The sequence below is a fragment of the Faecalibacterium prausnitzii genome (assembly GCF_003287405.1).
GTDB lineage: Bacteria > Bacillota > Clostridia > Oscillospirales > Ruminococcaceae > Faecalibacterium > Faecalibacterium intestinale.
In genome coordinates this window covers 1-57,671 of sequence record NZ_PRLD01000010.1, presented here as the reverse complement: position 1 = coordinate 57,671, position 57,671 = coordinate 1, and the positions used below count along the sequence as shown (strand labels likewise).

The 57,671-nt window shown below is 57.0% G+C and carries 52 protein-coding genes and 2 tRNA genes (1 of these 54 running past the window's edge); 17 read left to right on the top strand and 37 right to left on the bottom strand.

The features are described from left to right. The 5 genes from C4N24_RS10530 to C4N24_RS10510 form a co-directional block, all read right to left on the bottom strand. Window positions 1-2,324, bottom strand: the 5' portion of a protein-coding gene (locus C4N24_RS10530) for a bifunctional diguanylate cyclase/phosphodiesterase (RefSeq protein WP_112091372.1). Its footprint begins 343 nt before the window's first position; the window shows 2,324 of its 2,667 coding nt (coding positions 1-2,324); the start codon lies at window positions 2,322-2,324; the stop codon falls past the left edge of the window. A 187-nt stretch (window positions 2,325-2,511) separates the two neighbouring features. Beyond that, the gene (locus tag C4N24_RS10525) at window positions 2,512-3,603 is read right to left on the bottom strand and encodes a putative ABC transporter permease (RefSeq protein ID WP_112091371.1); all 1,092 of its coding nucleotides are present in this window, start codon (window positions 3,601-3,603) and stop codon (window positions 2,512-2,514) included. A gap of 15 nt (window positions 3,604-3,618) precedes the next feature. Next, window positions 3,619-3,798 (bottom strand): DUF6472 family protein, encoded by a 180-nt coding sequence (locus tag C4N24_RS10520; protein WP_097785226.1) that lies wholly within the window; start codon window positions 3,796-3,798, stop codon window positions 3,619-3,621. Continuing rightward, a complete protein-coding gene (gene trmB / locus C4N24_RS10515) occupies window positions 3,791-4,555 on the bottom strand; it encodes a tRNA (guanosine(46)-N7)-methyltransferase TrmB (protein ID WP_112091370.1) in 765 nt (254 codons plus the stop codon). Before trmB ends, C4N24_RS10520 begins: the two co-directional genes overlap by 8 nt. A 169-nt stretch (window positions 4,556-4,724) precedes the next feature. Further along, complete coding sequence (locus C4N24_RS10510; protein WP_112091369.1) at window positions 4,725-5,912, bottom strand: alanyl-tRNA editing protein; 1,188 nt, start codon at window positions 5,910-5,912, stop codon at window positions 4,725-4,727. A gap of 513 nt (window positions 5,913-6,425) precedes the next feature. Between C4N24_RS10510 and malQ the strand changes: the two genes are divergently transcribed. The 3 genes from malQ (at window position 6,426) to C4N24_RS10495 (ending at window position 9,446) form a co-directional block, all read left to right on the top strand. Then, window positions 6,426-8,003: a 4-alpha-glucanotransferase gene (malQ, locus tag C4N24_RS10505; protein WP_112091368.1), complete on the top strand. Its 1,578-nt coding sequence runs from the start codon at window positions 6,426-6,428 to the stop codon at window positions 8,001-8,003. A gap of 135 nt (window positions 8,004-8,138) precedes the next feature. Further along, complete coding sequence (locus tag C4N24_RS10500) at window positions 8,139-8,945, top strand: GGDEF domain-containing protein (protein ID WP_242983244.1); 807 nt, start codon at window positions 8,139-8,141, stop codon at window positions 8,943-8,945. A 60-nt stretch (window positions 8,946-9,005) separates the two neighbouring features. Beyond that, a complete protein-coding gene (locus C4N24_RS10495; protein ID WP_006735368.1) occupies window positions 9,006-9,446 on the top strand; it encodes a hypothetical protein in 441 nt (146 codons plus the stop codon). A gap of 92 nt (window positions 9,447-9,538) precedes the next feature. Here the strand turns inward: C4N24_RS10495 and C4N24_RS10490 are convergent, their stop codons facing one another. After that, window positions 9,539-10,459, bottom strand: coding sequence for a nucleotidyltransferase family protein (locus C4N24_RS10490; RefSeq protein ID WP_112091366.1), 921 nt, complete (start codon window positions 10,457-10,459; stop codon window positions 9,539-9,541). Window positions 10,460-10,940: 481 nt separating this feature from the next. Between C4N24_RS10490 and thrS the strand changes: the two genes are divergently transcribed. Continuing rightward, a complete protein-coding gene (gene thrS / locus C4N24_RS10485) occupies window positions 10,941-12,725 on the top strand; it encodes a threonine--tRNA ligase (RefSeq protein ID WP_112091365.1) in 1,785 nt (594 codons plus the stop codon). Between the two features lie 74 nt (window positions 12,726-12,799). Here the strand turns inward: thrS and C4N24_RS10480 are convergent, their stop codons facing one another. The 12 genes from C4N24_RS10480 to C4N24_RS10425 all read right to left on the bottom strand — a co-directional run bounded on the left by C4N24_RS10480 (window position 12,800) and on the right by C4N24_RS10425 (window position 21,405). Beyond that, window positions 12,800-13,090: a type II toxin-antitoxin system YafQ family toxin gene (locus C4N24_RS10480; protein WP_112091364.1), complete on the bottom strand. Its 291-nt coding sequence runs from the start codon at window positions 13,088-13,090 to the stop codon at window positions 12,800-12,802. After that, entirely contained in the window at window positions 13,087-13,359 is a 273-nt protein-coding gene (locus C4N24_RS10475; protein ID WP_112091363.1) for a type II toxin-antitoxin system RelB/DinJ family antitoxin, read from the bottom strand. Before C4N24_RS10475 ends, C4N24_RS10480 begins: the two co-directional genes overlap by 4 nt. 262 nt (window positions 13,360-13,621) lie before the next feature. Then, window positions 13,622-15,361, bottom strand: coding sequence for an ammonium transporter (locus C4N24_RS10470; protein WP_112091362.1), 1,740 nt, complete (start codon window positions 15,359-15,361; stop codon window positions 13,622-13,624). Between the two features lie 236 nt (window positions 15,362-15,597). Continuing rightward, a complete protein-coding gene (locus tag C4N24_RS10465; RefSeq protein WP_015537140.1) occupies window positions 15,598-16,014 on the bottom strand; it encodes a DUF1622 domain-containing protein in 417 nt (138 codons plus the stop codon). 15 nt (window positions 16,015-16,029) lie between these two features. Next, window positions 16,030-16,665: an RpiB/LacA/LacB family sugar-phosphate isomerase gene (locus tag C4N24_RS10460; protein ID WP_112091361.1), complete on the bottom strand. Its 636-nt coding sequence runs from the start codon at window positions 16,663-16,665 to the stop codon at window positions 16,030-16,032. A gap of 43 nt (window positions 16,666-16,708) precedes the next feature. Beyond that, window positions 16,709-17,053, bottom strand: coding sequence for a cupin domain-containing protein (locus C4N24_RS10455; RefSeq protein WP_081028488.1), 345 nt, complete (start codon window positions 17,051-17,053; stop codon window positions 16,709-16,711). A 96-nt stretch (window positions 17,054-17,149) separates the two neighbouring features. Beyond that, entirely contained in the window at window positions 17,150-17,959 is an 810-nt protein-coding gene (locus tag C4N24_RS10450; RefSeq protein ID WP_006735344.1) for a gluconate 5-dehydrogenase, read from the bottom strand. Between the two features lie 323 nt (window positions 17,960-18,282). Next, on the bottom strand, window positions 18,283-19,056 hold the full coding sequence (locus C4N24_RS10445) for an SDR family NAD(P)-dependent oxidoreductase (RefSeq protein WP_112091360.1): 774 nt from the start codon (window positions 19,054-19,056) through the stop codon (window positions 18,283-18,285). 156 nt (window positions 19,057-19,212) lie between these two features. After that, window positions 19,213-20,274, bottom strand: coding sequence for a tryptophan--tRNA ligase (trpS, locus tag C4N24_RS10440; RefSeq protein ID WP_112091359.1), 1,062 nt, complete (start codon window positions 20,272-20,274; stop codon window positions 19,213-19,215). 224 nt (window positions 20,275-20,498) lie between these two features. After that, a tRNA-Asn gene (locus C4N24_RS10435) sits at window positions 20,499-20,575 on the bottom strand. 41 nt (window positions 20,576-20,616) lie between these two features. Further along, window positions 20,617-20,691 (bottom strand) — tRNA-Glu (locus C4N24_RS10430). 90 nt (window positions 20,692-20,781) lie between these two features. Next, window positions 20,782-21,405: a hypothetical protein gene (locus C4N24_RS10425; protein ID WP_112091358.1), complete on the bottom strand. Its 624-nt coding sequence runs from the start codon at window positions 21,403-21,405 to the stop codon at window positions 20,782-20,784. A gap of 500 nt (window positions 21,406-21,905) precedes the next feature. On the opposite strand from C4N24_RS10425, the gene pckA reads away from it, so the two are divergent. After that, entirely contained in the window at window positions 21,906-23,510 is a 1,605-nt protein-coding gene (pckA, locus tag C4N24_RS10415) for a phosphoenolpyruvate carboxykinase (ATP) (protein WP_097782850.1), read from the top strand. Window positions 23,511-23,611: 101 nt separating this feature from the next. Here pckA and trxA read toward each other — a convergent pair whose 3' ends face one another. The 3 genes from trxA to C4N24_RS10400 form a co-directional block, all read right to left on the bottom strand. Next, window positions 23,612-23,920 (bottom strand): thioredoxin, encoded by a 309-nt coding sequence (trxA, locus tag C4N24_RS10410; RefSeq protein ID WP_005921611.1) that lies wholly within the window; start codon window positions 23,918-23,920, stop codon window positions 23,612-23,614. A 143-nt stretch (window positions 23,921-24,063) separates the two neighbouring features. After that, the gene (locus C4N24_RS10405; protein WP_112091357.1) at window positions 24,064-25,011 is read right to left on the bottom strand and encodes a transketolase family protein; all 948 of its coding nucleotides are present in this window, start codon (window positions 25,009-25,011) and stop codon (window positions 24,064-24,066) included. Window position 25,012: 1 nt separating this feature from the next. Next, on the bottom strand, window positions 25,013-25,864 hold the full coding sequence (locus tag C4N24_RS10400) for a transketolase (protein WP_055186180.1): 852 nt from the start codon (window positions 25,862-25,864) through the stop codon (window positions 25,013-25,015). 14 nt (window positions 25,865-25,878) lie between these two features. Between C4N24_RS10400 and C4N24_RS10395 the strand changes: the two genes are divergently transcribed. From C4N24_RS10395 to C4N24_RS10365, 6 genes are all read left to right on the top strand, one after another. Beyond that, window positions 25,879-26,259: a hypothetical protein gene (locus C4N24_RS10395; RefSeq protein ID WP_146746802.1), complete on the top strand. Its 381-nt coding sequence runs from the start codon at window positions 25,879-25,881 to the stop codon at window positions 26,257-26,259. A gap of 16 nt (window positions 26,260-26,275) precedes the next feature. After that, on the top strand, window positions 26,276-26,812 hold the full coding sequence (locus C4N24_RS10390) for an ECF transporter S component (RefSeq protein WP_112091355.1): 537 nt from the start codon (window positions 26,276-26,278) through the stop codon (window positions 26,810-26,812). A 201-nt stretch (window positions 26,813-27,013) separates the two neighbouring features. Then, window positions 27,014-27,742 carry a glucosamine-6-phosphate deaminase gene (nagB, locus tag C4N24_RS10385; RefSeq protein ID WP_112091354.1) on the top strand — a complete coding sequence of 243 codons (729 nt, stop codon included), beginning with the start codon at window positions 27,014-27,016 and terminating at the stop codon, window positions 27,740-27,742. A gap of 378 nt (window positions 27,743-28,120) precedes the next feature. Then, a complete protein-coding gene (locus C4N24_RS10375) occupies window positions 28,121-29,878 on the top strand; it encodes a tyrosine-protein phosphatase (protein WP_112091352.1) in 1,758 nt (585 codons plus the stop codon). A 526-nt stretch (window positions 29,879-30,404) separates the two neighbouring features. Next, complete coding sequence (gene rny / locus C4N24_RS10370; protein WP_112091351.1) at window positions 30,405-31,976, top strand: ribonuclease Y; 1,572 nt, start codon at window positions 30,405-30,407, stop codon at window positions 31,974-31,976. A gap of 172 nt (window positions 31,977-32,148) precedes the next feature. Next, a complete protein-coding gene (locus C4N24_RS10365; RefSeq protein ID WP_112091350.1) occupies window positions 32,149-32,691 on the top strand; it encodes a hypothetical protein in 543 nt (180 codons plus the stop codon). A gap of 522 nt (window positions 32,692-33,213) precedes the next feature. Here the strand turns inward: C4N24_RS10365 and sstT are convergent. From sstT to C4N24_RS10335, 6 genes are all read right to left on the bottom strand, one after another. Beyond that, the gene (gene sstT / locus C4N24_RS10360) at window positions 33,214-34,452 is read right to left on the bottom strand and encodes a serine/threonine transporter SstT (RefSeq protein ID WP_207657274.1); all 1,239 of its coding nucleotides are present in this window, start codon (window positions 34,450-34,452) and stop codon (window positions 33,214-33,216) included. Window positions 34,453-34,766: 314 nt separating this feature from the next. Continuing rightward, entirely contained in the window at window positions 34,767-35,837 is a 1,071-nt protein-coding gene (pdxA, locus tag C4N24_RS10355) for a 4-hydroxythreonine-4-phosphate dehydrogenase PdxA (protein WP_112091348.1), read from the bottom strand. Between the two features lie 28 nt (window positions 35,838-35,865). Further along, window positions 35,866-36,780, bottom strand: a complete 915-nt coding sequence (gene dapA, locus C4N24_RS10350) for a 4-hydroxy-tetrahydrodipicolinate synthase (RefSeq protein WP_005922637.1) — start codon at window positions 36,778-36,780, stop codon at window positions 35,866-35,868. Window positions 36,781-36,800: 20 nt separating this feature from the next. Then, complete coding sequence (locus C4N24_RS10345) at window positions 36,801-37,967, bottom strand: iron-containing alcohol dehydrogenase (protein ID WP_005922638.1); 1,167 nt, start codon at window positions 37,965-37,967, stop codon at window positions 36,801-36,803. Between the two features lie 65 nt (window positions 37,968-38,032). Then, window positions 38,033-39,193 carry a sialidase family protein gene (locus C4N24_RS10340; RefSeq protein WP_112091347.1) on the bottom strand — a complete coding sequence of 387 codons (1,161 nt, stop codon included), beginning with the start codon at window positions 39,191-39,193 and terminating at the stop codon, window positions 38,033-38,035. 63 nt (window positions 39,194-39,256) lie between these two features. Continuing rightward, window positions 39,257-40,498: a four-carbon acid sugar kinase family protein gene (locus C4N24_RS10335; protein WP_112091346.1), complete on the bottom strand. Its 1,242-nt coding sequence runs from the start codon at window positions 40,496-40,498 to the stop codon at window positions 39,257-39,259. 217 nt (window positions 40,499-40,715) lie between these two features. Here C4N24_RS10335 and C4N24_RS10330 point away from each other — a divergent pair, with 217 nt between their 5' ends. The 4 genes from C4N24_RS10330 (at window position 40,716) to C4N24_RS10315 (ending at window position 46,955) form a co-directional block, all read left to right on the top strand. Further along, the gene (locus tag C4N24_RS10330; RefSeq protein ID WP_112091345.1) at window positions 40,716-42,530 is read left to right on the top strand and encodes a sigma-54-dependent transcriptional regulator; all 1,815 of its coding nucleotides are present in this window, start codon (window positions 40,716-40,718) and stop codon (window positions 42,528-42,530) included. A gap of 83 nt (window positions 42,531-42,613) precedes the next feature. Then, complete coding sequence (locus C4N24_RS10325; RefSeq protein ID WP_112091344.1) at window positions 42,614-43,354, top strand: FadR/GntR family transcriptional regulator; 741 nt, start codon at window positions 42,614-42,616, stop codon at window positions 43,352-43,354. Window positions 43,355-43,718: 364 nt separating this feature from the next. Further along, window positions 43,719-45,500, top strand: a complete 1,782-nt coding sequence (gene ilvD / locus C4N24_RS10320; protein ID WP_431733134.1) for a dihydroxy-acid dehydratase — start codon at window positions 43,719-43,721, stop codon at window positions 45,498-45,500. A 99-nt stretch (window positions 45,501-45,599) separates the two neighbouring features. Beyond that, window positions 45,600-46,955: a GntP family permease gene (locus C4N24_RS10315; protein WP_112091342.1), complete on the top strand. Its 1,356-nt coding sequence runs from the start codon at window positions 45,600-45,602 to the stop codon at window positions 46,953-46,955. A gap of 113 nt (window positions 46,956-47,068) precedes the next feature. Here C4N24_RS10315 and C4N24_RS10310 read toward each other — a convergent pair whose 3' ends face one another. From C4N24_RS10310 to C4N24_RS10270, 10 genes are all read right to left on the bottom strand, one after another. After that, window positions 47,069-48,298, bottom strand: a complete 1,230-nt coding sequence (locus C4N24_RS10310) for a glycerate kinase type-2 family protein (RefSeq protein ID WP_112091341.1) — start codon at window positions 48,296-48,298, stop codon at window positions 47,069-47,071. Between the two features lie 203 nt (window positions 48,299-48,501). Beyond that, a complete protein-coding gene (locus C4N24_RS10305; protein ID WP_242983243.1) occupies window positions 48,502-50,094 on the bottom strand; it encodes a recombinase family protein in 1,593 nt (530 codons plus the stop codon). A gap of 198 nt (window positions 50,095-50,292) precedes the next feature. Continuing rightward, window positions 50,293-51,030, bottom strand: a complete 738-nt coding sequence (locus C4N24_RS15675; RefSeq protein WP_223387800.1) for a DUF3658 domain-containing protein — start codon at window positions 51,028-51,030, stop codon at window positions 50,293-50,295. 12 nt (window positions 51,031-51,042) lie between these two features. Beyond that, window positions 51,043-51,609, bottom strand: coding sequence for a hypothetical protein (locus tag C4N24_RS10295; protein ID WP_005934531.1), 567 nt, complete (start codon window positions 51,607-51,609; stop codon window positions 51,043-51,045). A 202-nt stretch (window positions 51,610-51,811) separates the two neighbouring features. After that, the gene (locus C4N24_RS10290; RefSeq protein ID WP_005943373.1) at window positions 51,812-52,093 is read right to left on the bottom strand and encodes a hypothetical protein; all 282 of its coding nucleotides are present in this window, start codon (window positions 52,091-52,093) and stop codon (window positions 51,812-51,814) included. A 2-nt stretch (window positions 52,094-52,095) separates the two neighbouring features. After that, on the bottom strand, window positions 52,096-52,860 hold the full coding sequence (locus C4N24_RS10285) for a hypothetical protein (RefSeq protein WP_005934532.1): 765 nt from the start codon (window positions 52,858-52,860) through the stop codon (window positions 52,096-52,098). 47 nt (window positions 52,861-52,907) lie between these two features. Next, complete coding sequence (locus tag C4N24_RS10280) at window positions 52,908-53,054, bottom strand: cyclic lactone autoinducer peptide (protein WP_081027705.1); 147 nt, start codon at window positions 53,052-53,054, stop codon at window positions 52,908-52,910. 13 nt (window positions 53,055-53,067) lie between these two features. After that, entirely contained in the window at window positions 53,068-53,538 is a 471-nt protein-coding gene (locus C4N24_RS10275) for a DUF5626 family protein (RefSeq protein ID WP_112091340.1), read from the bottom strand. A gap of 331 nt (window positions 53,539-53,869) precedes the next feature. Continuing rightward, on the bottom strand, window positions 53,870-54,040 hold the full coding sequence (locus tag C4N24_RS15365) for a hypothetical protein (protein ID WP_005924488.1): 171 nt from the start codon (window positions 54,038-54,040) through the stop codon (window positions 53,870-53,872). Between the two features lie 12 nt (window positions 54,041-54,052). After that, on the bottom strand, window positions 54,053-54,640 hold the full coding sequence (locus C4N24_RS10270) for an accessory gene regulator B family protein (RefSeq protein WP_005924490.1): 588 nt from the start codon (window positions 54,638-54,640) through the stop codon (window positions 54,053-54,055). A gap of 179 nt (window positions 54,641-54,819) precedes the next feature. Here C4N24_RS10270 and C4N24_RS10265 point away from each other — a divergent pair, with 179 nt between their 5' ends. Beyond that, window positions 54,820-55,518, top strand: coding sequence for a LytR/AlgR family response regulator transcription factor (locus C4N24_RS10265; RefSeq protein ID WP_005924492.1), 699 nt, complete (start codon window positions 54,820-54,822; stop codon window positions 55,516-55,518). Continuing rightward, a complete protein-coding gene (locus tag C4N24_RS10260) occupies window positions 55,515-56,783 on the top strand; it encodes a GHKL domain-containing protein (RefSeq protein WP_097791218.1) in 1,269 nt (422 codons plus the stop codon). The genes C4N24_RS10265 and C4N24_RS10260 overlap by 4 nt, the downstream gene beginning before the upstream one ends. Window positions 56,784-57,671 lie beyond the last annotated feature (888 nt).

Below are 57,671 nucleotides of genomic sequence, written 5' to 3'. Positions count from 1 at the left end.
GGGGCAAGCACCTTCAAAAAGTGCTCGGCATCCCGCTTTTCCTGCAGGGTGCGCTCCATCTTTTCGTTCAGGCCTTCCAGCTGGCGGGCGCGGCCGTTGTGCTCGTAGTAGGTCTGCCGGTCCTGCCGCATGGCAGCCTCGGCCTTGGCCACGGCTTCGTCCACATGGCGCAGGTCGGTGGTCTGCTGGATGCCCACCGAGATGGCGTAGTCCTTTTCCTTCAGGAAGGCGCGCATCCGGTCTGCGGTGCTCCACACGCTGTAGGGCGGCTCGTTGGGGGTCAGGATGACAAATTCATCACTGCCGATGCGGTACACCCGGCTGGTGGCAAAGAACTTGCGGGCGGCATTTGCCAAGCAGCACAGCAGGGTGTCGCCGCTGCGGTGACCCAGATGCTCGTTCACCTCGTGCATCCCCACCACATCAATGTAGGTGCACACCACGGATTCGTATCCGCTGTGGGGCAGCTCCCGCAGGTCGGTTTCGTACCGGCTGCGGTTGGCAAGGCCGGTCAGGGTGTCGTGGCTGTAAGAGAAGTCCAGCTCCTCGCTGAGCTGGTCGGCCTGTGCGTCGTTGCGCACCAGCACGGTCGCCCATGGGTTCTGGGCGCAGCAGCCCCGGCAGGGCAGCACCTCTGTGGTGACCCAGATATACTGGCCGGACACGTTCTCGCGGTAGCGGTAGAACTCCGGCGCGGTGGCGTGGTACAGCACAGAGCGCAAAGCTTCCAGATCGGTCTGCTCCAAGAACAGGTCTGCGTCCTCCTCGTGCACGATCTTTTCGTTCACCAGACGGTCGCAGTAGTTGACAAAATCCTCTTCCTTTTCCAGATCTGCACCCAGCAGGCGGGCGTCCCGTTTGATCACCCGGTACGCACCGGTGGCAAGGTTCAGCAGCGAGATCTCCAGCACGTTATCGGTAAAGATCTGGTAGGCCTGCAAGGCCAGCGCAGTCTTTTCGGTGCCCGGGTTTTCCACCCGGCGGTCACGGCGCATCAGGTCGCGGCGCAGATCCCAGTAATCCTGATTGGTGGGATCTGCCAGCAGTTTTTCGGCGTTTTCCACCGGCATGGGCTTGAAGAAATAGTAGCCCTGCGAGTACAGGCAGTCCGCCGCCTGCAGCATGGACACCTGCTCCGGGGTCTCCACGCCCTCGGCGATAATGGGCAGGTTCAGCCGGTGCGCCATATCCACCACCGACTCCACGATCTGCACGCCCTTGCTGCGGTTCTCCTGATTCATGTCGATGAGCTTCATGTCCAGCTTGATGGCATCGACGTTGGTATCCTTGAGCATATTCAGCGAGGAATACCCGCTGCCGAAATCGTCCATCATCACCGAGAAGCCCTTGCGGTGCAGTCCCTGAATGGCGTTTTCCACCATCTGGGTGTCCTCGGCCACCATGGTCTCGGTGATCTCAGCCAGCAGGAGCTTTGGCTCCAGCTTATATTTTTCCACCAGATCTGCAAAGATCTGCGGCACATCCAGGTTCAGGATATCCTGCACCGAAACGTTCACCGACACCGGCACAAGGTTGCTGCCGCTTTCCTGCCACTTCTGCAGGGTCTGGCAGACAGATTCCCAGATGTACTGGTCCAGCCTTGTCACAAGGCCGGTGCGCTCCAGCAGCGGCATGAACTCGGCGGGGGGGACACAGCCCCGGGTGGGGTGGTTCCAGCGCACCAGCGCTTCCATACCCACGATGGCGCGGGTGATGCTGTTACACTTGGGCTGCAGGAAGAAGCAGAATTCGTGGTTATCCAGTGCGCGCTCCAGCTCACCCAGCAGCAGCTGCTGTTCCTTGAGTTCGTTGAGCATGGTGGGCTCAAAGCGGTGCAGGTAGCCGCTGTCCGTCGTTACACCGGCGATCTGGGCATAGTTGCACAGGGTGGCGGCATCCGCACCGGGGTTTGCCTGCACGGGGCACACGCCCATTACCACAAAGAAGGTGACATCCTGTCTGCCGGCAGCCATGCACGCCTGCAGCGTGGCAAGCACGGCGGTCTGCTCGGCTTTTTCGTCCGGCAGACACAGGAAAAAGTCATCATTTCCAAAATAGCCCACAGGATAGCCGGTCTGCTTGCTGTAGCCCAGCAGACAGTTTGCCATAGTCTCCAGCAGAACATCGCCCTTTTCGGTGCCGTAAAGCTCGTTATAAAGCTTGAAGTGCTGGATATCCACAGCGGCGACAGCCCATTCCGTTCCCTGATGCGCGGTCAGGAATGTATGCAGGGCCTGTAAAAATGCGTCCTTGCGGTCGATCCGCTCCAACGCAGCAGATGCCGGTGCGGCGGCATCTGTTTTGGTCTTCCGTTCCTCTGACATGACGATTCCTCACAATTTGGATAGATTCAATACGGACAAGTCGATTGCGGTCAATTGGTATACTTTGTAATCAGTATAACACGGTTTAAGCCGTTTTGAAATAGGTTTTTCACACTTTCTAACAACATTATTCGAGCAAAGTGCAACAAAAATGCCACACACGGCAGTGCCGGTGCGGCATGGGGGGTCATTTGGTTTCCTTGTTGTCGTTCTGCGCGGTGTCGTCCTGCCCGGCGCGGTGCAGCATCTCCCGCAATATGGGCAGGCTGCGCAGTTTTTTGCCGTGCCGGAGTTTCGGATAGGCACGCAGCATACGGCGGGGGCCCACGATGCGGGGCGTGCGCAGCAGCTGCGCCTGCATCTCCTCGCTGCGCTGCTGCAGCTCTGCCGCCAGCTGTTCCAGCTGCAACAATTCAGCAGCACGCTCGGCAGTGCCTTTGGCAGCAAGACGGGCGGCGTTGGCGGCTTCGGCAGCGTTCAGTCGGGCGTCCTCGCTGGCGCGGCGGGCGGCTTCGCTGGCTTCGGCGGCCTTGGTGCGGATGGCGGCCATGGTCTCACGGGCAGAGGGGCGTTTTCCGGCGGCGTCCCGCGCCTCGGCGGCGGCAAGCTTGAATTGCAGCCGTCCCTCGTCCAGTTTCTGGTCGGCGGTCAGGGTGGTGGTGCCCAGCAGCTGGGTCATGGCATCGCTGACGGCGTGGATGCTGTCGCCCAGCTGCTCCATGGTGTCCAGCGTATCGGCCAGCGCAGAGGCAGCAATGGCGGTAGCCACCACGTCCACCGCATACACGGCGTACAGAAAGCACATGAGGATGACCCCCACAAAGGGCGGGATGAGGGCTACAAGGTCCGCCACCACCGGGTGCACGATGCGCATGACCACCAGCGTGCCCACGCCCCACAGCAGGCAGAATTCCAAGCAGATATAGCCCCCGATGTTAAAGGGGAAATCGCTGTAATCCCACCAGCGGGTGTGGTAGAGCTTATACAGTGCCCAGCCGCCCACCAGCTCCAGCGCACTGGGCAGGATGACGCCGCCGAGATACAGCAGCAGGACGCTGTGCTGCAAGGGCGTAAGCGCAAACAGCACAATGATCATGCCAAAGCCGTAGATGGGGCAGACCGGGCCATTCAAAAAGCCCCGGTTCACCAGCTGACCGGTGGTAGCGGCGGCATAGATGACCTCCAGACACCAGCCCATGCAGGAATAGATCAGGAAATAGGCCAGAATATGGTACAGCGAGAACCCGCATACCATAGTCCCGGTGAGAAAACTAACCATGAGCACCTCCGTTCTTCAGTTCTGTTTGGATACGATCTTATATTCGTCCCCCGGCTCAAAAAAGGGACAGGCAGCGGTATTGTGCGCAAGATAGCGCGCCATCTCGTCCTCGTCCAGCGCAGCGCCCTGCGCGCAGTAGTAGCTGCCGTATTCGTCCTGAACATTATTCAGGCACAGCTCACAGGGGTCAGACATTTCCTTCGCCTTCCTGTGCGGCGGCTTCGGCGGCAGCTTCCCGCGCCATCCGCTTGAGCACCTTGGGGTCTACCCATGTCACGCTGTCGGCACCGGGCTTTTTGCGGGCAATGAGCGCCTTGATCTTGATGCCCATCTCGGTGAACATTCCCTCGTGCTCGGTGCGGATGTTCCACGCCGGCTCGTTCTCGTGCAGGTCGTAGGTGATCCACTCGATGTCGTAGCCGGAAGCGGGGAAGTACTCCACGCTGTCCCGGAACAGATCATCATCGTCGGTCTTGAAGTAGATCTCGCCGCCGTCTTTCAGGAACTCGCGGTAGGCGATGAGCTGGCGCGGGTAGGTAAGGCGGTGCTTGTGGGAGGAGTCGTTCTTGCTCCACGGATTGCAGAAGTTGATGTAGATGCGGCTGACTTCATCCTCCGGGGTGATAACGCCCTTGATGCGCTCGATATCGGTGCTCATGATCTTCACGTTGTCGATGGGACGTCCCGCTGCCTGATAGGCGGCTTCGATCTTGCGCTTGGCAAGGATGAGCACCTTGTCGGTGATGTCGATGCCCAGATAGTTATTTTCCGGGTGGGCGCAGGCCAGCTGGGAGATGAAGCCGCCCTTGCCGCAGCCCAGCTCCAGAATAAAGGGCTGCTCCGGGCGGGCATACTGGCCGTGCCATTTGCCGCCCCAGATGAGGGGCTCGTGCACATGGAAATCCGCGGCCATCAGTTCGTCGTGGGCATAGGGTTTGAAACGCATTCTCATAGTTTGTTGTTCTCCTTAAATTTAACGTGGCTCGCCCTCTCCGTCTTTGCTTCGCAAATCCACCTCTCCCAAAGGGAGAGGCCTTGGCAGTGCGGAAAACTCTCCGGTTTTGCCAAGGGCTCCCCCTTTGGGGGAGCTGGCGCGTCAGCGCCTAAGAGGGCGAGGATGCTTACAAATTTCTCTCCCGCAAAAATGCTTCCACCTGCTCCGGGGTGGCGGCGCAGCTGCCCTGACAGATGCCGGGCTTGCCGCCGCCGCGTCCGTTCAGGGCGGCGTTCAGGGCCTTGGTCAGGGCGCGCACATCGCCGTCCCGCCGGGCAAGGCAGTAGCCGGTGCCCTTTTCGGTGGGGGTCAGGGCGGCGCACAGGCCGGTGGTGGCTTCGGTCAGCCGGACAGCCAGCCGGTGCAGCCCGTCCGGGTCCAGCCCCGGCAGGGTGCGGATGGCGTCTGCATCGGGCGCGGTCAGCTGCGCAAGGGCGTCAAACAGCTGGCTGCACAGTCCGAAGTGTGTAAACTTTAGCGCAGTATACTCGTCGTATATGCGGTGTACCGCCACAGCGGTCTGGTCGGACTTGGCAGAGAGCAGCGCGCCGATATCGGCCTGACGGGCGCGCATGGCCTGTGCCGCCGTCAGCGCACGGGCACCGCACACCACGCTCAGCCGCACACCGCCCTTGTAGTTCTCGCTGGCAAGGATCTTGATCTGCCCCACCTGACCGGTGGTGCGGGTATGAGTGCCGCAGCAGGCGCAGACGTCCGCACCCGGGATGGTCACGATGCGCACCTGTCCCTCGATCTCCTTTTTGGAGCGGTAGACAAGGGCGGCAAGCTCCTCCCGGGTGGGGTAGCTGATGAGCACCGGCACATCCTGCCACACGATGCGGTTGGCGGCAAGCTCCGCCTGCCGCAGCCCCTCGGGGCTGATGGGCACGCTGGTGTCCATGCGCACGGCCTCGGTGCCCACATGGAAGCCCACATTCTCCGCCCCGAACATCTGGTGCAGAATGCCGGAAAGGATATGCTCGCCGGTGTGCTGCTGCATCTTATCGAAACGCCAGTCCCAGTCGATGCAGCCGGTCACGGCTGCGCCGGGCGCTGCGGCAGCGGGCAGGGCATCCACCGTATGCCAGATGACACCCGCCTGCTCGTGGACGTCCAGCACCCGCAGCACCGTGCCGTCCGGCAGGGTCAGTGTGCCCCGGTCGGCGGGCTGACCGCCGCCCTCCGGGTAGAACACCGTGCCGTCCAGCGCAATGCGCCCGCCGCCGGTCTTTTCGTCCGGCTCTGCGGCAAGAATGACGCTTTCGCATCCGGTGCGGAAAGCGTCCTGCTCAAAATATTTTTCTGTGCGCTGCATAGCGCGAGTACCTCCTGTAGATAGAACGATTGACAATAGTGGTAAGAGTCTTTGCCGAGGGATGTTCTCTTTTGGTGGCAAAAGAGAACCAGAAAACCACCAGCGATTTCGACGCGCTGGGGCCACGAAAAAGGGGCTGCTCGCCCCTTTTAACCCCAAAGAAGTGGGCTACACCGGAAAAAACTGAAGATTCACGCCTATTCGGCGTGAAGATCTTTTAACCGTTTTTTCCGGCTCCGCCGATTCAAAACCCCTCAGTCGCTGCGCGACAGCTCCCCCCGGGGGAGCAAGCGCGCCCGCAAACTTTACGGTTCAACCGCAAACTTTCCCGCTATGCCAAAGGCTCCCTCCCAGAGGGAGCTGGCAAAACCGTCAGGTTTTGACTGAGGGAGTTGAAAGCGTCATCTTTTTCAGTATACCACGATTTTTGCCTGTGGAAAATAGTTTGCGGTTATGTTATGATAGGAAACAACGAATATTCCCGAAAATTGACAGCGAGGAAGGTAACGGATCATGCGTGAAAGTGGTATTCTGATGCCGGTATCCAGTCTGCCCGGCCCTTACGGGATCGGCTGCTTTGGCAAGGCGGCATTTCAATTTGTGGATTTCCTGTCTGCGGCAGGACAAACGATCTGGCAGCTGCTGCCGCTCAGCCCCACCGGCTACGGCGACAGCCCCTACCAGAGCTGCTCTGCCTTTGCGGGCAACCCCTATTTTGTGGATTTGGAAACGCTGGAAAAAGAGGGTCTGCTGACCGCCGCAGACCTCAAGGCAGAAAGCTGGGGCAAAGACCCGCTGGAAGTGGACTACGGCACTTTGTACGTCAGCCGCTTTGCGGTGCTGCGCAAGGCCTACGCCGCATGGCGCAGCCAGTGCGCCGGGCTGCACGGCTGCACCTACTACTACCCCGACGACTACTACGCCTTTACCCTTGCCAACGAGGATTGGCTGGACGACTATGCCCTGTACATGGCGCTGAAGGCAGCCAACAAGATGAAGAACTGGGTGGAGTGGGACGCCCCCTACCGCCGCCGCGACAAGGCCGCGCTGGCTGCCTTTGCTGCTGCAAACGAAGAGGAGATCGGCTTCTGGAAGTTCGTGCAGTACAAGTTCAGCGTCCAGTGGCAGGCCGTCAAGGCCTATGCCAACGAAAAGGGCGTGCAGATCCTGGGCGATATCCCCATCTACGTCTCTGCCGACTCGGTGGACGCATGGGTGGGCGGCAAGCTGTTTGAGCTGGATGCCGACGGCCGCTTTGCCCGGGTGGCGGGCTGCCCGCCGGACTACTTCTCCGCAGACGGCCAGCTGTGGGGCAACCCTCTGTACGACTGGGCATACCACAAAAAGACCGGCTACGCTTGGTGGGTGCGCCGGGTGCGCCACGCACTGGGCATCTACGACCTGCTGCGCATCGACCACTTCCGCGGCTTCGACACCTATTGGGCCATCCCGGCCACCAGCACCACCGCCCGCACCGGCAAGTGGGAGAACGGCCCCGGCATGGAGCTGTTCGATGCACTGAAGGCCGCACTGGGCAAGCTGCCCATCATTGCCGAGGACTTGGGCGAACTGTTCCCCAGCGTGCGCAAGCTGCTGGCCGACAGCACCTTCCCGGGCATGAAGGTGCTGCAATTCGCCTTTGGCGGCGGGGACAACGAGTACCTGCCCCATAACCACGTCAAGAACGGCGTGGTCTACCCCGGCACCCACGACAACACCACCCTGACCGACTGGTGGGAGAACGGCGCTTCCGAAAAGGAAAAGGCCACCGCTGCGGCCTACCTGCATCTGACCCCCTGCAAGCCTACCGCCAAGGAGGTGGCAGCCGTCAAGACTGCCGCCGCGCGCACCGCGCTGCTGCGGGCAGCGCTGGGCTCGGTGGCGGACAGAGCCATCATTCCCATGTACGACTGGCTGGGTCTGGGCGCCGAGGCGCACCTGAACACCCCGGGCAAACTTGGCGGCAACTGGGCATGGCGCGCCAAGGCCGGTTTTGACTCCAAAGCCCTTGCCGCACAGATCGAAGCCGAGTGCGCTGTATACTGCCGCTGCAATGCAGACGTTCAAAACGTGAAAGAATCAGCAATTTGACAGAATTGTAAAAACTGCCGTAAAAATTTGTGCGTTTTGCTGGAAAAATCTGTATTTCAATGGTATAATAGCCGTAAGTTCCCGGATTTGTGGGAAAATTGGAATTTCGCCCGTCGGAAGCGGCGGCGCGTACGGATGATGGGGAAATTACAGATGGACAGAGAATGGACAGAGCGGGATCTGCGCGCCTTTGCCGAGGGCGCACAGGCTGCGTTTGAGACGGTATTGCTGGACGAGCTGCCACAGGACACCGGCTGGCAGGACGAGGGCTTGCAGGTGAACTACACCCTGTGCAACGGCCGGGTAAGCTGCGTGCTGCACCGCACGGTGCGGGCAGACGGCAAGCTGTGGCGGATCACCATGTCTGCTCCGCTGGCAGGCAACCTGCTGCCGGAAGAACGCATGAGCGCCCGCGAGCGGGAGCTGTGCCGCGAGGACCTGAACCACGATTTTCTTTCCGGCGTGTACAACCGCCGCTACCTTGAGACCGTGATCGCCGCCGAGCTGGACCGCTGGGCACAGCAGGGACGCAAGGCCGCTGTGGCGCTGATATCGCTGGATCACGGCGCACAGCTGCGGGACACCTACGGTCAGCCGGTGATGGATCAGCTGATCTGCTTTGTGGCAAACCAGTGGAAAAAGTATTTCGACATCCCGGGCAGTCAGATCGTCTGCCGCCTGACCGGCACCACCTTTGTGGTGGGTTGTCTGGACTTGGACGGCGGGCAGCTGGCACAGCAGATGCGGAACATCTACGCCGAAATGCCCCACGAGTGCGTCACCTCCATGGGGATGATGAAGCGTGTGCCCTTTACCCTGAGCGTTGCGGTGGCAGGGCTGGACGAGCTGGACAGCGCCGCCAACTGCTGGCAGCGTCTGTACGCCATCTGTGACGAGCGGCTGCGCGGCATCCAGATCTCCGGCGGCAATAAGATCTGCTGAAAATAACCGTATAAAATCCCCCTTTGGACACATACTAAGTGCCAAAGGGGGATTTTTTGTATGGAAAACCAGAAAAACGATAACCTGAACCTGCTGGAAGCGGTGGTGCAGAACACCGAGATGGGCAAGAACACCTTGGAGCAGATCTTACCCATGACCAACGATGTGCAGTTCAAGGCCGAGCTGCTGCGCCAGCGCAACATCTACCATCAGCTGAATCAGGAGGCGCACACCGCCATAGAAGCCTGCGGCGGCAGCGCACAGGGGCAGAGCACCATGGCAAAGCTGAACACGAAAATGGGCATCGGGCTCAAGACCCTTACGGACAAATCCACCCGCAATCTGGCGGAGATGCTCACGCAGGGCAGCGGCATGGGGGTGGTGGACTGCGTGAAAAGCTGCAAAGACTACCCCAATGCCGCCCCGGGCGCAAAGCGCCTTGCCCAGCGCCTGCAGGATTTTGAAGAGGACAACCGCATCCAGCTGGAACGGTTTTTGTAAATACGTTCCACCCCATGAAAACACAAAGTCGGGCAGCCTGCGGGCTGTCCGACTTTGTTCTGGTTAAAATAATTTTCCGCTATTGCGGGCACTCACTCCCACAGCTTCTCGGGGTACTGACCCTCGGCGGTCTTGCGGGCGATGGCATCCACCACCAAAGGCTTGTCCTCCCGATAGGTGACGCCGAACCACTTATCGGTGCTGCGCAGCACCTGAATCTTTGCCTTGTTCTCCTCGATCAGTTCGGTCACCACCAGCGGCAGGAAGTACTCGCATTTCAGAGGGTTCACCGGCAGATTCTCGGTCAGCCAGCCCGCAAAGCGCTGCTCAGCTTCGTCCAGAAAGCTTTTACCGAAGCCCCACAGGTTCATGCTCACGGGGGTGTCGCCGGGCAGGTCTACCCAGCTCTCGCCGCCATCCTCGGTGTAATGTGCGCCGCCGTTGCAGGGCTCGATGCGGGTGCGCTCGGTCACGCTTTGCAGGGTGCCGTCCTCGTTTTTGATGCACACGCCGCGTGCCACGCTGCCGTTCTCGGACAGGGTATTTTTCAGCAGATAGCTGACCATGCAGTAGCGGTAGAAATCATCATCGGCGTGAGTGGACAGGTAATCGTACATCACCTGAAACGCCTCCGGGCCGTAGTAGTCGTCCGCATTGATGACGGCAAAGGGGCCGTCAATGAGGGGCTTTGCAGCCAGCACAGCGTGGCAGGTGCCCCAAGGCTTTACGCGCCCCTCCGGCACGGCAAAACCTGCGGGCAGCTCTTCCAGCTGCTGGAAAGCGTACTTCACATTCATCGCTTTCGCCACGCGGTCACCGATGGCAGCTTTGAAGGCGTCCTCGATCTCGTGCTTGATGACAAAGATCACGGTCTCAAAGCCGGCGCGGCGGGCATCGTAGAGGGAGTAGTCCATAATGACCTGTCCGTTGGGACCCACCGGGTCGATTTGCTTCATGCCGCCGTAGCGGCTGCCCATGCCGGCTGCCATGACGACCAGTACCGGTTTATTCATCTTCATTTCCTCCTGTATCTGCCGGGGTTTCCGGCGTTGTATCGTTCTGCGCCTATTATACACTGCTTCGCCGCCTGTGGCAAGGCGCAGAGGGGAGAACGATTTTATACATTTCTGCCGCTATCCCTTGATTTTTTTGTTCCGGCGTGCTACAATCAGCGTAGTTTCATCCTGTCCAAAACATTGATGCGGACAAACTGAAGCCCCGCTTTTCATGCCGCAGAGAGGGCTGCCCCGGGTTTCCGGGTGCTGCAAGCAGCCTGCCATGACCCCGGCTTCTACCACCGCAGAGTGCAGAGGCGAACCTCTGCCGGGCGTGCCCGTTACAGCACTGCGAGGGGCGCGTTTCCCCGCCGGGGAGCGCGCAATTCGGGTGGAACCGTGGAACGCAGACATATATCGGCGCTTCATCCCGTGAGTTTTACGGGGTGAAGCGCTTTTTATTTTTGTTCAACACCGCATTGTCAAAGGAGAATCTACTATGAAGATCATCTACAAGGACGGTCATGTGGACGAGTGCCCGCAGGATCAGGAGCTGCACGTTATCCGTCACACCGCTGCTCACGTTATGGCACAGGCCATCAAGCGCCTGTACCCGCAGGCTGATTTTGCCTTCGGCCCTGCCACCGAGAACGGCTTCTACTACGACGTCGATCTGGGCGACCAGAAGCTGAGCGACGAGGATCTGGCCAACATCGAAAAAGAGATGCGCAAGATCGTCAAGGAGAACCTGCCCATCAAGCCCTTCATCCTGCCCCGTGCCGAGGCTGAGAAGCTGATGGAGGAGCGTCAGGAGCACTACAAGGTGGAGCACATGGCAGATCTGGCTGACGAGACCGAGTTCAGCTTCTTCCAGCAGGGCGAGTACGTGGATATGTGCATCGGACCCCACCTGACCTACACCAAGGCACTGAAGGCTTTCAAGATCACCCAGCAGTCCGGCGCATACTGGAAGAACGACAAGGAAAACAAGATGCTGACCCGTATCAACGGCGTGGCTTTCCGCAATCAGGAAGAGCTGGACGCATGGGAGAAGGAGCAGCAGGAGGCCCGCGAGCGCGATCACCGCAAGATCGGCAAGGAGATGGGCCTGTTCATGACCGATGATCTGGTGGGCCGCGGCCTGCCCATGTTCCTGCCCGCAGGCTACACCGTCTGGCAGGAGCTGGAGAACTATATCAAGGAGAAGGAGCGCAAGCGCGGCTATCTGCACGTCATGACCCCCTGCGTGGGCACCGTGAACCTGTACAAGACCTCCGGTCACTGGGATCACTACCGCGAGAATATGTTCCCCGCCATGGAGATGGAGGGCGAAAGCTATGTGCTGCGCCCGATGAACTGCCCCCATCACATGATGATCTACGCAAACCGTCCCCACTCCTACCGTGACCTGCCCATGCGCATCGGTGAGATCGCCCACGACTTCCGCTACGAGTCCTCCGGCACCCTGAAGGGCATCGAACGCGGCCGTCACTTCTGCCAGAACGACGCCCACCTGTTCTGCACCCCGGAGCAGATCAAGAGCGAAGTCGCAGACGTGTGCAACCTGATCTTTGAGGTGTACAAGGACTTCAACATCACCGACTACCGCTGCGTGCTGAGCCTGCGCGACCCCGCCGACAAGAAGAAGTACCACGACGATGATGCTATGTGGAACCACGCCGAGAGCGCTCTGCGCGAGGTGCTGACCGAGCTGGGCATCCACTTCACCGAGGAGATCGGCGAGGCTGCCTTCTACGGCCCGAAGCTGGATGTAAACGTGAAGCCCGCTGTGGGTGCCGAGTACACCCTGTCCACCTGCCAGCTGGACTTCTGCCTGCCCGCAAAGTTCCACCTGACCTATGTGGACAAGGACGGCTCTGAAAAGACCCCCGTGGTGCTGCACCGCGCAATTCTGGGCTCTCTGGACCGCTTCATGGCTTACCTGATCGAGGAGACCAAGGGCAAGTTCCCCACCTGGCTGGCTCCCACGCAGGTCAAGGTGCTGCCCGTGTCCGAAAAGACGCTGGAGTACGCACAGGACGTGACCGAGAAGCTGGCAGATGCCGGTGTCCGCGTTGTGCTGGACGACGACAACCAGAAGATCGGCTACAAGATCCGTGCCGCACAGCAGGTGGATCGTGTGCCCTATATGCTGGTGCTGGGCGCCAAGGAAGCCGAGGCCGGCAACATCTCCGTGCGCGACCGCAAGGGCGAGACCACCGAGATGAGCCTTGAGGACTTCATCGCCAAGGTCACCACCGAGATCCGTACCCGCAGCCTGTAAGATATAATATAAACGAGGGCGCTGCACAGCATTTTGTGCAGCGCCCTCGTTTTTTGATTACAGAGAAAAGAGATTTACTTCCCAAACAGATCACTATGGGTACCGGTGCGGGTCAAGGTCAGCACCAGAACATCGTTTTGCACCCGATAGACCAGCAGCCAGTCCGGCTGGATATGGCACTCCCGGTGCCCGACCCAATCACCCGTTAGGGCGTGGTCACGGTTCTTCTCCGGCAGCGGCTCTCCCATGGCAAGGCAGGTGATCACGTCCTGCAGCAGTTCAATTTTTAGTCCCCGTTTTCTGGCCAGCTTATAGTCCTTGCGGAACTGGGTGGTGGGGATGATCGTCAGCTTTGTTTCTCTCATTTTTCCAGATCCGCAAACAGCTCATCCAGATCCCGATACTTCTTTGCCTTCGGGTCTGCCGCGATATGCTCTGCTTCCAACATAGCGGCCACGGTCTCCTTGTTCGGGCGCTCGGTGCGAATCTCGAAGGGAATGCCGCCCTCCCGCAAGGACTGCCGCACAAAGATGTTGAACGCGGTGGAAAGGTTCATGCCCAGCTCTGCGAACAGGGCATCGGCCTGCGCCTTCAGGTCTGCATCCATCCGAATGCTGACATTGGTAGTTGCCATACAGATCAGCTCCTTTCGCATTTATTATAAGTGCATTGCACGAAGATTGCAATACGCCGCACATAAAATTTACAAATTCGCGGCACGGCAAAAGCCCCGCTCCCTTGTGCACAGGAGCGGGGCTTTCGACTTACTGTTGATTCGAACAAAAAAAGGAAAAGGAAAAAGGAGAACGATCTATCTGTCACGCCGGGCGGCGGGAACTGTGTCGGAGCAGCCTGACTGCCGCCGCAGCGGGAACAGCGGAGAATTTAGTGGAGCGTTACTCCACATCCTGCAGCGCGGCGTAGTCTTCCTCGCCGGTGCGGATCTTGACCACGCGGGTCACGTTGTAGACAAAGATCTTGCCATCGCCGATGTGACCGGTGTACAGCGCCTTCTTGGCAGCTTCCACCACAGCGTCCACGCTGATGCGGGAGACGATGACTTCCACCTTGATCTTAGGCAGCAGGGTAGTATCCACCGGCACGCCGCGGTACTTTTCCGGCGTGCCCTTCTGGATACCGCAGCCCATGACCTGCGTCACAGTCATGCCGGTGACGCCCAGATCATTCAGAGCAGTCTTGAGCTGATCGAACTTTGCCAGCTTTGCAATGATGGACACCTTATGCATACCGGTGTCGTAGACGCCATCGTGGATCACAGGCTCGCGCACCACCGGCACGGCTGCATCCATCTGCTTTGCGGTCGCCTTGGTGATGTCGTCCTCGCCCAGATCGGTGTTCTCGTTGGGGGTCATGGCAGCGGAGTTTGCATCCGAGATGGCAAAGCCTGCATAAGCGGAAGCCAGACCGTGCTCGTGGATGTCCAGACCGTCGATCTCCACCTCGGCAGGCACACGCAGGCCAAGGGTCTTGTCAATGATCTTAAAGACGATGAACATCACGATGACAACGTAGGCATCTACGCAGACCAGACCCAGCAGCTGGGTGCCCAGCTGTGCCAGACCGCCGCCGTAGAACAGACCGGCATGGGCGGTGTTGGAGCCGGTGGAGAACAGACCCACCGCAATGGTGCCCCAGACGCCGTTTGCAAAGTGGACGGAAACAGCACCTACGGGGTCATCCACCTTGGCGATCTTATCAAAGAATTCCACGCTCAGCACCACAAGGATACCGGCCACAAAGCCGATGAAGAAAGCGCCAAAGGGGGAGACGGTATCGCAGCCTGCGGTAATGGCCACAAGGCCTGCCAGAGAGCCGTTCAGGGTCATGGAGACATCCGGCTTACCGTAGCGCAGCCAAGTGAAGATCATGGTCACGCAGGTAGCAACGGCTGCGGCGAGGTTGGTGTTGAAGCAGACCAGACCGGTCAGGGTCATGGTGGCATCGGTGGACAGGCTCAGGGAAGAGCCGCCGTTGAAGCCGAACCAGCAGAACCACAGGATGAACACGCCCAGAGCACCGGCGGTCAGGTTGTGACCGGGGATGGCGTGGGGGTTGCCGTCCTTATCGTACTTGCCAATACGGGGACCAAGCATCCAAGCGCCCAGCAGAGCGATGACGCCGCCCACGTTATGCACGGCTGCGGAACCTGCAAAATCGTGGAAACCCATGCTCTGCAGCCAGCCGCCGCCCCACATCCAGTGGCCGCAGATGGGGTACACCACCAGCGAGATGGCGGCGGAGTACACGCAGTAGGCCTTGAAGTTGGTGCGTTCGGCCATGGAGCCGGAGACGATAGTTGCTGCCGTAGCGCAGAACACGGTCTGGAACACGATGTACACCCACAGGGGGATATCCAGACCCAGATGGCTGTAATCGCCCTGAATGAAGGGATCGAAACCGCCGATCAGTGCGCCGGTGCCGCCGAACATCAGGCCGAAGCCGATGAGCCAGTAGCAGGGCGTGCCGATGCAGAAATCCATCATGTTTTTCATCAGGATGTTGCCGGTGTTCTTTGCCCGGGTGAAGCCGGCTTCGCACAAGGCGAATCCGGCCTGCATGAAGTACACTAGAAACGCTCCTACGAGCGTCCAGCAGGTGTTGACGGAGCTAAACATACTTTCCTACCTCCTACGGTCGTTTTTTGCACAGGGAGCCCTCTATTCTCTCCGTGCGGCAGTATCCCCGAAAACACAAAAGGCGCTGGCGGAATTGCTTCCGTCAGCGCCTTTGCTTTCGATGGCACGAGTATAGTCTCTTTGTGCAAACCTGTCAAGTATTCATCTCAAGGTTTTACGTTTTTCACAATACGGAAAAACTTTGCCCTGCTAAAGTTTGGCAAATGTTTTGCCAGTCAGCCGTTTTTGCCGTCCTTCGGGGAGCCGGACTTGTCCTTTTCCTTGGCATTGGCCGGGCGGTGGCCGCCCTCCATCTCCCAGTGCAGCAGCATACTCATCAAAGCGCGCAGCGCAAAGGTAGCCGCCAGCGGCACCACCGACTCCAGATTTTGCAGCAAAAAGGTCTTGGCGATCTCTGCCGACATCAGAAATTCCAGCGCGGTGGTCAGGCCGCTGCTCATTTCATGGTGGAAGTCCCGGTGGTCGTTGAAGAAGGTGGCGCGGACATAGTAAAAAGTGGCCTTGGCCAGACTGGTGATGATGATGAACAGACCCACCACCTCGGCAAGACCGGCGATCATGGGCACTGCAGTTTCCAGAAAAGCATCCAGCAGGTGGGTGAGGTTCAGGTTGAACAGGGTCAGTCCTTGCATGATCTCCTCCGCAGCTTACAGCAGGGTCTTGATGTAGGCGGCCAGCTCCTCGTCCTTGCAGGAAGCGAAGAACAGCTCAGAGAACTTTGCACCGGCCACAGCGCCCTTCAGCAGCTCCTGATCGATGCTCTTCAGGCACTCGATGAGGGGCTTGAAGGTGGCAGCGCGCACGCCGTCCAAGATCTTCTTGTTGCGCTGCTCAGGCACAACGCGCTCCTTGGGGTAGCCCTGACCGTGGCCAAAGCCGAACAGCTTCTCGAAGCAGTACTCGAGGTTCAGCTCGCCGCCCCAGCCGAAGCCCTTGGCAAAGGGCATGGCAACGGCGTTGCCGTCGTTGACGTGGGCAAAGGTGTAGGCATCCACGGGGTCCTCCACATGGCCGCAGATAACGCCGGGGAAGCTGTTCAGTGCCAGCATGGCGCCCTCGCCGGTGCCGCAGCCGGTAACAACGTAGTCCGCAGCGCCGCTGTTCAGCAGGATAGCAGCCAGAATGCCGCACTGCACATAGGTCAGCTGTGCAGCATCGTCGGCGGCGTACATCCCGTAGTTGACCACCTCGTGACCCATGGGCTCCACCACCTTTTTCAGGGCGGCTTCAATGATGCCGTTCTTGGCGGCCTGACTGTTCTCGTTGATAAGTGCGATCTTCATAACAATGGTTCTCCTTCTTATTTTTCCCTGCGGTACGCAGGGATTATACAAAGTCCTCCCGCATGGGGGTAAAGAAATCCAGCATCACGCCACCCTCCAGACAGACACAGCCGTGCATCACGCCGTTCTGCTTGAGCAGGGTGTCGCCGGGGCCTACCTCCCGGGTCTCGTCCCCGATGGTAAAGCGGTACCGCCCGGAGACGATATAGGTGATCTGGGTGTGGGGGTGGCAGTGCATGGCACCCACGCCGCCGGTCTCAAAGGTGTTTTCCACGCACATGGCGTCCTTGCTGTAGGCCAGCACGCGGCGCTGCACCCCGGGGCCGCAGGGCTCCGGGGAAATCTCGGCATGGGGCACCCATGGGATATCCTGATGTGCTTTTTCCATTATAGCATAACATCCTTTCCCGTACAAACAAAAGGGGACTGCCACACAACGCTGTGCGGCAGTCCCCGGTCAAGAACTGCGGAGTGCCCTCAGCGCTTACTGGGGCTGCTTGCCGATGTAGGCCAGAATGCCGCCGTCCACATACAGGATCAGGCCGTTGACAAAGTCAGAAGCCTCAGATGCCAGGAACACAGCGGGTCCGCCCAGATCCTCGGCCTCGCCCCAGCGGCCTGCGGGGGTCTTGGCAACGATGAACTGGTCGAAGGGGTGACGGCTGCCGTCGGGCTGGATCTCGCGCAGAGGTGCGGTCTGCGGGGTAGCGATGTAGCCGGGTCCGATGCCGTTGCACTGGATGTTGTATGCGCCGTACTCGGAAGCGATGTTCTTGGTCAGCATCTTCAGGCCGCCCTTGGCTGCTGCATAGGCAGAAACGGTCTCACGGCCCAGCTCGCTCATCATGGAGCAGATGTTGATGATCTTGCCGCCGCCCTGTGCGATCATATCGGGGATGATGGCCTTTGCCACGATGAAGGGAGCGTTCAGATCCACATCGATGACCTGACGGAACTGGGCAGCGCTCATCTCGGTCATGGGGATGCGCTTGATGATACCGGCGTTATTGACCAGAATGTTGATGTGGCCGACTTCCTCGGTGATCTTTGCCACCATAGCGTTGACGGCATCCTCGTCGGTGACGTCGCAGACGTAGCCGTGAGCCTTGATGCCGGCTTCTGCATAGGAAGCCAGACCCTTGTCCACCAGCTCCTGCTTGATATCATTGAACACGATGGTAGCGCCGTTGGCTGCCATAGCCTTTGCAATTGCCATGCCGATGCCGTAGGATGCGCCGGTGATCAGCGCCACCTTGCCGGTCAGGTCAAAGGATTTGGGAGTGCACTGTGCCATAATAAAGTCCTCCTGTCAAAAAAACATATTTTACACGGTGCAAAACCGCACCGTGCTGCTTTGCAAAGCGCGTCGTATCCGGCCGTGCCGGAGTGCGCTCTTACTTGTATACCAGTCTAGCATCCTTTGCAGGAAGTGTCAAGGCACATTCTTGTGAAGTTTTATTGTACCTTCTTTAGATTTTCGCTTTTCTGCCGAAAAACAGCACGCAAAACCGTCGTTTTCTGGTGCAATAGTTTGTGCAGGCTGACGCGCCTTGTCACGGTGCACAAGATATCCCGGCTTAATTTGGGCTTGTTGACAAGTTTAGGCGACCTTTGGCTTCACCCCAGCTTTTTCTTCTGCTGGCGTGCCACAATGGGCATCAGCAGGGGAATGGGCACAAGGCGCTGGGCGCTGGTGCACAGCCGCATGAAGGCAGAGGGCACAATGATGGTCTTGCGGTGCATCATGCCCAGCAGAGCTTCCTCCACACACAGCTCCGGCGTGATGCCCCGCAGGGCAAACACCACACCGGCGTGGTCGTTGAACTCGGTATCCACCGGGCCGGGGCAGAGGGCACAGACGTAGACTGGGCTGTGCATCTCCCGCAGTTCCTCAGCCACGCCGCGGGTCATGCTGACCACATAGGCTTTGCTGGCGTAGTAGCCTGCCATATAGGGCCCGCCGGGCAGCAGCCCCGCAGAGGACGCCACATTCAGGATGGTGCCGCCGCCCTGTGCGTTCATCTTGCGCACCACGGCGCGGAACAGCCGCGCCATGGCAGCAACATTCACTTGGATCATCTCTTCCTCGCGGGCTTCCTCCGTTTCCAGAATGCTGCCGCAGACGCCGAAACCGGCGTTGTTGATGAAGATGTCGATGTGCTCGTCAGCCAGTGCTTCGCACAGGCGGCTGCACTCCTCGGCGCGGGAGAGGTCGGCGGTCTCAATACGGCATTCCGTGCCATGGGCTGCGTGCAGCTCCTCGGCGAGAGCCTGCAAACGGTCGGCGCGGCGGGCGGTCAGAATGAGCCGACAGCCCATGGCGGCGTACCGGCGGGCGAACTCCCGGCCGATGCCGGAGCTTGCGCCGGTGATCCAGATGGTCTTTTGCATGGTGGTTCTCCTTTTTCTTCTCGCCCCCAAAACGGGGCTTTCTGTACTTGTTGCCGCTATTTTAGCATAGTTCGACCGCATTTTCTATGCAATTTTCGTAAACGATGCAAAAGAGAACCCGAAACGCCGCAGGCGTTTCGGGTTCTCTCATAAAACTTACTTCAGCAGGTTATCGTTCTCGAAGTAGTCGATGCGCATGGCCTTGCGCACCTCGTCCAGCGTGGCGGCAGCGGTCTTTTCGGCGTAGGCGCTGCCCTCCTTCAAAATCTCCACCACCTCGGGCAGGCGCTGCTCCCACTCCTTGCGGCGGGTGCGGATGGGCTCCAGTTCAGCCTGCATGACGCTGTTCAGGAACTTTTTCACCTTCATATCACCCAGACCGCCGCGCTGATAGTGCGCCTTGACCTCGTCCAGATTCTGGTACTCCGGCCAGAACTCGGCAAAGTGCTCCGGGCGGCAGAAAGCGTCCAGATAGATGAACACCGGGTTGCCCTCCACCTTGCCGGGATCCTGCACGCGCAGGTGGTTGGGGTCGGTAAACATGGACTTGACCTTCTTCTCGATATCCTCCGGCTCCTCGGACAGGTAGATGCAGTTGCCAAGGCTCTTGCTCATCTTGGCCTTGCCGTCAATGCCGGGCAGACGCAGGCAGGCGGCGTTCTGGGGCAGAACGATCTGGGGCTCTACCAGCGTTTCGCCGTAGACGGAGTTGAACTTGTGCACGATCTCGCAGCACTGCTCGATCATGGGCTTCTGATCCTCACCGGCGGGCACGGTGGTAGCCTTGAAAGCGGTGATATCGGCAGCCTGACTGATGGGGTAGCAGAAGAAGCCCACCGGGATGCTGGCTTCGAAGTTGCGCATCTGGATCTCGCTCTTCACGGTGGGGTTGCGCTGCAAACGGCTGACGGTGACCAGATTCTGGTAGTAGAAGCTCAGCTCGGTCAGCTGGGGCACCATGGACTGGATAAAGATGTGCACCTTGTTGGGGTCCAGACCGCAGGCCAGATAGTCCAGCGCCACCTGCAGAATGTTCTGGCGCACCTTCTCCGGGTTGTCGGCGTTATCGGTCAGCGCCTGCGCGTCGGCGATCATGATAAAGATCTCGTCGTACTCGCCGGTATTCTGCAGCCGCACCCGCTCCTTCAGAGAGCCGACATAGTGGCCAACGTGCAGGCGGCCGGTGGGACGGTCGCCGGTCAGAATAACTTTTTTCATGATGTTCTCCTTTTGACAGGAAACTCCCTCAGTCTGCTCACCTTGTTCGCAGCCAGCTCCCTCGGGGAGGGAGCCTTTGGCAGTACGGCAAGGCGTCTGACCCTGCCGGAAGGAGTTTTTTCCGTTTTCTTTATTATAATGCTAAGTATAGCCCCCCGGGGCGGTGCTGTCAACAAGGCCGCCGGGAAAAAGAAAAAAGCGATGGAAATTTTCCATCGCTTTGCTGGCGCCTCTTGCCTGACTCGAACAGGCGACACCCTGATTAACAGTCAGGTGCTCTAACCGACTGAGCTAAAGAGGCATCTATATAAAACGGCGCGTGGCCGTTTTACTACTATAAAATGGTGACCCGTACCGGAATCGAACCGATGTTAAAGGCGTGAGAGGCCTCTGTCTTAACCGCTTGACCAACGGGCCATACGTCCATTTTCGCATCAGGTGTTCGCACCCGACTTGGCTATTTTAGCATACCGGGCACCCTTTGTCAACACATAATTTCATATTTTTTCAAAAAATCTTGCGCACCCCGGCTTTGGCCAGACCCAGCATCAGCCCCAGATACACGCTGACCACGGTAGGCGCTTCACCCAGCTCCATGGCCTTGCGCTGGGGCAGGTCGGCAAGGCATCCCTCGTACAGACACTTCAGCTGGGGCAGCTGGGCGTAGTCGTTGGGGTGCATCAGGGTGCTGTCCTTAGGCAGCTCCATCGCGCCGCTCTTTTCCAGCACCTCGCTGACAAACTGGGAGCAGAAATAATGCCGGCGGCGCTGCCAGCGGATATGCAGTGCACACAAAATCAGCCCCAGTGTGTTGAAGCGGTACAATTCGCCCCGCGCCATCATGTGCTCGGCACGGCGGCGGGCGCGGACGTAGGCCTCGTCGGTGACTTCCAGCGCATACAGCGCGCAGGGGGCATCCCCGCGCAGGCGGAAAACACCCTTGTTCAGGTATTCCTTGCTGGGACCCGCCGGGAACATGGTATAGCCGTTTTTGCGGGTGGAGCTGTACAGACAGTTCAGCTCTTCGTCAAACGCCATGGATGCGTGGGTATAGCTGGCCCCGGTAACGGCATAGACCAGCTTGGACAGCAGCGTGCCGGAACGGGTGAGCAGGATGTAGATGGTTTTCATGGCAGTTTCCTTTATATGTATAGCCGCCGCAGCGGACGGAAAAAGTATTTCTTATAAAACAAGTATAACATAAGTAAAGTCCTTTTTCCACAAAAACGGCTGAACCAACGCAAAAATTGCACAAAGAGACAAAGTTTGCGGAAAATCGGGGACAAAACTGCCCAAGGCGACCTGTTTCTCCATGTATCCCTGCTTGTCAAAGTTTTATCAAAATGTCGGTTTTCTCCCGTCCCGCCTTATTTTTCACGGTCTGCATCCCTGCCGGGCTTCGTGAATTTACTTTATACGGGAAGGTCTGTTTATGAAATTTGTTTCTTTTTTGCAAACAGAACATTCCATTTATTGCTTTTGGAAAGCTTTTGTGTATAATGATAGACAGGAGAATTTGCATTGCATCGTTCTGTGCTGTCTCCCCCTTATGCGGTGTCCGTACCATAAATGGCGCTGCATCTCCTACACAGAGTTATGTAAGGATCAAACGAAAGTAGAGGTACGCAAATATGGCAAAGTTGGATCTTACCAAGTATGGCATCACCGGCACGACTGAGGTCGTGCACAACCCCTCCTACGAGCAGCTGTTCGCCGAGGAGACCAATCCCGCGCTGGAAGGCTACGAGAAGGGTCAGGTCAGCGAGCTGGGTGCTGTGAACGTGATGACCGGTATCTACACCGGCCGTTCTCCCAAGGATAAGTTCATCGTGATGGACGAGAACTCCAAGGACACCGTGTGGTGGACCAGCGATGAGTACAAGAACGACAACCACCCCGCTTCTCAGGAGGCTTGGAAGGCTGTCAAGGAGATCGCTCAGAAGGAGCTGTCCAACAAGCGCCTGTACGTCGTGGATGCTTTCTGCGGCGCCAACAAGGATACCCGCATGGCAGTGCGTTTCATCGTGGAAGTGGCCTGGCAGGCACACTTCGTTACCAATATGTTCATCCGTCCCACCGCTGAGGAGCTGGAGAACTTCGAGCCTGATTTCGTTGTTTACAACGCTTCCAAGGCTAAGGTCGAGAACTACAAGGAGCTGGGCCTGAACTCCGAGACTGCTGTGCTGTTCAACATCACCAGCAAGGAGCAGGTCATCGTCAACACCTGGTACGGCGGCGAGATGAAGAAGGGTATGTTCTCCATGATGAACTACTTCCTGCCGCTGAAGGGCATGGCTTCCATGCACTGCTCTGCCAACACCGACAAGAACGGCGAGAACACCGCCATCTTCTTCGGTCTGTCCGGCACCGGCAAGACCACCCTGTCCACCGATCCCAAGCGTCTGCTGATCGGCGATGACGAGCACGGCTGGGACGACAACGGCGTGTTCAACTTCGAGGGCGGCTGCTACGCTAAGGTCATCAATCTGGATAAGGACTCCGAGCCCGATATCTACAACGCCATCAAGCGCAACGCTCTGCTGGAGAACGTCACTCTGGATGCCGAGGGTCACATCGACTTCGCTGACAAGTCTGTCACCGAGAACACCCGTGTGTCCTACCCCATCAACCACATCCAGAACATCGTGCGTCCCGTTTCTTCTGCTCCCGCAGCTAAGAACGTGATCTTCCTGTCTGCTGACGCCTTCGGCGTTCTGCCCCCGGTCTCTATCCTGACCCCGGAGCAGACCCAGTACTACTTCCTGTCCGGCTTTACCGCAAAGCTGGCAGGCACCGAGCGCGGCATCACCGAGCCCACCCCCACCTTCTCCGCTTGCTTCGGTCAGGCTTTCCTGGAGCTGCACCCCACCAAGTACGCTGAGGAGCTGGTCAAGAAGATGAAGGCCAGCGGCGCAAAGGCTTATCTGGTCAACACCGGCTGGAACGGCACCGGCAAGCGCATCTCCATCAAGGATACCCGCGGCATCATCGACGCCATCCTGAGCGGTGCCATCAACGAGGCTCCCACCAAGAAGATCCCCTACTTCGACTTTGAGGTTCCCACCGCTCTGCCCGGTGTCGATCCCGCCATCCTCGACCCCCGCGACACCTACGCAGATGCCGCTCAGTGGGAAGAGAAGGCAAAGGATCTGGCTGGCCGCTTCGTGAAGAACTTCGCTAAGTACGAGGGCAACGAGCACGGCAAGGCTCTGGTCTCCGCAGGCCCCCAGCTGTAAGCTGAAACCCGCATTTTTCTTCTGAACTCCATATAAAATAAGCGCCCGCCCCATGGTTCTGCTCGAACCATAGGGCGGGCGCTTTGCTGTTACGGAATAATTTAGCCCAGCAGCTCCAGCACACCGGCCTTGGGGCGGGCACCCACGGCCTGACGCACCAGCTTGCCCTGCTCGAACACCAGCAGGGTGGGGATGCTCATCACCCCGAACTGTGCCGCCAAGTCCGGCTGCTCGTCCACGTTCACCTTGCCCACCTTTACATCGGTGCGCTCCTCGGCTACCTCGTCCACCACAGGGCTCAGCATCCGGCAGGGGCCGCACCAGCTGGCCCAGAAGTCCAGCAGAACGGGCTTTTCGCTGTGGAGCACTTCCTGTGCAAAGTTTTCCTTGGTAATGTTGATGACTGCCATATTTTTTCCCTCCTGAATGGGTGTTTTGTTTTACTGACATCCTCAGTATACCCCATACGCCGTCCGCTTTTCCGTGACCGGGTCACGCAGGCGCAAAAAATACCGCCGGGCGAAAGGCACGGCGGTATAGGGGTAAACTGTTTTTACTTGCCCAGCATCTCGTGGGCAGTCTTGCAGATGGTGGCAGCGTCCAGACCGAACTTCTTCAGCAGATCCCATGCAGGGCCGGAGCAGCCGAACACGTCCTGCACGCCTACGCGGCGCACAGGGGTGGGCTGCTTCTCGCTCAGAACGGCGCAGACGGCTTCGCCCAGACCGCCGATGACGTTGTGCTCCTCGGCGGTGATGACCTTGCCGCACTCCTTTGCCGCCTTGATGACGATCTCCTCGTCCAGGGGCTTAATGGTGTGGATGTTGATGACCCGGGCGTGGATGCCCTCGGCAGCCAGCTGCTCGGCAGCCATGCGGGCTTCATTGACCATCAGGCCGGTGGCGATGATGGCAATATCGTTGCCCTCGGTCAGCTGCTCGCCCTTGCCCAGCTCAAAGTGGTAGTTGGCCTCATCGTGGAACACCGGCACAGCCAGACGGCCAAAGCGCAGGTAGACGGGGCCTTCCATGGCGTAGGCGGCGCGCACAGCGGCGCGTGCTTCGATATCATCGGCAGGGCAGATGACGGTCATACCGGGGATGCTGCGCATCAGGGCAAAGTCCTCGCAGCACTGGTGGGAAGCGCCGTCCTCGCCCACGGAGATGCCGCCGTGGGTGGCGCCGATCTTCACGTTCAGGTGGGGGTAGCCCACAGAGTTGCGCACCTGCTCAAAGGCGCGGCCGGCTGCGAACATGGCAAAGCTGGAAACAAAGGGCACATAGCCCATGGCGGCCAGACCTGCTGCCACGCCTACCATGTTGCCCTCGGCAATGCCGCAGTCAAAGTGACGGTCCGGGTATGCCTTCTGGAACATCCCGGTCTTGGTAGCGGCGGCCAGATCGGCGTCCAGCACCACCAGATCATCGTGGCCTTCCGCTGCCAGCTCCTTCAGGGTGTTGCCGTAGCTGTCGCGGGTCGCGATCTTTTTCACGTCTGCCATCTCAGTTCTCCTCCTGTTCCAGCGCGGCATAGGCGGCGTTCAGCTCGTTCATGGCCACCTGATACTCTTCATCGTTGGGGCCCTTGCCGTGCCATGCAACGGAATTGGTCATATAGGAAACGCCGGTGCCCTTGACGGTATCCAGAATGATGCAGGTGGGCTTTTCGGTCTCGGCATGGAACGCCTGCACGGCGCTCTCGATCTGGTCAAAGTCGTGGCCGTTGATGGTGACCACGTTGAAGTTGAAGGCGCGGAGTTTATCTTCCAGCGGGGCGCTGTTCATGACAGTCTCGGTGGTGCCGTCGATCTGCAGATGGTTGCGGTCCAGCATCACGCACAGGTTAGAAAGGCCGTAGTGGGCGGCAAACATAAAGGCCTCCCAGCATTCGCCCTCTTCCACCTCGCCGTCGCCCAGAATGGCGTAAACGTTCACGGCAGAGCCGGCGTGCTTTGCGCCCAGCGCCATGCCGCAGGCGGCAGAGATGCCCTGACCCAGACTGCCGGTGGACATATCCACGCCGGGCACGCTGTTCATGTTGGGGTGGCCCTGCAGGCGGCTGCCGATCTTGCGCAGGGTCTTGAGCTCTTCCACCGGGAAGAAGCCCCGCTCTGCCAGCGCTGCGTACAGTGCCGGGGCGGCATGACCCTTGGACAGCACCAGACGGTCGCGGTTTGCCATCTTAGGCTGGGCAGGGTCGATGTTCAGTTCCTTAAAGTACAGATAAGACAGCACATCTGCGATGCTCAGACTGCCGCCCGGATGACCACAGCCTGCACTGTGGGTCCCTTCGATCACGCCCATGCGGATGTGGCAGGCGTGCTTTTTCAGGGTAAGTTTTTCAGCATTTGTCATGATGGTCCTCCCGTATGAACCTCAGAATTCATGCGCTCAAAAAAGCCTCTCGTCAGCGCCCCGGCGTCAAGATTGCCGCAGCGCGCTTTTTTTCAATTTTATATTATCCATTCTGCGTAAAAAGGTCAAGCTTCTTCCAGCAAAATGTACAGCCCCGGGGAAATTTTTTTGCGAACAGACCGATTTTTGTCTATTTTGCAGACATCCTGCCCCGCTTGACAGGGGCAAAATGGTTTGTTATACTTTTGACCATCGTTCCGGCAGGAAGCCGGGCACGGGCGGGCAGCAGCCTGCCGCTTTCCCCAGCAAGCATATTTTTTTTGAAACAGACGCCACGAAGGGGTCTGCCTTTGGCATGGAATGCCGGGGCAGGCTCCTTTTTATTTTGCGGCTGAAAATGGAGGAACCCTTATGAAAACCAAAAACACCAAAACCGTGCGGCAGCTGGTGCTGGCTGCCCTGTTTTTAGCGCTGGCCTTTGTGCTGCCCCTGCTCACCGGACAGGTACCCAAGGTGGGCAATATGCTCTGCCCGATGCACTTTCCGGTGCTGCTGTGCGGCTTTGTGCTGGGCGGCCCGTGGGGGCTGGCTGTGGGTTTTGCCGCCCCGCTGCTGCGCTCGGTGCTGTTCGGGATGCCGCCCATGTTCCCGGTTGCCATCTCCATGGCCTTTGAGCTGGCCACCTACGGGCTGGTGTCCGGGCTGCTGTGGCGCAAAGCAAAGCACACTCTGCCCGCGCTGTACGCCGTGCTGCTGACCGCCATGGTGTCCGGGCGCATCGTGTGGGGTATCGTGCGCTTTGTGCTGGCGGGGCTGACCGGCGGCAGCTTTCCCTTCAGCGCCTTTTTGTCCGGGGCGCTGTTCACCGCCGTGCCGGGCATCGCAGCGCAGCTGGTGCTCATCCCGCTGCTGCTCACTGCCCTGCAAAAGGCCGGCTTTGCGGAGTGACCCCCTGCGCACCCCCTTTGTGCAAAAGAACGATACTTCAACCGGTTTTTAAGGCACTTTTTCCAAAAGAAACGGAAAACCGGAAAAATTGTGCCGTTTTGTGGCTTTCCGTCGGCAAATGTGATAAACTTGGATTAGATGCGGGTGTGTGCCGCTGTGCGCCGCCCACAATGAGTAAATGAAGAAGAGAGGTCGTTTATCGTGAAGATCATTCGTACAAAGGACTACGCTGATATGTCCCGCAAGGCAGCAAACATCATTTCTGCGCAGGTCATCATGAAGCCCGACTGTGTGCTGGGTCTGGCTACCGGCGGCACCCCCGTTGGCACCTATGAGAAGCTGGTGGAGCGCTACAACGAGGGAGATCTGGATTTTTCTGAGGTCACCTCCGTCAATCTGGACGAGTACCGCGGCCTGCCCAAGGATCACCCGGAAAGCTACTGGAGCTTTATGCACCGCAACCTGTTCGACCATGTGAACATCGACCCTGCCCACATCAACCTGCCGGACGGCACCAATCTGGACGCCGAAGCCGAGTGCAAGCGCTATGATGAGGTCATCCGCAGCGTGGGCGGCGTGGATCTGCAGCTGCTGGGCATCGGTCATGACGGTCACATCGGCTTCAACGAGCCCCACGATGCCTTTGATCTGGGCACCCACTGCGTGGACTTGGCCCAGGAGACCATCGAAGCCAACAAGCGCTTCTTTGACGGCAACGTGGATCTGGTGCCCAAGCAGGCTTATACCATGGGCATCCGTACCATCATGCAGGCACGCAAGGTGCTGATGGTGGTCAACGGCGCAGGCAAAGCCGAGATCGTCAAGAAGGCTTTCTTCGGCCCCGTCACCCCGGAGGTGCCCGCAAGCATTCTGCAGCTGCACCCGGACTTCATTCTGGTGGGCGATGAAGAAGCTCTGAGCCTGATCTGATCTTCCTTATTTAAACTTTGGAGCACCGGAACACCTGCGGGCGTTCCGGTGCTCCTTTTTTTGAAGGAGCACAACGGATAGCATCCTCGCCCTCTCCGTCTTTGCTTCGCAAATCCACCTCTCCCAAAGGGAGAGGCCTTGGCAAGGAGATGAAGTTTGCGTGGACTGCCAAAGGCTCTCCCTTTGAGGAAAGACTTCCCCCGCGCCGGGGGAAGATGTCGCGCAGCGACAAAAGGGGGAATCTGGCAAAGCCGACAGGCTTTGACTGAGAGGGCGAGCCCGCTAAAGGCAATAACAAAAATACGCTGCCCTTCTCTTTACATTCCGCCGAAAAAGCGGTATTCTTTTTTCAAGAACAAACTTTCCCGGGAGGAGACCATGGATATCCGCCAGCTGCACTACTTTTTGACCCTGTGCGAAGAAATGAATTATACCCGCGCCGCACAGCGGCTGTTCCTGTCGCGGCAGGCGCTGCGCCAGAGCATCTCTGCGCTGGAAGCCGAAATGTGCGGGCCGCTGTTCATCAGCGCCCACCACAAGCTGGCGCTCACCGACCGGGGCATGAGCCTGCAGCGCCATGCCGCCCCGGTGGTGGAGCAGTTCCAGCAGATGCAGGCCGCGCTGCGGGCAGAGATCCAGTCTGCCCAGCCGGTGCGCATCGGCATCAGCGTGGCGCTGGTGCCGGACTATCTGCCCGGGCTGGAGACCCAGCTGGACAAGTTCCGGCAGCAGTACCCCCATGTGGAGATGCGGTTCCGCCTGCTGGACAACGACGCCGTGGCTGACGGGGTAGAGCAGGGCGAGCTGGACGCGGGTCTGGTCATCGACCTTGGCTGCGCCGCGCCGGTGCTGGCGCGCACCACCCTGCGGGCAGACCCCGCCTGCCTGCTGGTGCCCCGGGGACATCCCTTTTGGGAAAAAGAGCGCATCCCGCTGGCAGAGCTGCGCGGGCAGCGAGTGCTGCTGCCCAGCCTGCGGCAGGATCTGTTCAGCCCGCTGTGGGCGGCCTGTGCCCGGGCGGGCTTTGCGCCCAACGCCGAGATCGGCCCCAGCTTTTATCAGGCCTACTATCTGGTGCAGGAGCAGCTGTGCACCTGCCTGACCCGCTACGAGCCCGGCGCGCGCCGGGAGCTGGACCGGGTGCGGGACGTGCTGCTGGAAGATATGCCCCCGCTGTGCGTCTCGCTGGTGCAGCGGCGGGACACCAGTTCTGCCTATATCGACCTGCTGCGCAGCTACCTGTTAGAAGTCCTGGGCAGCACCGCCAGCCTGCCGCCCCGCCGGGGACGGCCGGCAAAGCCCTTCTACACCGCGCCGGTGCTTTCCAGCGCCGCCGCAAAATCTGCCCCGGAGCATCCCGCCCCGGGCACCCAGCTGCCCTTTGCGGGCGGCAACAACTTCCGGGAGCTGGGCGGCTACCATGCCGATGAGGGCAAGACCGTAAAGTGGGGACAGATCTACCGGGGCTTCCCCACCGGGCGGCTGACCACCGAAGCCGACCGCGCCCGGCTGGACGGGCTGGGGCTGCGGCTCATCCTTGACCTGCGCAGCGGCGCAGAAGCCGCAAAGCTGCCGGACTATGTGCCGGACGGCGCACGGCTGGTGCAGATCTGCGGCCTGCGGGACGCCACCGGGCAGGAGATCGATTTTTCGCCCAACGACATCCAGCGGCTGGTGCAGAGCGTCCCCGCCGGGACGAACCTCACCCAGATGATATATCGGCAGATGCTCACCGGCAACAAGGCGTTCAAGGAGCTGTTCCGGGCGCTGGAAGCCGGCGAGACGCCCATCCTGTTCCACTGCACATCGGGCAAGGACCGCACCGGCGTAGCCGCCATGCTGATCCTGCTGGCGCTGGGTGCTTCGGACGAGACCATCTGCGCAGATTACGCCCGCACCAACCTCTGCCGCGCCGCCGAGATCGAAAAGGCCATGGCTGACCATGCGGCGGAGATCGCCGCCGACCCGGCGCAGCGGATGCGCTGGCAGTCCTCCGCCGGGGTAGACCCGGAGATTGCGCCCTTTGTGCTGCGCACCATCCGGCAGGACTACGGCAGCGCCGAGAGCTATCTGGAAGCCGAATACGGCCTGACCCCCGCCCGCCTGATGCGGCTGCGGCGGATGTATCTGGAATAAGCGGAAAAATTATTTTATCGCAAGTCAAGAAATTCGTGCAACAGTCAAACAGCATATTTGCGATATGCAATTCAACGCTGTTGCTGTTGCATTAAAAAGTTGAATTGCTATAAATTTCGGGATAGCGGAGCGTCTGCGGACGCTCCGCTATCCCATTTTCACGGGTGGGAGTTTCGTTCCAGTTTTTGTTTTTCTGCACAAAATGTTCTGCGGGCAGGGTTTTCCTCTTGACAAGCGGGCAAATGTTTCGTACTATAATTAGTAGTATGGAATCAAAGACGCTGTACGCAGGCTTCTGTGTGACCCTGTACCCGTTTCAGGCAAAGCGTGCCTGTTTGATATAAAATGGAACCGTAGAGAGAAAAGCCGTATGCTTTTGCCCGTGCCGCCGGTTTTTGGTGGTGCGTATGGTTTTGGTGTCACTTTTTGGATTGAAAGCTCTTTCTATATCATTGCCCGTGTCCTGCTGCGCAGCGTCTCCTGCTTTTAATTTTGCATTGAATTGAAACAAAGGAGAGTGAACGCAATGACCGCGATCGGAGTGATCGTGGCCTTGATCGTTGGTGCTGTCGGTGTGGCTGCGGGCTATTTTATTGGTTACAACAACCGTAAAAAGACCGCCGAAGCCCAGATCGGCAGCGCCGAAGCCGAGGCTACCCGGCTGGTGAATGAGGCGATCAAGACCGCCGACCAGAAGCGCAAGGAAGCGGTTCTGGAAGCAAAGGACGAGGCTTTCCGTCTGAAAGCCGAGGTCGATGCCCAGAAGGCAGAAGCCGACAAGGAGATCAAGCAGCGCCGTGCGGAGATCAGCCGTCAGGAGAACCGCATCGACCAGAAGGAGACGGCGCTGGACCGCAAGACCGAAGCGCTGGAAAAGAAGGAAGAAGAGCTGAAAAAGCGCGCCGCTGAAGCCGAGGAGCGTCTGGCAGAGATCGACGCTTTGCGCGCCAAGGAGATGGAGCGTCTGGAAACGCTGGCCGGCTTGAGTCAGGAGGACGCCCGCGAGGTGCTGCTGCACAAGGTGGACGAGGAGCTGACCCACGAAAAGGCCGTGCGCGTTGCTGCCTACGAGACCGACCTGAAGGAAAACTGCGATAACATCGCCCGCAACCTCATCGGACAGGCCGTCAGCCGCTGCGCTGCCGACCATTGCAGCGAGACCACCGTCAGCGTGGTACCGCTGCCCAGCGATGAGATGAAGGGCCGCATCATCGGCCGCGAGGGCCGCAACATCCGCGCGCTGGAGACCGCTACCGGCGTGGATCTGATCATCGATGATACCCCGGAAGCCATCACCCTGTCCTCCTTTGACCAGACCCGCCGCGAGGTGGCCCGCATGACGCTGGAGCGTCTGATCGGCGATGGCCGTATCCACCCCGCCCGCATCGAGGAGACGGTGGAAAAGTGCCGCCACGATCTGGAACTGCAGATGAAGCGCGAGGGCGAGCGTGCGGTGATGGAGCTGGGCATCCATGGCCTGCACCCCGACCTGATCAAGCTGATCGGCCGGCTGAAGTACCGCACCAGCTTTGGTCAGAACGCTTTGACCCACAGCATGGAAGTGGCTTGGGTAGCCGGTCTGCTGGCGGGCGAGATGGGCGTGAATGTCACCATGGCACGCCGCGCCGGCCTGCTGCATGATATCGGCAAGGCGCTGGATCACGAGATCGAGGGCAGCCACGTCCAGATCGGCGTGGACATCTGCCGCAAGTACAAGGAGAACACCCAGATCATCCACGCCATTGAAGCACACCACGGCGACGTGGAGCCCAAGACCCCGCTGGCCTTCATCATTCAGGCTGCCGACGCCATCAGCGCCGCCCGCCCGGGTGCCCGCCGCGAGAACGTGGAAAGCTACGTCAAGCGTCTGGAAAATCTGGAGGAGATCTCTTCCAGCTTCGAGGGTGTGGAGCAGGCCTTTGCCGTGCAGGCAGGCCGCGAGGTGCGCATTCTGGTCAAGCCCGACGTCATCAGCGACGATCAGGTCATCCTGCTGGCACGCTCCATTGCCAAAAAGATCGAGGATACGCTGGATTACCCCGGCCAGATCAAGGTCAACGTCATCCGCGAGAGCCGCGCCGTGGAGTACGCAAAATAAAGTTTTTCCGCAGGCTGCCGTGTTTTTGCACGGCAGCCTGTTTTTTTGCGCCAAAACGATTGCATTTCCCGTCAAAAAAAGGTATCATGGATGCAGAAGAAAGCAAAAAGCTGCGTCCGCCGCACCGGACGCAAACCCGCAACGACCTCAGAACAGAAAGGAGCATCGTTTTATGAAAAAATGGAAGAAATTACTGGCCTGTCTGCTGGCCGGTCTGATGGCACTGGCCGTATTTACCGCCTGTGACGGCAGCGCAGGTGTGCCGATCGGGTCCAAGCATTCGGATGCCAGCAGCGCAAAGGCGCTGTGCGAGCAGCTCGGCATGACCTACAGCGAGGAGCTGAGCGACAAGGCCTACAGCATTGCCAACTGGGTCTCTGCCACCTCGGTGTCCTGCTCTGCCAATACAAATAAGACCGAGCTTTACCGCGTTGGCAACGCCAATGACATTGCCAAGACCAGCCTGCTGCAGCGCAAATATGCCACCGCATTTGAAAGCATGGGTATGGGCATTTATGGTTCGGATGAAGATTTTGTCCCGGGCTTTTACATTGATACCGATCTGGATTCCAGAAAAGACTACATCCGCTTTGTTCTGCCGAAGGACGGCATCGTGACCGACACCATGAAGTCTGCCGCCGCCGGCAAGACCAAGCTGGGCGTTGCCTATGTGGTAAACGAAGGCGTGCGCTACGCCGTTGTACTGCTTGGGTAAATGGTAAAATAAACCCTCTCAGGCTCACTATGTTCGCCAGCTCCCCCTTTCGGGGGAGCTTTTTGCGTGGCGTCCTCGCCCTCTCAGTCAAGCCCTGTCGGGCTTGCCAGCTCTCCCAAAGGGAGAGCCCTTGGCAGTGCGGCAAAGTTTCCGGCTCAAGTGCAAAGTTTGCGGGCGTGTCTGCTCCCCCGGGGGGAGCTGTCGCGCAGCGACTGAGGGGCTTTAAATCGGCGGAGCCGGAAAAAACGGTTAAAAGATCTTCACGCCGAACAGGCGTGAATCTTCAGTTTTTTTCCGGTGGAGCCCACTTCTTTGGGGTTAAAAGGGGCGAGCAGCCCCTTTTTCGTGGCTCCAGCGCGTCGAAATCGCTGGCACTTTTCTGGTTCTCTTTTGGTGTCAAAAGAGAACATTCCTCGGCAAACAGAAACTTCCCTCGCGGAGACCATTTTAAATCGTCCCACGCAAAAAGCAGCCGCTGCACCTTCTCGTGCGGCGGCTGCTTTGTTTATTTATGCTAGGTTATCAGCCCTTCAGGAAAGCCGGCAGGGGCTTGCCCTCCGTGAGCCACTGGTGATACTCGGCGGTGGCGGCAAATTCCACGTCGCCGGCAGAGTTCAGCGCAGTCTCCACCGAATCCTGCACCACGCCGATGATAAAGCCCACGCCCACCATCTGCATGGCAATGTCGTTGGAGATGCCGAACAGCGAGCAGGCCATGGGGATCAGCAGCAGGGAGCCACCGGCCACGCCGGAAGCGCCGCAGGCGCCCAGAGCGCTCATGGCGCTCAGCACGATGGCGGCAGGCAGAGACACCTGAATGCCCAGCGTATTGGCCGCTGCCAGCGTCATGATGGTGATGGTGATGGCTGCGCCGTCCATGTTGATGGTAGCGCCCAGCGGGATGGACACAGAGTACATATCCTTGTCCAGACCCAGCTTTTCACACAGGGACATATTCACAGGGATGTTGGCGGCAGAGCTGCGGGTGAAGAAAGCGGTCAGACCGGACTCCTTCAGGCAGCGGAATACCAGCGGGTACGGGTTGCAGCGCAGGTAAATGAACATGATAAAAGGGGAGACGATCAGCGCCATGAACAGCATGGTGCCCACCAGCAGTGCCAGCAGCTTGCCGTACTGGGTAAAGATGGCCAGACCATTGCCGGAAACGTTGGTGTACACCAGACCCATGATGCCGAAGGGTGCCAGATTGATGATCCAGCGCACGATCTGGGAGACGGCATCGGCAGTGTTTGCCAGAAAGACCTTGGTGCTCTCTGCGCCGATGTTCTTCATGGCAATGCCGAACATACAGGCCCAGAACAGGATGCCGATGTAGTTGCCGTTCATCAGGGCACTGACGGGGTTTGCCACAAAGTTGGTCAGCAGGGTGCTCAGCACCTCGCCCAAGCCCTGCGGGATCACGTCGGACTGTGCTGCGTCCGCCAGCACCACCGTGACCGGGAACATAAAGCTGGTGATGGCCGCAATGGCTGCCGCCAGAAAGGTGGTGAGCATATACAGCCAGATCACAGTGCCGAAGCGGCGGTCCAGCTTGGACGAACCCTGTGCCAGCGCGCTTGCCACAATGACGAACACCAGCACCGGGGCAATGCCCTTCAGTGCACCGACGAACAGGCTGCCCAGCTCGCCCACCCAGCCTGCGCCCGGCGCAACAAGCGCCAGCACCGAACCGGCTGCCAGACCGATCAGGATGCGCAGGATCAGGCTGGTCTGGTTGTATTTTGCTACAACCGCTTTCAAGGTTTTCATATCGTAACACTCCTCTTACACTGTACGCCTAGTGCGTACATTTTCCTGTTCCTTACACAAGAACAGTTGTCATTATATCACACACGCTCAAAAAGAGAAAGTGTTTTCGGGCATTTTGCGGGCAGAACCGGCGCTTTTTGTAAACTTTTGCAAAAGCACCTCAAAAATAGTCCTTGCCAGAAATACAGTTTTGCGGTTTTGACGACAAAAAACACCCGGGAAAAACCAGAAAAAGCCGCCGCACCGTACGGGGTGCAGCGGCTCTCTCTGGAAGAAAATGAAGAATTGGTTGGGATGAAGATAACTTAGTTGGCGCGGCCGGTCATCTTGACCGCATACTTGATGGCGTTGACAAGGCTCAGCTCGTTGCCGTTGCCCTTGCCGGCGTGGTAGAAGTCGGTGCCGTGATCCACGCTGGCGCGGATGATGGGCAGACCCAGCGTGACGTTGACGCCCTCCACTGCCTTCCACTCCTGCTTTTCGCGGTCGTAGACAAAGCCCACGGTCTTGAGCGGGATGTGACCCTGATCATGGTACATACACACCACGATGTCGTACCAGCCGCCGATGGCCTGCGAGAACACGCTGTCCGGCGGGCAGGGACCCACAACGCCGGTAATGCCCTCGGCCTTGGCGGCTTCGATGGCGGGGGTGATCTCCTCGATCTCCTCCCGGCCGAACAGGCCGTTCTCACCGCAGTGGGGGTTCAGACCTGCCACAGCGATGCGGGGGTTCTCGATGCCCATATCCTTGCAGGCCTTGTTGGCGATCTCGATGACCTCCAGCACGCGGTCCTTCTTGACCCGGTCGCAGGCTTCCCGCAGGGAAACGTGGGTGGAAACGTGCACCACGCGCAGGTCGTGATGTGCCAGCATCATGGTGTACTTCTTGGTGTGGGTGTAGGTGGCGTAGATCTCGGTGTGGCCGTCAAAGTGGGTGTAGCCATCCGACTTTTCGCCGTGGTAGTACTCCAGCGCCTTGTTCATGGCTTCCTTGTTCAGGGCGTTGGTGCAGGTGGCATCCACCTCACCCGCCATGGCCAGCTCGATGACCTTTTTCACGCACTGGAAGGCTGCGTTGCCGCCCTCCACGCTGACCTTTGCCATCTCGAACTTGCTGATGTCCTCGATCAGATCCAGATGCAGCACATCGATGGTGCCGGGGGTGAACAGGGCATCCGACACCTTCTCGCAGCGGTGGATGACGATGTCCTCGCGGCCAACGAACTTTTTGGCCTGCTCCATCACCTTCACATCGCCCACAACGATGGGGCGGCAGTAGCTGTACTGCTCCGGGTCAGCCAGAGCCTTGATGGTGATCTCCGGGCCGGAACCGGCGGGATCGCCCATAGTAATACCGACAATGGGTTTATTCATAGCAGCCTTCTCCTTGCTTCAGCGCGTTTCAGTGCAGACCCTTGGCCTCGTTCTCAGCCAGAACCTTCTTGATGGCTTCCATGCCTTCCTCGGGCACATAGTTGAAGGGTGCGCGGCACTTGCCCACGGGGTGACCCTGCAGGGCAACGGCAGTCTTGATGATGGTGTTGGGGTTGCCGTACTTGAAGGTCTGCTGCAGGATGGCAATGGCGTCCTGTGCAGCCTGTGCGCCCTCCAGATCCCCGGCCTTGAAGCAATCGTAGATCTTGGCAACAGTCTCCGGCCAGATGTTGGCACGGCCTGCAATGCCGCCTGCGCCGCCCTCTTTCAGGCAGGTCAGGATAGCGCCGTCATTACCGGCCAGAATGGCAACTTCCTTGTCCAGCTCACGGGTCAGGCGGATGTAGGCCTTCAGGTTCTCGATATCGCCGCTGGAATCCTTTGCGCCCACGATGTTCTCCACATCACGGCACAGAGCCTGCACGGTCTCGGGCAGCAGCTTGTTGCCGGTGCGGGCGGGGATGTTGTACAGGATGATGGGCAGGTTGACGGCCTTTGCCACGGCGGTGTAGTGGTCGTACAGCTCCTTCTGGGAGGCCAGTGCAAAGCTGGGGGTGATGATGGACAGTGCGTCTGCGCCCAGCTCCTCGGCACGCTTGCTCAGGCGGATGGTCTCGGCGGTGGTGATGCAGCCGGTGCCTGCGTAGACCGGTACGCGGCCCTTTACCTGATCAATGACAGTGGCAAGGATCTCTTCCTTCTCCTGGAAGGACAGGGCGTAGGCTTCGCCGTTGGTGCCCATGGGGAAAATGCCGTGCACGCCGCCTGCCAGCAGGCGCTCCACCTGCTCGCGCAGAGCCTGATGGTTGACCGTCTGCTCGGGGTCATTGTTCATGGGGGTGATTACGGGAGGGATGATGCCCTTGATATCGCTGGTCTTCATAAGTCTTTACTCCTTTTCTGTTACATGATCTCCTGATACAGCTTGCGTGCGTCGTCGGCGGTAACGGGGCGCATATTGTTCACCAGCAGGCGCTGTACCTGCATACCGGCGTTGACCAGACCTTCCAGATCCTCGGCAGGCACGCCGAATTCCTTGAGACTGGTGGGGATGTCCAGATGCTTGACGATGTGCTCCAGACGGGCGATCATCCATGCAGTCTTTTCCTCCACGGTAGTGCAGGTCTTTTCCTCGTGGCAGCAGCGGTCATAGGCGGCAGCCAGACGCTCGCGCACGGCGGGGTGCTCGCTGTTGAAGCGCATGACCGGTGCCAGCAGGATGGCGTTGGACACGCCGTGTGCAATGTGGTACTTGCCGCCCAGCGGGTAGCTCAGTGCGTGCACAGCGGTGGTGCCGGAAGCGGTGATGGCCAGACCGCCGTAGTAGGCTGCGATCTGCATCCGGTTCTTCTCTGCCATGGCCTCGGGGTCATCGCAGGCTTTTTCGATGTTGTTCAGGATCAGGTCCAGACCTTCCAGTGCGTACAGGTCGCTGAAGGGGTTGGCCTTGTTGCTGGTAAAGCACTCGATGCAGTGTGCCAGCGCATCCACGCCGGTAGCGGCTGCGATCTTGCGGGGCAGGTTCTTGATCATGCGGGCGTCCAGAATGACGTAGTCCGCGATCATGTTCTCGTTGACGATGCCCACCTTCAGCTCCTTTTCGGGCACAGCCACGATGGCGTTGGGGGTGACCTCGGCGCCGGTACCGGCGGTGGTGGGGATCAGCACGATGGGCACGCACTTCTGTGCCATGCCGGGGTTATCCAGCAGCTCCTTCACGCCGTAGGCGTCGGTCACCAGCACGCTTGCCAGCTTGGCAGCGTCCATCACGGAGCCGCCGCCGCAGGCCACGATCAGGTCTGCACCGGAGACCTTGAACTCGTCCACCAGCTTCTGCACAGCCATGTAGCTGGGCTCCGGGGGCAGCTCGTCCAGCACATAGTACTCTGCGCCGGAGGCTTTGACAGCTTCTTCCGGCAGGGCAAACAGGCCAGCGCCCTCAATGCCCTTATCGGTGAACATGGCTACCTTTTTTGCGCCGCGCGCCTTGATGATGGCGGTGATATTGTCCATGGCGTTCTCGCCGCCGTAAACTGCGTGCGGCATTTTAAGATTGTACTGGGTCAGCATACTGATCAACCTCCTGAATGATGCTTTGCTCTATAAATAAAGGATGAAAATTCCGAAAAGCTTTTTCAGCGGCTCTGGGCTGCGGTGGGGTTATACAGACCCACGGTTTCCCGCTTTGCGCCCAGCACGTCCTGCTCCGAGAAGCGGACGTACTTGATGCCCTGCCGGGTGCGGGCAGCGTAGGCCAGATGCAGCATCCCGTCCCGTCCCTGCATCAGGTAGGGGTACTCGTACTGCTTGTTGTTGGTCTTGTTCTCATCGCCCATGTAGCCCTCGCCGCGCTCCATCCAGCGGATGATGGGGAAGGTCAGGCCGCCGTCCTCCGAGAGCGCCACCGCCACCGGGCAGCGCAGGCCGGGCCATGCAGCCTTGCCGGGCACGGGGTTGGGGGTGCAGGTGGGGTTGTAGGCAATGGCGATGCGGCCGCTCTGCAGCTTGACCGCACTGATGCTGGAGTTGTTGTTGGGCAGCGGGGTGGGTGCGGGCACCGTCCAAGTTTCGCCCCAGTCAAAGGACTCGCTGCGGTGGATGCGGTAGGCCTCACGGTTGCGCATGAACGCCACCAGATGCCCCGGCTCCAGCTCGATGACATTGGCGTGGACGTGGCCGTTGCTGCCGGGCATCATGACCATGCGCCAAGTTTTACCCTCGTCGTCCGAGATGCGGAAGGCGGTGGGGTCGCCGGACAGACCCTCGGCAGAGTCGGTGCACAGCCAGTTGGCAAAGATCCAGCGGCCGTTGGACAGCACCTGAATGGGCTGGCGGCAGAAGGTGCCCTCCTCCGGGAACACGGTGGTGTAGTCGCCCCATGTTCTGCCGCCGTCGGTGCTCTTCTGGCAGCGCACCACAGCGGTGAACTGCATATTGTCCTTGCCCTCTACGCGGTCCAGCTGGGCGGTGTACATCGCCCACACGGCGTTGTCCGGGCCGTAGAACAGCGAGGGGTTCTGCTCGCTGCGGGTGGGGTCGCCGGAGATATCCACCGGCTCCAGCCACTTGGTGCCGTCATGCGGCAGCACCGAGCAGATGATGTGCACGTCTGCGCTGCCCTCATAAGTACCGGCGAACCAGCAGCAGAGCAGGTCGCCATTGGGCAGCTCCACCATAGCGGGTGCGTGGGCGGTGGGCCAGCCGCCGGTGGGCAGCAGGGCTTCCAGCGTGCCCATCTCCTCGTTCTCGTACACAGTGCCGTCCCAAGTCAGGCCGGGCAGTTTTGCATAGGTCATGGTCGTTCTCCTTCTGTTACATTTATCTTCCGTTCCAGCCGCAAAGGGCTGCTGCTTCCATTCTCAATGCTTTGCAATGCGGTCTGCCAGCTCCACCAGCAGATCCTCCTGCCCAAAGCCGCCGGACTTGGTGATCACGTAGCGGGTGCGTCCCTGATAGGTGAACCGCGCCAGCACGATACCGCTTTCCAGCTCGCATACCGGCTCCAGCTCCCGTGCGCCCACGCTGTTCATGCATTGCAGCAGGGTGTCGCCGCCGGTGAGCAGCAAAGTACCCAGATGCTCGCTGCCGAACAGCGCCCCGAACATCTGCCCGACGCTGCCGGAAATGCCCACCCGCAGACCGTCCAAGTCGATGCCGCGGGCGGCGGCATAGTCGGCGGTGAGCTGGTTGCCCCCGGCATCGTTGGTCTCGATGATGCAGTGGGGGTTTGCTGCCAGCATCTGTTCGATTTCTGCCAGCGCAGCCTTGCCGTCGGCGCTTACCCAGTAGCCGGGCTCCAGCTTTTGCCGAGGGGTCAGCCGCAGGCGGGTAAAGCCTGCCTTTTCGGCGGTGTCCATCTGCCGCAGGGTGATGGGGTTCACGCTGCCGCAGAGCACCAGCAGCCGGGGATCCAGCTGCGGGGTCTCGACCACGCTGCCGTCCGAAAGCCCCAGCAGCTCCGGCAGAAAGGCGGCAAAGCCTGCGCAGCCTGCCAGCACCGGGGGCGTTCCATTCTGGAACAGCTGCTGTCCGGCGGCTTCAAGGTCTGCGGCGGTGGCGGCGTCATACACCAGAATGCCGGTCTTGTCCGCTGCCGTCTCGCCGGGCTGCAGGCTCTGTGCGGGGACATCGGTCTGCAAATGGATCAGCTTTGTCACCTCGGCGCAGCGCACCGGCTCGAAGGGGTCGATGCCGAAGGGGCTTTCGTTCACCGGCACGCCTTTGATGTAATGGACGCCCTTTTCGGTGGTGCGTCCGATCTGCGGGAAGGCCGGCAGAAAGGGTAAATTGCGTGCGCCGCTTGCCTTGAGCAGGGCGGCAAGCTCTGCGCCGATGTTGCCGCGCAGGGCAGAATCCGTCTTTTTATAGATGCAGCCCACGCCGTTTTCCACCGCGCTGCGGGTCAGCTCTTCAACAGCCTTGGCAGCCTTTGCGGCGGGCAGATGCCGCGTTTCGGTATCCACCACCAGCACGGTGCTGCTGCACGCGGAAAGGTCTGCCTGCCCCACCACGACCTGCGTGGGGATGCCGTGTGCCGCAAGCTGTACGCCGGTATCCAGCGCACCAGTAAAATCATCTGCAATCATCAGCAGGCGAAGCATTCGTTCGTGCCCCCTCACTTGTTTTTGTGCTTTCATTATGCCGTATCCGGCAGGGGATTGCACCCCGCGCAAGGGGCAAAAGCGTTTCATTTTAGCACGTTTTCAATTTTCTTTCCGTTTCAAGTGTAAAAACGTTCTATTTTGAAACCACTTTCTGTTTTCTTTTTGAACTACACCGAGTATAATAGTTTCAAAGAGAAACATGGAGGGACGTTTTATGGTCGAAACTCACACCCGCATTCTGGGCATTGCCCCCTACGACGGAATGCGCACCGCCATGGAGCAGGCGGCGCAGGCCTACCCCAACGTTGAGCTGGAGGTGTACACCGGCGATCTGGAAGAGGGACAGGCCATCGTGCAGAGCATGACGCCCAACAGCTACGACTGCATCATCTCCCGCGGCGGCACCGCCACCCTGATCCGGCAGGTGACCGATCTGCCGGTGGTGGATATCCATATCTCGGTGTACGATGTGCTGCGCACCATGAAACTGGCAGAGAACTACACCAGCCTGTACGCCATCGTGGGCTTTCCCAGCATCACCGAGCCCGCCCACACCCTTTGCAGCCTGCTGAACTTTGATCTGGACATCCTCACCGTCCGCAGCGCCGAGGAGGTGCGCCACACCTTGGAGCGGCTCAAGCAGGGCGGCTACCGGATGGTGGTCTGTGATATGGTCACCCACACCATTGCCCGGGAGATGGGCTTTGACGCCTTTCTCATCACCTCCGGCATCGAAAGCCTGCACAGCGCCATCGATCAGGCGGTGAACATCAGCACATGGTTCGGCCAGCTGCGGCAGGAGAACCTGTTTTTGCGCAGCATCACGCAGGAGCAGGGCGGCAGGGTCGTGGTGATGGAGCCGGACGGCAGCCTGTTCTATAATAATATGAAGGACATCTCCCCGGAGCTGCACCGCTGTTTGCAGACCCATCTGCGGGAGATCCCCACCACGGGCAGCTTAAAGTTCTATTACACCGAGCGCAGCCAGCTGTACAGCATCACAGCACAGGTGCTGCTGATGAACAACGTGCAGCGGTACCTGTTCTACTGCGTGCCCTCCCGCATCCCGCTGCATTCCAGCCGCCCGGGGCTGCGGTCGCTGAACCAAGGCGAGTGCGAGTATCTTTTCTCCAACAGCTTTTACAGCCTGAGCGGTGCCATGGGCACGCAGGACGCCGAGATCAACGCCCTTGCTGCCGTGCGTCAGCCCCTATTCATCTGCGGCGAGCCGGGCACCGGCAAGGAGCAGATCGCCCGCTACCTCTACCTGCACAGCGCACTGGTGAACCGCCCCCTCGTGGTGGCAAACTGCGCCATGATGAACGATAAATCATGGGATTTTCTGCTCAACCACTATAACTCGCCCCTGAACGCCAACGGCAACACGGTCTACTTCCAGAACTTTGAAGCCATCCCGGAGCAGTGGAGCACCGAGCTGCTGGCTGCTATCGAGGAGACCGGCCTTGCCCGCCGGGTGCGGCTGCTGTTCTCCCGCTCGGTGCGGCCGGAGGAACCGGTCTCCCCGGTCACCCGCCGGTTCATCGAGCGGCTGGGCGCACTGACGCTGGAGCTGCCCCCGCTGCGCAGCCGGTCGGACGAGATCCCGTCCCTTTCCAGTTTGTACCTGAACAGCCTGAATCTGGAGCTGGGCAAGCAGCTCTCCGGTTTTGAGCCCCGCGCCATCGAGATGCTGCGGCAGTACCCGTGGCCGAACAACTACACCCAGTTCAAAAACCTTCTGCGCTCCCTTGCCACCCTGACGAACGGCCCCTACATCCGCAGCAGCAGCGTGGCAGACCTGCTCTCCAAGGAGCGCAGCCTGCGCAGCGCCCCGGCGGCGCACCCGGCGGCGGTGATCAGCACCGACACCTCCCGCACGCTGGAAAGCATCATCGGCGAGGTGGTGCAGCAGACGGTAGCCGCCCACGGCGGCAACCGCGCCGCCGCCGCCCGGCAGCTGGGCATCAGCCGCACCACCCTGTGGCGGTATCTGGGCAAGCTGGAAAACGGCGAGCCAGACCAGACATGATTTGTGTGTGCGCCGTTTGTTGACAAAACGCGCGCCGCACCGTATACTTCAGAAAAAAGCCGCAGGCGCAAAGGGGTACTGCTATGAGCGAATTTTCACACCTGAAAAACAAGCTGCTGGCCGAGCAGGTGGAGGATCAGATCTACCATTATATTCTGGACGAAGCGCTGGAGCCGGGCGCAAAGCTGCCCAACGAGTTTGCGCTGGGCGAAAAGTTCCGGGTAGGACGCAGCACCATCCGCGAAGCGGTGAAGCTGCTGTCCAGCAAGGGCATCGTGGAGGTGCGGCAAGGCTCCGGCACCTATGTGGTGACCACGGTGAAGGGGCTTTCCGACCCGCTGAACCTGCGCAGCGTGCAGGATAAAAACGTACTGGCCTTTGATCTGGTAAACGTCCGTCTGCTGCTGGAGCCGGGCATTGCGGAGATGGCGGCGCAGAACGCCACCCCGGAGGACATCGAGCGGCTGCGGCGGCTCTGCGAGCGGGTGGAGACCAAGATCCACGCGGGCGACCGCTACATCGAGGACGACATTGCCTTCCACACCTGCATCGCCGAGAGCAGCAAGAATCTGGTGGTGGGGCAGCTGATCCCGGTCATCGACACGGCGGTGATGATGTTCGTGAACGTCACCCACAAAAAGCTGATCGATGAGACCATCATGACCCACCGCATGATCACCGAAGCCATTGCCAACCACGACCCCATCGGCGCAAAAGCTGCCATGGTGATGCACCTGAACTTCAACCGCAGCTACATCAAAAAGGTCTACGATGGCGAGGACCCGGATGATGGCACCATCGGCATGGCGGCGTATATCAATTGAAAAGAAAAATATTTTTTAATGGAGTAATGCCGGAGCGTCTGCGGACGCTCCGGCATTGCATTTTCACGGGTGGAGTTTTTTAGAGGGCGAGGGCACTGACTATGTGCTGCGCCCTCTTTTTTCAAAATCATCAGACGACTTTTTTCCGTCTTTTTTCTCAAAAGCCGCTTTGACGGCTGATTTTGGGCAAAATTCGCTCAGATTTGGGCAGAGTGCATGATGTATCCCAGAGTTTTTGCACAAATAGTAGGACATACCCGTGACAACTTGCAAAAAGACGTCTGCGGTTTTACAATAAAATCACAAAAGGTCCCGCAGAAAAAAGGACGAAAGCAAGCAGTATTTGGAGGTAATGAATATGGAGTTGCGTTCACAGGAAGTCCGCACATTAGCACCTGAGAATGACCCGCTGAAGATGGGTATGGGCTGGAAGGTCGAGGATCTTTCCAAGCCCCAGATCATGGTGGAAAGCACCTTCGGCGACAGCCACCCCGGCAGCGCCCATCTGGATCAGTTCGTCAAGGAAGCCGTGCAGGCGGTCAACGACAACGGCGGCAAGGCTGCCCGCTATTTTGCCACTGATATGTGCGACGGCATCGCACAGGGTCATGACGGCATCAACTACTCTCTGCCCCATCGTGACGCCATCGTGAATCTGGTGGAAGCACAGGCAAACGCCAGCGTCTACGACGGCGGCGTGTTCATCGCCAGCTGCGACAAGTCCGTGCCCGCCATGCTGATGAGCATCGGTCGTTTGAAGGACATGAGCGCCATCGTGGTCACCGGCGGCGTCATGGAAGCCCACACCCTGCCCAAGGAGTATGTGGTCAACGACCCCGCCTGCGCCATCAACGAGCTGCTGACGCTGGAGCAGATCGGCAAGTTTGACGCATGGGAAAAGACCGGCGTCATCCCCAACAGCCAGCTGGACTACTACAAGCACAACGCCTGCCCCAGCTGCGGTGCCTGCTCCTTTATGGGCACCGCCTCCACCATGCAGATCATGGCAGAAGCACTGGGTCTGATGCTGCCGGGCACCGCCCTGATGCCCGCCACCGCCCCGGAGCTGAAGCAGGCGGCCTACGATGCCGGCAAGCAGCTGATGGAGCTGGTCAAGAAGGGCATCACCGCCAAGGACATCGTGACCAAGAAGAGCTTTGAGAACGCCATCATGGTGCACGCCGCCATTTCTGGCTCCACCAACGCCACCATGCACCTGCCCGCCATCGCCCACGAGTTCGGCATTGAGATCGACGCCGACACCTTTGACCGGATGCACCGGGGAGCCCACTACCTGCTGAACATCCGTCCCTCCGGCGACTGGCCCGCACAGTACTTCTACTACGCAGGCGGCGTGCCCCGCGTGATGGAGGAGATCAAGTCCATGCTGCATCTGGACGTGATGACCGTCACCGGCAAGACGCTGGGCGAGAATCTGGAAGAGCTGAAGAAGAACGGCTTCTACCAGCACTGCGATGCCATTCTGGCAGAAAAGACCGCCGGCTTTGCCCGCCCGGTCAGCCGCGAGGACATCATCCACAGCTTTGATAACGCCAAGGGCACCGACGGCAGCATCGCCATCCTGAAGGGCAACCTTGCCCCGGAAGGCTGCGTCATCAAGCACACCGCCTGCCCGAAGAATATGTTTGAAGCCACCCTGCGCGCCAAGCCCTACGACAGCGAGGAGGAGTGCATCTCCGCTGTGCTGCACGGCGAGGTGAAGCCCGGTGACGCCATCTTTATCCGGTACGAGGGCCCCCGCGGCAGCGGTATGCCCGAGATGTTCTACACCGGCGAGGCCATCTGCGCCGACCCGAAGCTGGCTTCCAGCGTAGCGCTGATCACCGACGGCCGCTTCTCCGGTGCAAGCCGCGGCCCGGTCATCGGTCATGTCAGCCCGGAGGCTGCGGTGGGCGGCCCCATCGCACTGGTGGAGCCGGACGACCTGATCCAGATTGACGTACACAACCGCAAGCTGGCCATCGTAGGCGTGAAGGGCGAGCCCAAGACCCCCGAAGAGATGGACGCCATCCTTGCCGAGCGCCGCGCCAACTGGAAGCCCAAGGCTCCCAAGTACACCAAGGGTCTGCTGAAGCTCTACTCTCAGCACGCCGTCAGCCCCATGAAGGGCGCATACATGGAGTAAAACGCCCCTCGTAAACAACAAGCAGTAAACCGCCTGGCGGGTTTTGCCGGACGGCTTGGATAAGTGTAACCAAAAAATCATGAAACGGAGGAAATTTCTATGACAGCAGTTGCAACGCCCGATGCGGCACGGCTGGTATTTGCTGCCGTGGCAGGTCTGATCCTATTGCTCGTTCTCATCATCAAGTTCAAGGTCCACGCCATGATCTCCATCCTGATCGGTGCGGTGGGCATCGGCCTGATGGCCGGTATGCCCCTGTCCGACATCATCGGCTCGGTGAACGAGGGCATCGGCAATACCTTAAAGGGCATCGCCCTTCTGGTAGGTCTGGGCTCCATGTTCGGCGCCATTCTGGAAGAATCCGGCGGCGCACAGACCTTGGCTGTGACCATGGTGCGGAAGTTCGGTGACGAAAAGGCCGCGTGGGCACTGGGCATCACGGGTCTGGTGGTGGCCATGCCGGTGTTCTTTGACGCCGGTCTGATCATCCTCATCCCGCTGGCCTTCTCTCTGGCAAAGCGCACCAAGCGCTCTGTACTGTACTACGTCATCCCCCTGCTGGCAGGTCTGGCGGTCGGCCACGCCTTCATCCCGCCCACGCCGGGCCCTGTGCTGGTGGCTACCATGCTGGGCGTTGACCTTGGCTGGGTCATCCTCATCGGCATCTTCTGCGGCATCTTTGCCATGATCGCCGCCGGTCCCATCTGGGGCAGCATCTGCGGCAAAAAGTACATGGTCGAAGTCCCCGAGCACATTGCACAGCAGGCAGACATTGACGAGAGCAAGCTGCCCAAGTTTGGCACCATCGTGGGCATCATCATGATCCCACTGCTGCTCATCATCGCAAACTCCGTGGCAAAGGTGGTGCCCGCACTGGCAGGCATCCAGCCCGTTCTAGCCTTCCTCGGCGAGCCCTTCATGGCTCTGCTGCTGGCTACCATCGCTGCTATGTACCTGCTGGGCACCCGCCACGGCTATAACAACGCCCAGCTGGAAAAGATCATGACCAAGTCTCTGGAGCCCACCGGTATGATCCTGCTGGTCACTGCCTGCGGCGGCGTGCTGCGCTATATGCTGCAGAACTCCGGTCTGGGCGATGTCATCGGCAACGCCGTGGCAAACGCCAGCCTGCCGCTGGTGCTGGTGGCCTTCATCGTGGCTGCTCTGGTGCGTATCTCGGTGGGTTCCGCTACCGTGGCTATGACCATGGCAGCCGGCATCATCTCCGCCATGCCCGGCCTCAGCGAGCTGAGCCCGCTGTACCTCGCCTGTGTCACCGCTGCCATTGCAGGCGGCTCCACCGTCTGCTCCCACTTCAACGACTCCGGCTTCTGGCTGGTGAAGAGCCTTGTGGGCATGGACGAAAAGACCACCCTCAAGACCTGGACCATCATGGAAACGCTGGTCGGCGGCGTGGGCTTCCTGGTAGCACTTGTTATTTCCTTCTTTGCCTGAGCGCCTGTCCGGGGCCTGCACCCCGGGATAAGCGTTGGGAGATCCTTATTCATTTACCTCGTTACCTCCTTAAAAAAGCCGCTCCGGGTGTGCCCGGAGCGGCTTTTTCTGCGTCAGACCAGTACCACGGCAACATCGTTGACATTGGTGCCGGTGGCCCCTGTGAGGATCAGCCCTTCCACTGCCTGCAAGGCGTGGTAGGCATCGTTGTTTTGCAAAGCGTCAAAAACATTCCAGCCCGCTGCAGCCAGTGCGGCGGCGGTGTCGCCGTCCACATAGCCGCCTGCGGCATCAGTAGGGCCGTCGGTGCCGTCACTGCCCACCGAGAACACACAGCAGTGTTCCAGCCCCGCAAGGGCAGGGGCAGCGGCAAGCGCAAGCTCCTGATTTCGCCCGCCCAGCCCTTTGCCGGTCAGGTGCACCACCGTTTCCCCGCCTGCGATAAAAGCCAGCCTTTTGCCCTGTCCCGCATGGGTGCGGACAATGGAGCCAAGAAAGCTGCCCGCCTCCCGGGCTTCGCAGCAGAGCCGGTCGGTAAGGATGACCGGCTCATACCCCAGCTTCCGGCAGGCATCGGCGGCGGCAGTACACAGTTCCCGCACACTGCCGGTGATCCGGGTGGTCACGTTGTCAAGGGCTTTCGGCGTTTCCTGCGCCAGCAGCGTCCTTGCCTGCTTAGACAGGTTCAGCCGATATTTTTCCGCAATGGCAAGCGCCTGTGCGCAGGTGGAGGAGTCCGGCGCTGCCGGGCCGCTGGCGATCATATCCAGCGGGTCGCCCAGAATATCGCTGAGCACGATGCTGAACACCCTTGCGGGAGCGCAGTGCTGCGCGAACCGCCCGCCCTTGACTGCGGACAGCCGTTTGCGGATGGTGTTCATCTCTACAATGTCGGCTCCGCAGGCAAGCAGCTGATTTGTGATGTCCTGCAGCTCTGCGCCGGAGACGAGAGGTTTTTCAAACAGGGCGCTGCCGCCGCCGGAAAGCAGAAACAGCACCGTGTCCTTTGCGGTCAGCCCCCGTACCAGCGCTAAAGCTTTTTCGGTGGCTGCAAAGCTGTTGGCATCCGGCACCGGATGCCCAGCCTCGCAGCAATTTACGCCGGGGATCCCGCCCTTCACATGGCCGTACTTTGTCACCACCACGCCGCCGTCCACGCGCCCCAGTGCCTGCACGGCGGCATGAGCCATCTGCCATGCCGCTTTGCCCGCCGCCACCAGCAGCACTCTGCCGCCCTTTGGCTGAAAGGCTTCCAGCGCACGGCGCACAGCTTCGTCTGGAAGCACCGCCTGAATGCTGGAACGGACAATTGCATCGGCGTCCCGCCGCAATGTGGTATTCATGAAACAGACCTCCCTATACGATCGGCAGATGCTGCCTGCGCGATAGATTTTAGCAGAAAAATTATAGCACAATGCAAAATCCACTTGCAAGCATCCAGACCATGCAGAAACCGTGCACCCATGGCTTACAAAACAAAAAAGCCATGAAATCTTTCGATTCACAGCTTCCACGTTAGACATTCCTAGCCGTTGGGACCCGCGGGCTAAGCAAAGCCGCACTGTGGCTTTGCTTGCGGCGCTGTGCGCCGCCGCCCTGTTCGAGCCCTTCCATCGTGCAGACAAAAAGAAAAACCAGAACACCAATGTGTTCTGGTTTTTCTTGGTGCAGTAAAGCAATCCAAATCCGAACCATTTTCCTTTGATGCGGCTTGGGCCGCTTCCTCAAACGTGATGGTCTGTGTACCTTCTTTATAGTTAAAGGTTATCAAAACCTTATCATCGTACAGATAAATCGAATTGATGAACGTATCCACCAACGCTTGCCTCTGGTCTTTCAGGCTCATGTCCAGTTTACGGAAGCGCATCAGCCAGAAACGGATAAATTCCTCTTTGATTTTTGGCTTTGCCAGCTTTTCTTCCGCAATGCGGGCTTCAAGCTCACGCTTGGTTTCTTCGAGCTGTTCCAACCGTTCCTTGGTGGAACTGGTGAGGATTCCGGCTTGAATTGCGTTGAGCATATTCTGGATACCCGATTCTGCATCCCGGAGCTGTTTCTCATAGAGAGGAAGGTTGGTGTTCTCTCGGTCTTGCAGCTCCATGACCTTGGCGATAATGGATTCCATGGCGGCATCGTCCCGGACAAGCTGCATGGTCTGGTTCACCACCAGATCTTCCAGCCACTGTTTGCGGACAGTTTTCTTCTTGCAGCCCTTCTTCTTTTTGGCCGTGGCACATTTATAGTAGCGGTGGACTTCTCCCGTCCGGCTTGTGCCGCTTTCGCCAAACATCAGCGCACCGCAGCAACCACAGTGCAGCTTGGTTGTCAGCAGGTAATCGTCCTCTGCCTTTCTTCGGGCAGGGGCTTTCTTGTTTTTGGCAATCTTTTCCTGCACATCATCGAACAGTTCCAGCGGCACGATGGGCGGAATCGCATCCGGCACGACCACATCCCGGAATTTCAGTTCTCCGATATAACGCCGGTTTTTGAGCATGTGCTCCACGCTGTTGTAAGTAAATTCGCCTCCGACCGGGTTCTTGATGCCGTTTTCATTCAGCCAGTCCCGAATCTCTTTCATCGTGAGGCCATCCCGATACTTCGTGAACGATTCCAGCACGAAAGGGGAGGCAAGCGGGTCGATGTGAAATTTCCGCTCGGAATCCAGCGTATATCCAAACGTTCCACGACCACCGTTGCAGCGGCCTTTCAGGATGTTCTCTGTCTGTCCACGGACAACCTTTTCGGCAAGGTCGGCAGAGTAGTATTCTGCATAGCCCTCCAGAACCGATTCCAGAATGATACCCTCTGGCCCCTCGGAGATGATCTCCGTAGCCGACATGAGCTTGACACCGTTCTTCTTCAGCTGGGTCTTATACCGGGCACTGTCGTAGCGATTCCGGGCAAAGCGGTCAAGTTTCCAGACCAGAACAATATCAAACAGCTTCTTGTCGCTGTCCTTTATCATCTGTTGGAATTGAGGGCGATTATCCGTCTTGGCAGAGATGGCGCGGTCAATGTAGTGCTTGACGATAGTGATGTCATTCTTTTCGGCATAGGCCGTGCATTCACGAATCTGGCCTTCGATGGATTCTTCGCGCTGGTTATCACTGGAATAGCGGGCGTAGATCACAGCGGTCATGGCAAGCACCTCTCTTTACACGTCATTGAACGGTGGAGCGTTCTTTCAAAGCACTGTTTCGTATAATGTATATACCATGTTTTGATGGAGAAATCAAGACTTTTTATTATCTTCAGTTTTTCTTTTTGAACAATTGACCCAACAGCCACCCCTCTCGTTGAAATGAGGTGACTGTTGGGCCGACTTGCTCGGATTCCTTTATTCTTCGTTTAGCTGGACGATGGTATTATAAAAGATTTTGTTTGGAATAACGACTTGAAGAACACCCTTTTTCAAAAGTGCTTCTATGCGTTTCATGACATACCAGTCACTTACCGGAGCAGAAATCGCTTTTAATACGTCTGCGGTAAGTTCACCAACCGAAATAGGAATTCTCGATACTAAACTAATAATTCTCTGGTCGAAATAATCTATGTTAACGCTTTTAACATCGTTCGCATGCCAAATACGCATGGAGGTGTTTTCGTTTAATAGCTTTCCCCATCTTTTGGCATACTCAGTAATAGTTTCTTCCGTCAAATACTTTTGTGAGATCTTATCGGTTTTCCCTTCCATAAATTCTTTCAGACCTTCTCTGGATGCAAGCAAAATTCTATTTGTACCATACTTTGCTGCATAGTAACAAATATAATAAATGCCGCACCAACAATCGGCAGAACTCCTGACCCAAACACGCAGTGGCTTATGATTTATCATATCACATTGAACCGCATTCGCTGTACCATGATATTTCGACCACAGTTGTCTAGCTTCAATTTGGCTGTCAGGATAATATTCTGAAAGGCAATTCACGAATTGTTTGCAACGATATTCTGAATCGCAAGCATATTGAAGTTCTCCCATTGATAACATAAACGGAAACAACTTTACACTTTCGACGATGCCTAAAGCTGCTAACATATTGACATCACTGGGTTCAAAAACAATTTCATCCATAGCTGGTCAAAATCATAATTTCGGGATGGTAACTTGTGTAGTTGCACTCCAATAGATTGGTTTGCTTGAGCCAACCACTCCAAAATAACACCCAACGCTGCAATCAAGATAAGTTCCAACATCATAGAAGTCATATGTATAGGTTGTATTATATATACTTTGTTCTGGAACTAGTGCTGTCGTTGAAAATGGGCAGCTTCGTTCGATGTTATCGGAATAGCTCGTGTAGTAATCCGTTCCTGAAACATTTTTTATTAAATCCGGGCCAATACCGACGGTAGTTCCACTCATATAAAAGCCCAATCCATTGGCCTTTGTATAAAGAACTCTCCATGTTCCATCAATATACGATACAACTCTTGAGCCGTCTGTATTAGAAACAGGAATGCGCATTGGAACCTCGGCCAAAACATAAAATCCGAGATTCTCTTGTTCTTGCACAGAAAGATTGAGAAGTTCTTCTATCGAATAATCATCGATCTTTCTCTTATTTCCAGTTGCAAATGCTGGCTGAATGGTCAGGAGAAATAAAACCGTGACCAATAGAATGGAAATCAGCCGTTTGATTTTGTTAGTCATAGTATACTGCCTCCTAATTTATTTTTTTCTTCACTCAATACACTAAAGCTCCATTGGAATCACCTTCATTAAATTTTCCCCTTCAGGTGTATACTCCTCGGCAAATAAATGTGAACCATACAAATGCTGAAACTACTAGAATACTGCTGGAATAGAAAATATTGTGACCTTACACTGCTTTGGGTGATTACTTTGCTTTCCTTCATTGAATAGCTAGAACAACAGCTACTATCAAGAACAAAGTTGAAAGCCCAAGCTGAACCCATGCAATTTTTTCGTTTTCGGCATTGTTACAGCCTTTGGAGGATACTGCCACTTGGATATAATGCACTGCTACGATTCCATATGAGAAAAACAAAGAAGCCCAAGCATAAGGTACTGCGCTTTTATCTGTCAATCGGACAAGATTACTAGTCCATACTGAAATGCAGCCCCAAAGGGCAAAAGGAGCAATAAGAAAAAAGTTGCTTTTGCCTTTTTTCATTCTTAGCCTCCCACAGCTTGATGGTACGATTTTGTAGTATCCATAAGGTGTCCACCGGAATCATACGAATACAAAATATCATGATAGCAATGGGTATAGTAGCTATTATCATATGCGAAATGGACTTCATACAGCGATTGATTTATAACAACTTTCGATGGAGAAGTAGCTAGAACCACACTAACCAAAAAGGATCCAACCGTAACAGCAGTGCTTCCCGGCAAGTGCAACCCAGTAATTAAAAGGCTTGCTGCAGTTTCAACTCCACCAATCTCAATTTGCGCAATCGCCGTATTGTCAATTGTATAGCTGAGATTTGATACAAATATATGCTTATACTGTGATCCTGTAACATCACTTCCAACAGTGGCTCCCCTTGTTTGAGGCATAGATTTTGAAGTTGCTAATTTCAAAAAGACATCATAGCTTTGATTGGTCAATTTGCTTTTTTTCGTTTTTTGGGCTTTCGTATAGACAAGTTCACCTGTACCATCTTCTTTAACGCTCCGGTTCAAGGTAACATTTTGTCCATCAATATCAGTAAAGCGAGTTACTTCAATGATCGTATTTTTATCTATTTTGTAGGACACTTGCACAGTTCTTGCAACAGTAGCCACCAAATTTTCACGGTCGCTTTTAGAAATAATTTTTGTTTTACTGATTGCACTGTCTGCAAAAGCCGTTGTCATTGGCAAATTTTGTAAAGCGGCTACTGTTATGCCTAAACATAAAGTTTTCAAGAATTCTCTTCGAGATACATCTTTCATATTCTATCACCTCACATCGTTTTTGATATAATGTCTATCATATGAGTTTAGTTGCGATCAAGCGATTCAGGGACATCCGGCTGATACGCTGTAAAGCAGCAGGTGCTATTCACACTTAAGACTGCAATCGCCATTGCAAAAGCACATGTAATTTTACTCAGGAAAAAAATCAGTTTTTGTGAATTCTGTTTCATATTGTCCTCCACATTACATAGAATACGTTACATCGACTTCATTGTTTGTTCCGCGAGGAGTTCCCTTCAGCCAGCAAGTATGAGAAGCAATACCATTATAAGCGTTACTGGTAAAGGTGAGTTTTGCCGAACTGGAGTTATACGTCAAACTTGCATCACTATATGTGGAACCCAAAGTTGTAATCGAATAGTCCCATGCATTTGTGACTTTGTTATTCGTCACTGTCATATAAAAATATGCATGAATCACCACTCCCTTATACGAAACCTTCCAAGAATTCGACGATTTCGCTACACGAGAAATTGAATTGTCCACTGACTCGATAGTAATAGTTGCTGGATCACCATTACTGTCAACTACCGCAATTGCGAGCTTCTCGTTTGCCTTCAGTTGATCGAGATTGCTAAAAGTAACAACATTGTTCTTAACGGTAGCTTTCGGTGAATTCGATTCAGCGAAGGCAGACTGAACGCCAAACGACATTACAACCGCAATAAAGTCAAAACCACCGGCTAAGCCGGTGGCTTGAGTAAGCCCTAGAAGGGCATCCTACTGGCAAAGCCCCTCAAGGGGCCTCGAGCAAGCGTCTTTCATCTGCATTACCTGCCCTACCGCTCTAACGAGCTATGTTGCAAAGTGCATCTTCTAAGATAACAATTTCTTTGTCATCTCGCTTTGCTCGAATCTTATAGCTAAAGCATTTTCTACTCCACCAGCGGAGCTGGTGGTTGTCGCTCGCTTAAGCTACTCAAAGCAGACTCGCCGTAAGTTTTTTGATGAATTTTCTTGTACTCATGATCACATTTTCCTTTCCTTATTTTGATTTGATTGCTTTTACGACTAAATAAATGACCAGTATGCCGATGCAGAGCGAAATAATTGTCAATGCCTCTGCCGTTGCATTAAGGCAAGCACCAATAAAATAAACCAATACCAAAAATGCAACAAAAGCGATAAGAAGCAGCACCCATTTGTTTTTTTTCATGTTATCACCTCCCTATCTACAAAAGTTGGCATTAAATTTTTGTTGAACCAAAGGAATTGTTGAGAATACAATCAATACCCATTTGGAGAGATAGTAGCAAACTACATGACGTGTATACGGAAGCACATTAAAAATGGCAAGCAGGAAATCTATTGACGAAAGAACAGATGCGACCATCTTGTAACTTGACCGCTTCTTTTCACTTAAAGGCTTATTCTTTGCTTCGATAGGTGAGAGAAAGATAGAGATGCCCAAAAGAGCTACTGTTGTCAGGATACGGAAAAGGTGATTTGCTGCGATTGCCTTACTTAGCAAAATGCAGATAAGTGCCAGTCCGGAGAATGCCAAATAGCATCTGGTGTGCGATGTTGCATGGTATCCGCCAATGTAGATTCGCTGTGGGATAAACCCAATCAAAAATGAAAGTGCGTACCGCACATCACCACACACAACAGCGATTAAAACAACAAGCAGAACGCTCACAACAGATGATATGAGCAACTCGTACCCATAGACATACGCATCCGCCTTTGCTTCATCTATCACTTTTTGCTCGCAGAAAAGACGGACTGATTTTTGAGACAGCGTGCGTTCCCACATTGCAGTTGCGCCACCTTATCTTCTGATTTTTGCTTCACTGTATCATAAATTTCAGCAAAATCAAGAGGTTTGGCAAAACTGGTCGTTCTGGTGACAAAAGTGGTAGGTCAGGCTACTTGTAAGGAGCCTTTGCACAGTCTATAATAGTAGCAGGACATTATTTTGTGGAGGTTGTCGAAATGCTGAAGTACCACGTTGCAGTCTGCGATGATGAGAAATCAGACCTTGATGGCATTGTTCAAAGCGTCCAGCAGTACGATGTGCAAGGCTGCTTTGACATTGAAACTTACATGGATGGAAACGAACTTCTGAGCGAATTGCAAATGCAGAAGAAATCCTTTGATCTGCTTCTTCTCGATATCGAGATGCCATCCAACGGTTTTCAGCTGGCGCAGTCTTTGATTCAGATGGAGAAGCATCCTTTGGTGGTATTTGTCACGAAGCGGCATGAGTACGCTGTGCAGGGATATGGCATTGCATTCCGCTACCTTGTCAAACCTTTGGATCAGACGCTGTTCGCTGCGGCAATGGATGCCGTCCTTCAGGAACTGAACTCCAAACATTTCACGATCGAATACGATGGTGTTACCATGTCCTTGGAAACATCGGACATTTACTTTCTGGAAAGCCACGGACATAAAGTTCTGATTCACTGCAAGGAGCAAGACCTTACATTGCGAATGAGCATTCCTGAAGCCTTGGAGCAGCTTCCCAAACGGTGCTTTGTGTCACCACACAAAAGTTATCTCGTCAACATGGAACACATTGTTTACGCTACGGGAACCGCTGTTTTTCTTTCCAGCGGACATCAGCTGCCGATCAGCAGGAGGAAGCGTCAGGAGTTCAATCAGATCTTCAACGCTTATTTGGGAAGATGATGCTTTATTATTTCGTTGAGTTTGCAGGGAGCTTTGCCAACATTGCCCTGTTGCTGCTTTTTATCGGTCGGCTGTTTCCCAAAAAGGAGCCCGTCTCAAGGTGGTTCTATGCCTATGTTGCACTCTTGATTGCTGGGCAGTGTGCTTTGAGTTTATTCCCGGATTGGGTGACGCAGCGCACGATCTATCTTTTAGTTGGCGGATTTTTCCTTGCATTGCTGTTCTATGAGGTTCGACCGTGGCAGGCGGTTTTTGCAAGCGGAGCTTTCTTCACACTGATTGCTTTGGTGGAAGTGCTTGCAATGCTTCTGATTGGGCTGCGTATCCCGGATACCGACATTCTAATGCAGGCTGGGGCAGCACGGTTGGTCTATGTTGTTTTTTCAAACCTGATTCAAATTCCACTCGTAGTCCTGATCTCACATTTTTTCAGCCGAAAAGGAAATGCTCTGCGTATCCTATGGCTGCTGCCGATCATTGCGATTCAAATCGCAAGTATTGCTGTCTGTTATGTGGCACAGTATCATGCTGCGGATGAGTATTTCCCGGATTATATGGTCGGTCTTATGGCGGTGCTTCTCCTTATAAACATCCTGATCGTGTTCTATGTGGAAGCTCTCCGGGAAAATGAACTGGAAAAATTCAAAGTTAAGTTCAACGAACAGCAGTACAATCTTCAAATGGAATACTACCAGCAGCTCAAAGAACGCCAGGAAGAAGTCCGTTCTCTGCGGCATGATGTGAAGAAATACATCCTGGCGATGCAGGCAGTTGCAGAACACGGTGATACCGAAGAACTTCACAAGATTGCGCAGGCTGCCACGGATGTTTTCGAGCGTTCCACAAATATTTCTGCGGTCGGAAATCCTGTTGTTGATGCTCTTTTGAATTATTACTTACGAATTGCGGAAAGGAATAACATCAACGTCAAACTGGATGTGACGATTCCTGAAGTCCTGACGATCTCATCGTTGTCTTTGAGCATCATTATCGGAAACACATTTGACAATGCCATCGAAGCCTGTTGCGACCTGCCAGCGGAACAGAGAATCATTCATCTACAGCTGCGCAAGCAGTATCGAAGCCTCTTCTATCGGCTGGAAAACCCATACAGTGATACTTCTCGCGGAATCCGCATCGGAGAGTATCACGGTTACGGACTAAAAAATATAAATCGTATCGTTCAGGAGAACCATGGTGACTTCTATACGAAAAAGAAAGACGGTGTGTTTACCGTCCAAGTCCGCCTGAACTGCGAAAATTAAAACATTCTCCTAAAACATTGCTTTGCTTTTGCTTGTACTTTGTGTGTTTCATTCATCTGATGTATTCATTATCCTGAAGTGTTGACACACATCAATACTTATGTTATCATTCCCAACAAATCCACAGCGATTTCTGTAAAGAAACGATTCTGTGCGGTTTTATTTCCTGCGAAGATTTACCGCCCCGCAACACACCCGATCATTTTGCCGTCTGTTTCACCCGACAAAATCCTTCGCCTGTACTGCGTGGGCGGTATTTTCTTTTTGGGGAAGCCGTACCTTGAGAATTTCATGAGCCGTCCGAGCGTGATACCGGCTTTTCGGCCAACGCCGCTGCAAAACAGGGGCAGGAACTTCGTTCGGAGCAAACGGCGATCAACATACACGAGCAGCGGAACTCTCTACTTATTTTTGCGTCTTAACAATTCGGAAACAACTTTCGGAAATGCGTTTTGAGCGCAGCGGTGGAGAGCAAGAACCGTCCCGTGGCCACAAATTTTCAATTCTTGAAAATGTTGTGCTCCACCGGGACTTCACTTCTTCAATGCGTCTGCATTTCCGATGTGATCTTGTTGGGGCGTGCCTGCCCCAAACCCTGCTCATAGTTCGCGCCTGATGGCGCGAACAAACGGCGTGTCGTGCTTACATAACTTCACCGAGGAGTTATCGAACAGACAGGAGGTACAATGACCAAAACGAATGTTCAACCGATTCCTAGCAATTCCCAGCACCACGACACGCCGAACAACAAAACAAGAATAGAGTAGACCGTTCTTCTTTTACACATCCCTCAAATATTTTTTCTGAATCTGCTTGACGAATATTACGGTTAGTGATATATTTATTACAGTAACCGTAATAAGGAGGTCAAACCATGCGAGATAATAC

Bases quoted from the DNA above. Each gene is read 5' to 3' on its own strand.
- C4N24_RS10275 (WP_112091340.1), bottom strand. From the start codon at position 53,538: ATGTCGTTTGGCGTTCAGTCTGCCTTCGCTGAATCGAATTCACCGAAA.
- C4N24_RS10345 (WP_005922638.1), bottom strand. From the start codon at position 37,967: ATGCTGACCCAGTACAATCTTAAAATGCCGCACGCAGTTTACGGCGGC.
- C4N24_RS10395 (WP_146746802.1), top strand. From the start codon at position 25,879: ATGAACCTCAGAATTCATGCGCTCAAAAAAGCCTCTCGTCAGCGCCCC.
- C4N24_RS10280 (WP_081027705.1), bottom strand. From the start codon at position 53,054: ATGAAACAGAATTCACAAAAACTGATTTTTTTCCTGAGTAAAATTACA.
- C4N24_RS10290 (WP_005943373.1), bottom strand. From the start codon at position 52,093: ATGAAAAAAGGCAAAAGCAACTTTTTTCTTATTGCTCCTTTTGCCCTT.
- thrS (WP_112091365.1), top strand. From the start codon at position 10,941: ATGAAGATCATCTACAAGGACGGTCATGTGGACGAGTGCCCGCAGGAT.
- rny (WP_112091351.1), top strand. From the start codon at position 30,405: ATGACCGCGATCGGAGTGATCGTGGCCTTGATCGTTGGTGCTGTCGGT.
- C4N24_RS10480 (WP_112091364.1), bottom strand. From the start codon at position 13,090: ATGAGAGAAACAAAGCTGACGATCATCCCCACCACCCAGTTCCGCAAG.
- C4N24_RS10295 (WP_005934531.1), bottom strand. From the start codon at position 51,609: ATGACTAACAAAATCAAACGGCTGATTTCCATTCTATTGGTCACGGTT.
- C4N24_RS10500 (WP_242983244.1), top strand. From the start codon at position 8,139: ATGATGGGGAAATTACAGATGGACAGAGAATGGACAGAGCGGGATCTG.
- C4N24_RS10310 (WP_112091341.1), bottom strand. From the start codon at position 48,298: ATGAATACCACATTGCGGCGGGACGCCGATGCAATTGTCCGTTCCAGC.
- C4N24_RS15365 (WP_005924488.1), bottom strand. From the start codon at position 54,040: ATGAAAAAAAACAAATGGGTGCTGCTTCTTATCGCTTTTGTTGCATTT.
- trpS (WP_112091359.1), bottom strand. From the start codon at position 20,274: ATGAAAAAAGTTATTCTGACCGGCGACCGTCCCACCGGCCGCCTGCAC.
- malQ (WP_112091368.1), top strand. From the start codon at position 6,426: ATGCGTGAAAGTGGTATTCTGATGCCGGTATCCAGTCTGCCCGGCCCT.
- C4N24_RS10450 (WP_006735344.1), bottom strand. From the start codon at position 17,959: ATGGCACAGTGCACTCCCAAATCCTTTGACCTGACCGGCAAGGTGGCG.
- C4N24_RS15675 (WP_223387800.1), bottom strand. From the start codon at position 51,030: ATGGATGAAATTGTTTTTGAACCCAGTGATGTCAATATGTTAGCAGCT.
- C4N24_RS10405 (WP_112091357.1), bottom strand. From the start codon at position 25,011: ATGGCAGACGTGAAAAAGATCGCGACCCGCGACAGCTACGGCAACACC.
- C4N24_RS10525 (WP_112091371.1), bottom strand. From the start codon at position 3,603: ATGGTTAGTTTTCTCACCGGGACTATGGTATGCGGGTTCTCGCTGTAC.
- trxA (WP_005921611.1), bottom strand. From the start codon at position 23,920: ATGGCAGTCATCAACATTACCAAGGAAAACTTTGCACAGGAAGTGCTC.
- pdxA (WP_112091348.1), bottom strand. From the start codon at position 35,837: ATGAATAAACCCATTGTCGGTATTACTATGGGCGATCCCGCCGGTTCC.
- C4N24_RS10325 (WP_112091344.1), top strand. From the start codon at position 42,614: ATGAGCGAATTTTCACACCTGAAAAACAAGCTGCTGGCCGAGCAGGTG.
- C4N24_RS10425 (WP_112091358.1), bottom strand. From the start codon at position 21,405: ATGAAAACCATCTACATCCTGCTCACCCGTTCCGGCACGCTGCTGTCC.
- C4N24_RS10285 (WP_005934532.1), bottom strand. From the start codon at position 52,860: ATGAAAGATGTATCTCGAAGAGAATTCTTGAAAACTTTATGTTTAGGC.
- C4N24_RS10375 (WP_112091352.1), top strand. From the start codon at position 28,121: ATGGATATCCGCCAGCTGCACTACTTTTTGACCCTGTGCGAAGAAATG.
- C4N24_RS10490 (WP_112091366.1), bottom strand. From the start codon at position 10,459: ATGAATAAACCGGTACTGGTCGTCATGGCAGCCGGCATGGGCAGCCGC.
- C4N24_RS10270 (WP_005924490.1), bottom strand. From the start codon at position 54,640: ATGTGGGAACGCACGCTGTCTCAAAAATCAGTCCGTCTTTTCTGCGAG.
- C4N24_RS10445 (WP_112091360.1), bottom strand. From the start codon at position 19,056: ATGCAAAAGACCATCTGGATCACCGGCGCAAGCTCCGGCATCGGCCGG.
- C4N24_RS10455 (WP_081028488.1), bottom strand. From the start codon at position 17,053: ATGGAAAAAGCACATCAGGATATCCCATGGGTGCCCCATGCCGAGATT.
- C4N24_RS10390 (WP_112091355.1), top strand. From the start codon at position 26,276: ATGAAAACCAAAAACACCAAAACCGTGCGGCAGCTGGTGCTGGCTGCC.
- C4N24_RS10330 (WP_112091345.1), top strand. From the start codon at position 40,716: ATGGTCGAAACTCACACCCGCATTCTGGGCATTGCCCCCTACGACGGA.
- trmB (WP_112091370.1), bottom strand. From the start codon at position 4,555: ATGAGAATGCGTTTCAAACCCTATGCCCACGACGAACTGATGGCCGCG.
- C4N24_RS10260 (WP_097791218.1), top strand. From the start codon at position 55,515: ATGATGCTTTATTATTTCGTTGAGTTTGCAGGGAGCTTTGCCAACATT.
- C4N24_RS10470 (WP_112091362.1), bottom strand. From the start codon at position 15,361: ATGTTTAGCTCCGTCAACACCTGCTGGACGCTCGTAGGAGCGTTTCTA.
- C4N24_RS10510 (WP_112091369.1), bottom strand. From the start codon at position 5,912: ATGCAGCGCACAGAAAAATATTTTGAGCAGGACGCTTTCCGCACCGGA.
- C4N24_RS10305 (WP_242983243.1), bottom strand. From the start codon at position 50,094: ATGACCGCTGTGATCTACGCCCGCTATTCCAGTGATAACCAGCGCGAA.
- C4N24_RS10265 (WP_005924492.1), top strand. From the start codon at position 54,820: ATGCTGAAGTACCACGTTGCAGTCTGCGATGATGAGAAATCAGACCTT.
- C4N24_RS10400 (WP_055186180.1), bottom strand. From the start codon at position 25,864: ATGACAAATGCTGAAAAACTTACCCTGAAAAAGCACGCCTGCCACATC.
- C4N24_RS10335 (WP_112091346.1), bottom strand. From the start codon at position 40,498: ATGCTTCGCCTGCTGATGATTGCAGATGATTTTACTGGTGCGCTGGAT.
- C4N24_RS10475 (WP_112091363.1), bottom strand. From the start codon at position 13,359: ATGGCAACTACCAATGTCAGCATTCGGATGGATGCAGACCTGAAGGCG.
- C4N24_RS10495 (WP_006735368.1), top strand. From the start codon at position 9,006: ATGGAAAACCAGAAAAACGATAACCTGAACCTGCTGGAAGCGGTGGTG.
- dapA (WP_005922637.1), bottom strand. From the start codon at position 36,780: ATGAAGACCAGCGATATCAAGGGCATCATCCCTCCCGTAATCACCCCC.
- C4N24_RS10465 (WP_015537140.1), bottom strand. From the start codon at position 16,014: ATGCAAGGACTGACCCTGTTCAACCTGAACCTCACCCACCTGCTGGAT.
- C4N24_RS10520 (WP_097785226.1), bottom strand. From the start codon at position 3,798: ATGTCTGACCCCTGTGAGCTGTGCCTGAATAATGTTCAGGACGAATAC.
- C4N24_RS10365 (WP_112091350.1), top strand. From the start codon at position 32,149: ATGAAAAAATGGAAGAAATTACTGGCCTGTCTGCTGGCCGGTCTGATG.
- pckA (WP_097782850.1), top strand. From the start codon at position 21,906: ATGGCAAAGTTGGATCTTACCAAGTATGGCATCACCGGCACGACTGAG.
- C4N24_RS10460 (WP_112091361.1), bottom strand. From the start codon at position 16,665: ATGAAGATCGCACTTATCAACGAGAACAGTCAGGCCGCCAAGAACGGC.
- C4N24_RS10340 (WP_112091347.1), bottom strand. From the start codon at position 39,193: ATGACCTATGCAAAACTGCCCGGCCTGACTTGGGACGGCACTGTGTAC.
- C4N24_RS10315 (WP_112091342.1), top strand. From the start codon at position 45,600: ATGACAGCAGTTGCAACGCCCGATGCGGCACGGCTGGTATTTGCTGCC.